This window comes from Amycolatopsis acididurans (assembly GCF_012328925.1).
GTDB classification, from domain to species: domain Bacteria; phylum Actinomycetota; class Actinomycetes; order Mycobacteriales; family Pseudonocardiaceae; genus Amycolatopsis_E; species Amycolatopsis_E acididurans.
On the sequence record NZ_JAAXLS010000007.1, the window covers coordinates 1 to 55,669 of the forward strand.

The window sequence follows — 55,669 nt, forward strand, 5'->3', positions numbered from 1 at the left end:
GCCCGAGCCCTCGGCCACCCGCCCCGAGGAGCCGCAGGCACCCGAAGCGGCGACGGAGGAGGAGCCCGAGACCCACGAGCCCCGCGACAAGGACGAAGACGGTGAGGACGGCGGCGGTCGCCGTCGTCGCCGTCGCGGACGCCGGGGTCGTGGCCGCGGCAAGGGGGGCGACGAGGGCACCGCTGCCGACGAGACCGCGGAGCAGCAGGAAAAGCCCGACGAGTACAAGGCCGAGGAAGAGACCAAGCCCGAGCCTGAAACCGAGGGCGAGGACACCGAGGACAGCGACGAGGCCGAGGGCGGCAGCCGCCGTCGTCGCCGTCGCCGTCGCCGCAAGGGCTCGGACGACGACACGGCCGACACCAGCGGTGACGACCCCGCGAACACCGTCGTGCACGTCCGCGACAGCAAGAACGAGTCGGAGAAGAACGGCAAGAGCACCCAGGGTGACGGCGTGCGCAGCGTGCGCGGCTCGACCCGGCTCGAAGCCAAGCGCCAGCGGCGCCGCGACGGCCGCGAGGCGGGCCGCCGCCGTGCCCCGATCCTGTCGGAGGCGGAGTTCCTGGCCCGGCGCGAGTCGGTCGAGCGCACGATGGTCGTGGCCGAGCGCGGCGAGAACACCCAGATCGGCGTGCTCGAGGACGGGGTGCTGGTCGAGCACTTCGTGACCTCGCAGGGCAGCGGCTCGATCGTCGGCAACGTCTACCTCGGCCGCGTGCAGAACGTGCTGCCGTCGATGGAGGCGGCGTTCGTCGACATCGGCCGCGGCCGCAACGCCGTGCTCTACGCCGGTGAGGTCGACTGGGACGCCGCCGGCCTGGAGGGCAAGTCCCGCAAGATCGAGCAGGCGCTGTCCACCGGCGACAACGTGCTCGTGCAGGTCACCAAGGACCCGGTCGGGCACAAGGGCGCCCGGCTGACCACGCAGATCTCGCTGCCGGGCCGGTTCCTGGTGTACGTGCCCGCCGGTGGTGCCACCGGTATTTCCCGCAAGCTGCCGGAGAACGAGCGGCGCAGGCTCAAGGACATCCTCAAGCGGATCGTGCCCGAGGACGCCGGGGTGATCATCCGCACCGCCTCGGAAGGGATCAGCGAGGAGGAGCTGGAGCGCGACGTCCGCCGCCTGAAGGCCCAGTGGGAGGTCATCAAGGAGAAGGCGGACTCGGCCACCGGCAAGGGCAAGAAGTCGTCGGCCCCGACCATGCTCTACGAAGAGCCGGACCTGCTGGTCAAGGTGGTTCGCGACCTGTTCACCGAGGACTTCGCCAAGCTCGAGGTCCAGGGCGACACCGCGTGGGAGGTCATCAACGCCTACGTTCAGCACGTCGCGCCCGATCTGACCGACCGGCTCAAGCGCTACGTCGGCAACGACGACGTGTTCGGCGTCTACCGCATCGAGGAGCAGATCACCAAGGCGCTGGATCGCAAGGTGTGGCTGCCCTCGGGCGGGTACCTGGTGATCGACCGCACCGAGGCGATGACCGTCATCGACGTCAACACCGGCAAGTTCACCGGTTCCGGGGGCAACCTCGAGGAGACGGTGACGCGCAACAACCTGGAGTCGGCGGAGGAGATCGTCCGGCAGCTGCGGTTGCGGGACATCGGCGGCATCATCGTGATCGACTTCATCGACATGGTGCTGGAATCCAACCGGGAGCTGGTGCTCAAGCGGCTGACCGAGTGCCTCGGCCGGGATCGCACGCGGCACCAGGTCGCGGAGGTGACCTCGCTCGGTCTGGTGCAGATGACCAGGAAGAAGGTCGGCACCGGGCTGCTGGAGGCGTTCTCGACCACGTGTGAGCACTGCAAGGGCCGGGGCGTGGTCGTCTCGACCGAACCGCAGCGCACGAACGGGGCGAATGGCGGCGGCGGGAGCCAGCAGGGCTCGCGACGTTCGCGGGGCCGGGGCAAGAGCGAAGAGCACGCCGAGTCGCGCACCGAGCAGAACGCGCCCACGCCCGAGCAGCGGGAGTCCGTGGTGTCCGCGGTGCAGGCGATGGCCAACGCGGCGAAGCTGGCGGCCACCGGCAAGGCCGAGGACCACCCGAAGCAGCAGGTCTCCGACGACACCGCGAAGCCCGCCGCGGCATCGGACCAGCGGTCGAAGACCGGTCCGGACGAGACCGCGGCGAGCGAAGCGCCCAAGGCGGCTTCGGACGAAGCCACGGCGGCTGCGGAGGCCCCGACGCGCTCGAGGACCCGCCCCACCGGCAGGTCCCGGCGCGCCGTGTTCCGCGAACGCACCGATGCCAGGAAGGCGGCTGAAGCCGCCGCGGCCAGGGAAGCCGCCGAGTCGTCGGCGGTCGAGTCGGCGCAGGCCACGGCGGAGAGCTCGCAGACCGTGGAGAACGTGGCTCAGACCGAGAGCGAGGCCTCACCGGCCACGCCGACGGAGCCCGCTCCCTCGGCGAGCGACCGTGAGCCGAGCGCCAGCGCGGCCCTGAACGGCCACGCCACCCAACTGGGCGCGTCGGCACCCTCGCCCGAACGGCAGGCCGGTTCGGCGGCGGCAACGTCGCCCGAGGCGGCGGCGCCGTCTGCGCCCAGCAGCACGGCCCGGGCCGAGGGTGGGACGCCCACTCCTGACAGTGCCGCATCCCGCACCGGCGAGCCCAGCACTGCCGGGCCCGCAGGTGCTGCCTCCGGCATAGCGGCGCCCAGCACCGCCGAGTCCGGCGTTGCTGAGCCCGGCATGGCCGAGCCCACCACCGCTGAGCCCGACACGGCCGAGTCCGGCGTTGCCGAGCCCGCCACCGCCGAGTCCGGCGTTGCCGAGCCCGGCGCCGCCGGGTCCGGCACCGCTGCTGCTCACGCCGACGCCGCCGGGCACGCGGGTGCTGCGTCAGGCACGGCCGAGCCGGAGACCGCCGCTGCGGAGTCCCGGACCGGCACCGCTCAGCCCGGCGCTACCGGGGCCGCAGCGGTCTCCGAGTCCGGCACGGCGGCCGTTCACCCAGGCACCGCCACCAGCGCCGACCAGCCCGGTACCGGCACCGGCACCGCCGCCAGCGGTGACCAGCCGGGCACCGCCGCCAGCGGTGGTCAGCCTGGTACGGCCCCCACCAGCGGCAACACGCCCAGCACGACCGAGGCGACCCCCGTCGCCGCGCCCAGCGGCGCCACCGCGGGCACGGACTCGGCCGCTGAGCACGCGGAGGGTGGCCGGGAGGTGCCCGAGCCCGGCACCGAGACGCCGGGACAGGACTCCGACGTGAGCGTGCCGCAGCCGGCGGCGCGCACCACCCGCAGGCGTCCGCGCCGTGCGGCCTCGCGTCCGGCGGGGCCTCCGGTGCACGCCTCGGACCAGAGCTAACTGCATTTCCCCACCCCGATGTCAACTCCGGGTTGCACGCCACGTAACCTAGAGAACGGCCCGCGCGCTGTGCGGGCCATGGCGCGATCACTGGACCGCTGAGAAGTGGGCCGTGGCGCAAGCCCTCACCCATTGTCGAGTAAGCAGGAGACTTCCGTGTCGGCGTACGCGATCGTCAAGACCGGCGGCAAGCAGTACAAGGTGGCCGTCGGCGACGTCGTCGAGGTCGAAAAGCTCGAGGGCGAGCCGGGCACCGAGCACACCTTCCCCGCCGTGCTGTATGTCGATGGCGGCGAGGTCACCACGGACGCCGACGCGTTGGCGAAGGTCTCGGTCACCGGCAAGGTCGTCGAGCAGACCAAGGGTCCCAAGATCCGTATCCACAAGTTCAAGAACAAGACCGGCTACCACAAGCGGCAGGGTCACCGGCAGAAGCTGACCCGTGTCGAGGTCACCGGAATCAGCAAGTAAGGAGCTGAGCAATGGCACACAAGAAGGGTGCTTCCAGCTCCCGCAACGGCCGTGACTCCAACCCGCAGTACCTCGGCGTCAAGCGGTACGGCGGTCAGGTCGTGAAGGCGGGCGAGATCCTGGTTCGCCAGCGTGGCACCAAGTTCCACCCCGGCGTGAACGTCGGCCGTGGCGGTGACGACACGCTGTTCGCTCTCGCCGCCGGTGCGGTGGAGTTCGGCTCCAAGGCTGGCCGCAAGTTGGTCAACATCGTCCCGGTCGAGGCCTGAGGCCCGCCGAGACACACAGCACCTCGAACGAGGGGCGGGCCCGGAACAAATCTGGGTCCGCCCCTCGTTTTTTGCGTTGGTAGTCCTGAATAGACGGAAAGGCATGACATGGCGTCCCGGTTCGTTGACCGCGCGGTGATCCAGGTTGCCGCCGGCGACGGCGGGAACGGTTGCGCTTCGGTGCACCGCGAGAAGTTCAAACCACTCGGCGGCCCCGACGGCGGCAACGGCGGCAGCGGCGGCGACGTGCTGCTCGTCGTCGACCCCGGCGTGCACACGCTGCTGGACTTCCACTTCCGGCCGCACGCCAAGGCCGGCAACGGCAAGCAGGGCCAGGGCGGGCATCGCGCGGGATCGGCCGGCGAGACCCTCGAGCTGAAGGTGCCGGAAGGCACCGTCGTGCTGACCGAGGGCGGCGACGTGCTGGCCGACCTCACCGGCCCCGGCACCACGTTCATCGCCGCACAGGGCGGGCGCGGCGGTCTCGGCAACGCGGCGCTCGCGTCGCGTGCCCGCAAGGCCCCCGGCTTCGCGCTGCTCGGTGAACCGGGCGAGTCGCGGTCCCTGGTGCTGGAGCTGCGCTCGGTCGCCGATGTCGGGTTGGTCGGATTCCCCTCGGCGGGCAAGTCGTCGCTGATCTCGGTGCTGTCCGCGGCCAGGCCGAAGATCGCCGACTACCCGTTCACCACCCTCGCGCCCAACCTCGGTGTCGTGACGGCGGGGGAGACCGTGTTCACGATGGCCGACGTGCCCGGGCTCATTCCCGGCGCGAGCGAGGGCAAGGGCCTGGGACTCGACTTCCTGCGGCACATCGAGCGCTGCGCGGTGCTCGTGCACGTCGTGGACTGTGCGACGTACGAGCCGGGGCGCGACCCACTGTCCGATGTGGACGCGCTGGAGAACGAACTGGCCCGCTACACCCCGGCCCTGGGCGGGGAGCTGGCCGACCGGCCGCGGGTTGTCGTGCTGAACAAGGTGGACGTGCCCGAGGCGGCGGAGCTGGCCGAGATGGTGCGGACGGAGCTGGAGGCGCGCGGTCTGCCGGTGTTCGAGGTGTCCACCGCAACCCGGCAGGGCCTGCGGGAGCTGACCTTCGCGCTCGGCGCGGTCGTCGAGAAGTATCGCGCCGAACAGCCGACGCCGGCCGCGGAGCGGATCGTGCTGCGGCCACAGGCGGTGGACGACAACGGCTTCTCGGTGGAGGCCGACCCGCACGAGCCCGGCGGGTTCGTGGTGCGCGGGAATCGGCCGGAGCGCTGGATCCGTCAGACGAACTTCGGCAACGACGAGGCCGTCGGATACCTCGCCGACCGGCTCAACCGGCTGGGTGTGGAGGAGGAGCTGGCGCGTATGGGGGCGGAACCGGGCTGCCCCGTCACGATCGGCGACATGACGTTCGACTGGCAGCCCTCCACGCCGGGCGTCGCCACCTACCTCGCCGGTCGTGGGACAGATGTGCGCCTGGAGAACACCTCGCGTGTCTCGGCTGCGGAGCGCAAGGAAGCCCGGCGCGTCCGTCGCGACGGCGTCCCCGAAACGGACGATGACGAGTGAGCCTCACCCGCAAGGCCGTCGCCGGTGCCGACCGGCTGGTGGTCAAGGTCGGTTCGTCGGCCCTGACCACGGCCGGCGCCGGCCTGGACTCCGCGCGGCTGGACGCCCTCGTCGACGCGATCGCCGATCGTATCGAGCGAGGTAGCCAGCTCGTGCTGGTCTCCTCCGGTGCCATCGGCGCCGGTCTGGCACCGTTGGCGCTCGGCAAGCGGCCGAGGGACCTGGCGACACAGCAGGCAGCGGCGAGCGTGGGCCAGCTCGCGCTCGCGCACGCCTACGCGGAGTCCTTCGGGAGGTATGCGCTCACGGTCGGCCAGGTGCTGCTGACCGCCGACGACGTGGTCCGCCGCGCGCATTACCGCAACGCGCAGCGCACGTTCTCCCGGCTACTGGCGTTGGGCGCGGTGCCGGTCGTCAACGAGAACGACACCGTGGCCACGGAGGAAATCCGGTTCGGCGACAATGACCGCCTCGCGGCCCTGGTGGCGCACCTCATCGGCGCCGACGCACTCGTCCTGCTGTCCGATGTGGACGGCCTGTACGACGGCGACCCGCGCGACGGCGCGACCCGCAAGATCACCGAGGTCTCCGGTGAGTCCGATGTGGACGGCATCACCGTGAAGATGTCGAGCTCCGGTCTCGGCACAGGCGGCATGGTGTCCAAGCTCGCGGCGGCGCGCACGGCGGCCGCGGCGGGCATCCCAGTGCTGCTCGCCGCAGCGGACGAGGCGGCGAAGGCCCTGAGCACGGCGGATGTCGGCACAGCCTTCGCAGCGGCCGACTCGCGCTTGTCCGCACGACGCTTCTGGCTCGGCTACGCGGCGGGCGTCACCGGTCGTCTGCAGCTGGACAACGGCGCGGTCGCCGCGGTCGTCAAACGCCGCCGATCGTTGCTGGCAGCCGGGATCACCGGCGTCGACGGCGATTTTCAGGCCGGGGACGTCGTCGAACTCGTTGACCCCGCGCAGCGCGTCATCGGCCGCGGCGTGGTCAACTTCGACGCCACCGAGCTGCCCGACCTGATTGGCCGCTCCAGCCACGAACTCCCGCCGGAACAACGCCGAGAGGTCGTCCACGCGGACGATCTCGTCCCGCTGCGCCGGTAGCACCGCCTCGCCCTGCGGCGCGTGGGCTTCCCGTCCCGTGCGCGATGGCGTGATTGATCTACGGCGAGGCGTCGATGGCGTGACCGCATCACGACCGAGGCGGTGATGACGCAAGCCCAAAGGCGGCGCGACCACACGGCGATCTAGGCTGTCCGACGTCGGTGGACCACCTCCTTTCCGCTGATCATCAGTTCGTTCCCGCCAGCGCGAACGGCAGTACCGCCGGCGCCCCGGCTCGGCGCAGGAGACGGGTGGCCATCGTCATCGTCCAGCCGGTGTCGACCAGATCGTCCACCAGCAGCACCGGCCCTTCCAGAGCGGACAGAGCCGCCGTGAGGTCGTCGGGCACGGTCAGGCGCCCCCAGAGGTCGGCGACCCGTTGTGCGCTGTTCGCCTGGCGAGGCCGGTCGCCGGCGGCGTGCAGCGTGCCGAGGAAGGGAAGCCGTCCGATCTCGGCCAGCCGGGTGGCGAGGCTGTGCGTGAGCTTCGGCCGCCGCCCGGACGGCAGCGCCACAACACCGGCCGGACGTTGTGCCCACTCCCAGGAAGCCAGCACCGACACGCACGCCTGAAAAACCGGTGCGGGAATTTCCCCGTCAGGTGCCGACGGTCCGACGAGTTCGCGTAGCCGGTTGCCCCAGCCCGCGTCGGTGAGCCTGCCGACCGTGCGCCCCGGTTCGGCCTGCTCCGTCTTCGCGATCCGGCCCGACAGCGGCACGTCGAGGGCGCTGAGCCCGGTCGGCCACTGCCGCCGTGGTGCCACCTCGACGCCCGGCCGTCGCAACCGTTGCCCGGTGGCCTCCACCACGTCGGTGGCGACGTCCGTCTGCCGATGATGTCCCGTGCAGTTGTCACATCGCCCGCACGGTGCCGCGTGCGGATCGTCGAGTTGGCGGAGCAGGAACTCCATCCGGCAGCCCGTGGTGGACTGGTAGTCGAGCATCGCCCGTTGCTCGGCGCCGCGTGCCTCGCTCACCCGGCCGTAGCGCTGCTCGTCGTACTCCCATGGCTGCCCCGTGGCCACCCAGCCTCCGCGTACCCGGCGCACTGCGCCGTCCACGTCGAGGACCTTCAGCACCATCTCCAGCCGCGACCGGGACAACTCGACCATCGGCTCCAGTGCGGCTGTCGACAATGGACGGTCCGCTGCCGCGAGGGCGTCGAGCACCTGGCTCACCCGGCGCTCCTCCGGGAAGGCCAGCGAGCTGAAGTAGTTCCAGATGTCCCTGTCTTCCCTGCCGGGCAACAGAATCACCTCGGCCCGCCGCACACCTCGGCCCGCACGCCCGATCTGCTGGTAGTAGGCGATGGGTGAGGAGGGTGCGCCGAGGTGGACGACGAAACCGAGATCCGGCTTGTCGAATCCCATGCCCAGCGCGGACGTGGCGATCAATGCCTTGACCCGGTTGGCCAGCAAATCCTCTTCGGCCGCCTCCCGCTCGGCCGGTTCCGTCTTTCCCGTGTACGCGGCCACTTCGTAGCCCTGCTCACGCAGCAACCCCGCCACGTCGTGGGCGGCCGCGACCGTGAGCGCGTAGATGATGCCCGATCCCGGCAGCTCGGCGAGCCGTTGGGACAGCCAGGCGATCCGGGCCTCGGAGGTGGGGAGCTGCGCGACGGACAGGTGCAGGCTGTCCCGGTCGAGCGGTCCGCGCAGCACGAGCGTGTCGCTGCCACCGCCGAGCCCCAGCTGTTCCGCGACGTCGGTGACCACCCGGTCGTTCGCGGTCGCGGTGGTGGCGAGCACCGGTACACCGTCCGGCAGGTCCGTGAGCAATGTGCGCAGCCGGCGGTAGTCCGGCCGGAAATCGTGCCCCCAGTCGGACACGCAGTGTGCCTCGTCCACGACCAGCAGCCCGGTCGTCGCGGTGAGCTTGGGCAGGACCGTGTCGCGGAAATCGGGATTGTTGAGCCGTTCCGGGCTCACCAGCAGCACGTCGACCTCGCCGCCGGCGACCCGTGCCTGCACCTCGTCCCACTCCTGCGAGTTCGCCGAGTTGATGGTCGCGGCCTTGATGCCCGCCCTGGCCGCGGCCGCGATCTGGTTGCGCATCAAGGCGAGCAGCGGCGAGATGATCACCGTCGGACCCGAGCCCTGTTCCCGGAGCAGCGCCGTGGCCAGGAAGTACACCGCGGATTTGCCCCATCCGGTGCGTTGCACGACGAGCGCACGCCGTCGCTCGGCGACCAGTGCCTCGATGGCCGTCCACTGGTCCTCGCGCAGACGCGCGTTCTCACCGGCGAGTGCTCGCAGGAGTTCGCCGGCTCGTTCTTTCAGCTGCTGGACGTTCACGGGTCCACGTCTACCGCATCGGTCCGACAACGTCTCGCCGGAAAGCGAGCGAGTGGACACCTCGTGCGATTTGTGACGTAGAACACACTCGAGAAGCGCGTCACCGTCGGCGATCGGCGCGCTCTCATGCTGTGCCGGCCCACGGCGGAAGGGCCGGTGCGCCACCGGAGATTCCCCTCGTATCGCCGGCGGCATGGCAGTGGCTCGAACCGCCAGGGGCGAGCCTGCCGGACGATCCGGCGCGTGGGCCCTGACCGGGGAGCCGGGATGGGTCCACGGCTGCCGCTATATACGCTCGATCGCATGTCACCACGTCGCATCGGGGTCATGGGCGGCACGTTCGACCCCATCCACCACGGCCACCTCGTCGCGGCAAGCGAGGTACAAGCCCGCTTCGACCTCGACGAAGTGATCTTCGTGCCCACCGGGCAGCCGTGGCAGAAGACCGGGCGCCGGGTGACCAAGGCCGAGGACCGCTACCTGATGACCGTGATCGCCACGGCGTCCAACCCGGTGTTCTCCGTCAGCCGCGTCGACATCGATCGAGGCGGCGAGACCTACACCGTGGACACGTTGCGTGACCTGCACCGGGAGTATCCCGAGGACGAGCTGTACTTCATCACCGGAGCCGACGCGCTCGAACAGATTCTGACGTGGCACAACGCCGACGGCCTGTTCACCTACGCGCATTTCATCGGCGTCACCAGGCCGGGCTACCGGCTCAACGATCACCATCTGCCCAGTGGGAAGGTGAGCCTCGTGGAGGTCACCGCGATGGCGATCTCGTCCACCGCGTGCCGCGAACGGGTCGAACGCGGGGAGCCGATCTGGTACCTGGTACCCGACGGCGTGGTGCGTTACGTGGACAAGCGGCGCCTTTACCGCAAACCGGAGTGATCTGCGGGAGCGTCGCAGCGAGGAGGCCGTGAGGTCGACGGGGCGCGGAATTCGAAGCCGACCTCGATGATCTCGAACGGATGATCCAAGCGGTCGTAATCCGGGCGAAGGACGTGCCAGGTACCCTCGGTGGACTGACCGATGCCCAGCCGTGAGGGAGCAGGAGTGGCAGCGACGTCCCAGGCACGTGAGATCGCGACCGTCGCCGCGCACGCGGCGGCCGACAAGAAGGCCACCGATGTCGTGGTGCTGGACGTCTCCGACCAACTCGTCATCACCGATGCGTTCGTGATCGCCTCGGCACCCAACGAACGCCAGGTCGGCGCCATCGTCGACAGCGTCGAGGAGAAGCTGCGCGGCGCCGGGCACAAGCCGGTGCGCCGCGAGGGCGCCCGCGAAGGACGCTGGGTGCTGCTGGACTACGTCGACGTCGTGGTGCACGTCCAGCACGACGAGGAGCGTTCGTTCTACGGCCTCGAACGGCTGTGGAAGGACTGCCCGCGGATCGAGGTCGCCGGTCTCGGCGACAACGGGGACACCAAGTGAGTTTGCGGCGCCTCGTGCTCTGGCGGCACGGGGAGACCGACTACAACGCGGCCGGCCGGATGCAGGGCCATTTCGACTCCGCGCTGACCGAAGTCGGCTGGAACCAAGCACGTTTCGCGGTACCGGCGTTGGCCCGGTTCGAACCCGACCTCGTGATCTCCTCGGACCTGCGGCGCGCGATGGACACCGCGACCGTGCTGACCGAGACGATCGGTGTTCCGCTGCGCGTCGACAAGCGCCTCCGGGAGACGCACCTGGGCGACTGGCAGGGCATGACCGGTGCCCAGGTGGACGCCGACTGGCCCGGCGAGCGTGACCGCTGGCGCTCCGATCCCCGGTGGGCGCCGCCCGGCGGCGAGTCGCGGATCGATGTCGCCGACCGTGCCGCCGAGGTGGTGAACGACCTGCTGGCGGGCACCACCGAGGACGGGGCGACGGTGCTGCTGGCCTCGCACGGCGGGTTGATCACGACGCTCACCGCGCGCCTGCTGGCACTGCCGATCGAGGCGTGGCCGCAGCTGGGCGGGATCAGGAACTGTCACTGGGTGGAGCTGGGCCGCCGCGACGGGGCGTGGCGCCTGCACGCCTACAACGCGGGCATGCCTGGCTGAAGTCGTGCCCAGGCTGCTGGTCTTCGCGGATTCGCTGAGCTTCCACGGTCCCGACGGGCCGTGCGCGGCGGACGAACCGCGCCTGTGGCCGAACGTGACGGCGGCCGAGCTGGGCGGCGGCGCGGATCTCGTCGCGGGAATCGGCTGGACGGCCCGTGACGCCTGGTGGTCGCTGACCGGCGATCCCCGGGTGTGGGCCGATCTGCATCACGTCGATGCCGTCGTGTTCGCGGTCGGGAGTATGGACACGCTTCCCTCGCCGCTGCCGACTTATCTGCGGACCGGATTGCGCTACCTGCGTCCTGACGGCCTGCGGCGGGTCGTGCGCAAGGCGTACCTGGCGGCGCAGCCCCGGCTGGCGGTAGCGCTGCGCGGACGTCCCGTGGTGCTCCCGGCGAAGCTCACCGTGCACTACCTCGACACCGCCGTGCGCGCCCTGCGCGTCTTGCGGCCCACACTGCCGATCGTGGGCATGCTGCCGAGCGTGCACCGGGCCGATTCGTACGGGCACGTGCACACGGCACGCGACGGAGCGGCGGCCGCGATGGCGGACTGGGCCGGACGGGTCGGTGTGCCACTGCTCGACCTCCCCGCGGTGGTGGGGGAGCACGTCCTGAGCGGGCGCGGTAACCCCGACGGGATGCACTGGGGCTGGGAAGGACATGAGCTGGTGGGCAAGGCGATGGCCGAACTGCTCCGGCCACTGCTGATTTCCGACGACGAGCCCGCCGCGACGTAGGCTGAGCACGTGCCGGTCGCCGTCATCACAGACTCCACCGCCCACCTGCCGGAGGGCTTCGCCGAGCGGTTCGCCGTCAAGGTTGTGCCGCTGCATGTCCTCATCGACGGGGTCGCGGCGCTCGACGGCGTCGACGTCGGACCGGAGGCGCTCGCGGAGGCGTTGGCGCAACGTCGGATCGTGACCACGTCACGGCCGACGCCGAACGAATTCGTGAAGGCCTTCCAGAGCGCGTTGAGCGATGGCGCGGACGCGGTGGTCTCGCTGCACCTGTCGAGGGAAATCTCCGGAACCTGGGAGTCGGCCGTACTGGCGGCCCAGGAGGTCGGCATCGACCGGGTGCGGGTGGTGGATTCCCGCAGCACCGCGATGGGACTCGGATTCGCCGCGCTGCACGCGGCACGGGCGGCGAACGCCGGCGCGGAGCCGGAAGAGGTCGAGGAGGCCGCCGTGACCGCCGCGGCGTCGTCTCAGACGTTCTTCGTCGTGGAGACCCTGGAATACCTGCGCCGGGGCGGGCGCATCGGATCGGCGGCCGCGTTGCTGGGCACCGCGCTGGCGGTGAAACCGTTGCTGCACATGGACGACGGGCAGATCAAGCCCCTGGAGAAGGTGCGGACGATGCACCGGGCGATCGCGCGCATGGTCGAACTCGCACAGCGCGCGGCGGGGGAGGAACGCGTCGAGGTCGCCGTGCATCATCTCGCGTCGCCGGAACGCGCCGTCGAATTGGCGAACCGGGTCGAGGAACAGCTGCCCGTTTCGGGTGGGTGCCTGATTTCCGAGGTCGGCGCTGTGATCGGCGCGCACACCGGCCCCGGAGTGGTGGGCGTCGTGGTGCAGCGCGGTCCGGGAATTCTGGACTGAGCGGCCCGACTTATCCACAGCCCCCGACTTATCCACATCACGCCCAACTCCCGCTTTCCTCCCCACCTCACCCCTCCATAGTGTCGAATGCGTGTTCGAAGCAAATCCCGAAGCGCCGGAATCGCCGGCTCGTAACCGGCTGAGACAGCTCGCTGACCAGGCCCTCGCCGCGGAACGCGAACCACCCTTGACGGGCAGGCTGGTCGAGCGCTGGGTGCCGGCCGCGCTGACCCGCAGCCCGCAGCGGCGCCGTCTGACGGCGATCGTCGCCGTGCTGACCGCCGTCCTCGTACTCGTGGGTGGCTCGATCCTGTTGCTGGGCGGAAGTCCGCCGCCCGAGCGCCCGCCGTTGCTTCCCGCCGCGAGCGACAATCCTCGTCCCGCACTGTCCAAAGTGGCCGAGAGCTCGCTGGTCATCAGCGTCGTCGGCAAGGTGCGCGCACCGGGCCTCGTGACCGTGCCGGCCGGGGCGCGAGTGGCCGATGCGCTGCGCGCGGCGGGAGGCGCGGTCGACGGCACCGATGTCAGCGCGCTGAACCTCGCCCGCAAACTCACCGACGGCGAACAGCTTTATGTCGGTGTGCCGGCGCCGGCGGGGGCGCAGCCCGGCGTGGTGGCGCCGGATGCGTCGTCGGGCGGTGCCGGCTCGGGCAAGGTCAATCTCAACACCGCGACGCAGGAGCAGCTCGACTCCCTGCCCGGGGTCGGCGAGGTCACCGCGAAACGCATCATCGACTGGCGCGCACAGCACGGCACGTTCACCAGTGTCGAGCAACTCCAGGAGGTCGACGGTATCGGCACCACGCGTTTTTCCCGACTGCGAGACCAGGTGACGGTCTCGTGAACCGCGTGACGATCCCGCTGCCGCCGATCCTCTCGTCCCTCGCCACGGCCCGGCGGCGCCGCTGGAGTCCTGTGTTGCCATGGATTGCCGGTGCCGCGCCCGGTCCGCGCTGGGGGTGCGGACACGGGCCGCTTACCGGCTCTTCTCCTCGCGGGGCCGCACGTTCGTGGCTCCACGATCACAGTGGCAGGTCAACTCTGCGGCTCGCGACCGACGTCGCTGGCCGTCTCGGGGACGTGTCATGATCACGGGTCCGGTACTCGAGACGCATCACGACTTTCGCCTCGTTCCCGCGGCGCTGACTCTGTGGCTGGGCGTTCTTGCCGGGCTCCTCTGGAATTCCTGGTTCGCGTTCGTGTTCGGTCTGGCCGCGGTCCTCACGGCGGGCATGCTTCTCCGGCGATGGCGCGCCACCCGGCCTCGATGGTTCGCGGGAGCGGGAGCACTGCTGGTCTCCGGCCTCGTACTGGCGGGACCGTTGCACGTCAGACTGCTTGACGCGCGACACGACCCGTTGAACGCCTTGGCCGCACGCGGCGCCACCGCGACTCTCCGCGTGACCGTCGCCGAGCGGCCGAAGCCGATCCGCACCGCCGGATACGCCGACCAGCAGGCGGGCGTCCGTAGCGTCGCCGTGTCGGGCACGATCGTCAGCGCCTCGGTCAACGGGCGACGAGTCGCCTCGACAGGTCGTGTCGTGCTGCTCGCTCCAGCCGGGCAATGGGGTGGTGTGCTGCCGGGGCAGGAGGTCACCGCCAACGGAAGACTGGCGCCACCGCGGGACGGCGACCTCACCATCGCCGTCGTCTACGTCCGCGGGCCGCCCGTGCAGCCGGGCTCGGTGCCCTGGTGGCAGCGTACGGCCGAGTCGATGCGAGAAGCGCTCAGACACGCGTGCTCGGTCCTGTCGGCCGATGCCGCTGGACTTCTGCCCGGACTGGTCGTCGGCGACACGAGCGGATTGTCGAGCCAGGTCGATCGCGAGTTCACGGAGGCCGGGCTCACTCACCTCACAGCCGTCAGCGGCAGCAATCTCGCTGTGGTCGCGGGTGCTGTGTTGCTGTTGCTGCGGCTGTTGCGGGCGGGGCCGCGCCTGTCCGCGTCGGTCGCGGGGTGCGCGCTCGTCGGCTTCGTGGTGCTGGCGGGCAGCGAGCCGAGTGTCCTGCGTGCAGGCGCCATGGGAGCGGTGGCACTGCTCGCGCTGGCGCTGGGACGGCAGCGATCCGTGTTGCCCGCGCTGGCCGCCGCCGTGATCGTGCTTGTCGCTCTCGAGCCCGCGATGGCGGTCAGCTTCGGGTTCGCGCTGTCGGTGCTGGCCACCGCGGGGCTCGTGCTGCTGGCGCCACGGTGGGTCGAGGCGATGACACGCCGCGGCGTACCGCTCGGTGTGGCGGAGGGACTGGCGATCCCGCTGGCCGCGTTCCTGGTGACCGCTCCGGTGATCGCCGGGATGGCAGGCCAGGTCAGCGTGGTGTCGATCGCGGCGAACGTGCTGGCCGCCCCGGTCGTCGCCCCGGCGACCGTGCTCGGCGTGCTCACGGCCGTCCTCGCCGTGGTGTGGCCGGGTGCGGCCGAGCTGACGGCGCGACTGGCGGGACCCGAGGCCGAGTGGCTCATTCTGGTCGCCCGGCACGCGTCGAGAGTCCCGGGGGCGGTGTTGCCCTGGCCGAGCGGGTGGATGGGCGGCTTCCTCGCGCTCGTCGTGCTGACGGTGCTGGTACTCGCGTTGCGGCTGCCGCGCCTGCGTGTCGGGTTCGCGCTCGTCCTGGTGGCGATTCTGCTGTTCGTCGTCCCGGTGCGGGTGATCGCGCCCGGGTGGCCACCTCGGGGATGGGCCGTTGTCGCGTGCGATGTCGGGCAGGGGGACGCACTGGTGCTGGCCACCGCGGATCAGGATCGCGCGGTTCTGATCGACGCCGGACCGGAGCCAGGGCCCGCGGACGAATGCCTGCACCGGCTCGGGGTGCACAAGATCCCTCTCGTGATTCTGAGCCACCTGCACGCCGATCACATCGGGGGCCTCGACTCCGTGTTCGACGGCCGGTCGGTCGGGGCCCTCGCCGTCGGACCGGGCCGCATGCCGGGGTGGGCCTGGCGGCAGGTCGCGTCGGTGGCGGCACAGCACGATGTGCCGCTGCTGGAACTGGAACTCGGGCGCCGGCTCGAGTTCCCCGGGCTGAGTTTGGAGGTGATCGGACCGCGCTACGTCAGCGCTCGCCAGGATGACGACGTCGACGGCACGGGGATCAACAACACCTCGGTGGTGCTGCGTGCGGCCACGCCTGCCGGCCGTGTCCTGCTCACCGGCGACGTCGAGCTGCAGGCGCAGGGCGACCTGCTCGCGAGCGGCGCCGACCTGCATGCCGAAGTGATCAAGGTTCCGCACCACGGCAGCCGTGCGTCGCTGCCGCAATTCCTGGCCGCGCCGAATGCGCGTCTCGCGCTGATCAGCGTCGGCGCGGGCAACACCTATGGACACCCAGCAAAATCCACAGTGGACAGTCTGGCGTCCGATGGTGCGCTGGTGGCCCGTACCGACACCGATGGTGACACCGCCGTCATTGCCGAAAATGGAGAGCCCGCGATGGTGCGACGTGGAAAATAACCACTACAAAATATGTGCGCGTAGTCCGGATAGTGTCGCAATAAGGATGCCCGCCGATGATTTCACCGAGGCGGCTATGCTGGCCGGGAAGTCTCCGATTATCGCGTCTGTCATGCCCTGGCTCAACTTTCAATCAATTCCGGGATACGGGCAACACGTGTTGGAAATCAACCGCTCTCGTAGGGCGGTTGCTGTCCTGTTGTTGCGTAAATCGGAAGATTATTCGGATAGCAGTGTGGCACCGACAGGAAGTGAGGAAGCGATGCGCGAAGTCCTCGATAAAGAGGCACCGGTCCGGCCGCAAACCGCTTGGTGACGGCATGGGGCGCCGAGAGAAACCGCTTTCCGGGCCGGCCACAGTATGCAAGGTCGCGCAAATGCTCCGCGAGCTCCGTGAGTCCGCGGGCTCGCCGTCGTATCGCCTGCTCGGCAAGATGAGCGGCTACTCCGCGGCCACGCTTTCGAAGGCGGCCGCAGGACAGACCCTGCCGAGGCTGGAGGTCGTGCTCGCGTTCGTGGCCGCGTGCGGCGGGGACTGCGATCAGATGCGGTTGTTCTGGATCGACGCGTACGCGGAGTTGCACGGCGTCGCGCCGCCGAATCCGGAGGCCTCGACCACCGCGGCCGAGTTCGCCGCTCAGTTGGACGCGCTCATGCGGTTGTCGGGGTTCCAAAGCCAGCACACGATGGCGAACGCGGCCAAGAAGTCGTCCATCCGCCTGTCTCGCTCGACCTTGTGCCGCATCTTGAGCGGCCAGCGGCTTCCGTCGGCCGGGACGCTGCGCAAATTCCTGCTCACGTGCGGCGTCCCCGGTCAGGAGCAGGCCCGCTGGCACGTGGTGCGGCACCGCCTCGCCGCGGGTTGCCAGGACGACGCGGACACCGCGCTGGGCCTCGCCGAAATGCCCGCGGCCTCCGACACGACCACCCTGCTCGACGAGGAGCTGTGCGCTCTGCGCAAGGGACGGGGCCTGTGGACGGTGCCGTTGCCGGTCGGTCCAATCCTGCGCGAGCTGAGCGGTGTCGCGACGGGGGAACCGCCGCAGGTGGTACGCGTGAAGGTCGCGACGTTGCTCAACTCGGCCGTAGACGACCTGCCCGCCGACCTCCGGCCGGTGGCCACCGCCGGGTTCGCGCTCGGCCAGGCCTTTCCGGGCCGGTTCCTCGAAAACCGGCTCGCGGACGTCGCGGTCCACCTCGGCCGTGACCGACGCACCGCACGCAGGCGACTCAACGACGCGCAGGAGCTGATAGTCGATGGGCTGCTACGCGGCCACGTCGTGCCCCCGGAGGCCCAGCTGCTGAGGACTTGATTGCCTAAGGGCACGAAAAAGTGGAGCTCCACCGGCCGCAGACCGCGGGCACCGCGCTCGAAAGCCGGGCGCGGTGCCGTCAGCCGGTCGAGTCGCCGAGCGCCGCACCCGCCGCTATTGCCGGGCCTGCGAGCGCGGCACCGCCACGGCTGCTCGGCCGGCGCGCTGCATGCCTACCGTTGCTGGGCTGGCGCGGCATGCCTACCGTTGCCGGGCCCGCGCGGCATGCCCACCGTTGCTGTGCCGGCGCGCGGCATCGCTACGTTTGCTGGGCCCGTGCGCGGCATCCGCGCCGTCGCTCACCCGGCGCGCGGCATCGCGCCGCGTCGATGGCCGGGTGAGTGAACGCGCGCCGGTCCCATCACCGCGGGCGCGCCTCCGAGCGCGGGATCCCCACCGTTGCCAGGCCCGTGCGCGGCAGTGCCCAGCGTCCACTGCCGAGCGTCCGAAGCGACACCCGCCAGTGCTGCCGCTGTCCGAGCGCGGAGGTGCCACCGCTGCGAGCGGTGGGCGCCACCGCCAGGTCGGCCGCGGGCCGTGCGCCCAGGAAGGCGCTCAGCCTTCGAGAGCCTTGCGGACCGCTTCGGCGTTCGGCGGAACCGTTGCCTTCGGGCCGACGTGGTTCTCGATCGCGTCGAGGGTCTTCAGGCCGTCGCCGGTGATGAGCAGGACGGTCTCGGCGTCCGGGTCGATCTTGCCGGCCTCGATGAGTTTCTTCGTGGTCGCCACGGTCACGCCGCCCGCGGTCTCGGTGAAGATGCCCTCGGTCCTGGCCAGCAGCCGGATGCCCTCGACGACCTCCTCGTCGCTGACGTCCTCGATCGCACCACCGGTGCGGTTCACGGTGTCCAGCACGTAAGGGCCGTCGGCCGGGTTGCCGATCGCCAGCGAGCGGGCGATCGTGTCCGGCTTGACGGGCTGCACGAAGTCGTGACCGTTGCGGAAGGCGGTCGACACCGGCGAGCAGCCGGTGGCCTGCGCACCGAAGACCTTGTACGGCGTCTCGTCCACCAGGCCCAGGCTGCCGAGCTCCCGGAAGCCCTTGTCGACCTTGGTCAGCTGCGAGCCCGACGCGATCGGCACCACGATCTGCTCCGGCAGCCGCCAGCCCAGCTGCTCGGCGACCTCGAAGGCCAGCGTCTTGGAGCCCTCGGAGTAGTACGGCCGGACATTGACGTTCACGAACGCCCAGGTCTCGTGCTCGGCGGCGAGCTGGGTGGCGAGCCTGTTCACGTCGTCGTAGTTGCCGTCGACCGCGATCAGGTTGCCGTCGTACACCGCGGTGGTGAGGATCTTGGCCCGCTCGAGCGACGACGGGATCAGCACCACCGACCGCCAGCCGGCCCTGGCCGCGGCCGCGGCGACGGCGTTGGCGAGGTTGCCGGTGGACGGGCAGGCGAGCGTGTCGAAGCCGAACTCGCGGGCCGCGGCGAGCGCGACGGCGACCACACGGTCCTTGAACGAATGGGTCGGGTTGCCGGTGTCGTCCTTGACCCACACCCGCTTCAGGCCGAGCGCCTTCGCGAGCCGGTCCGCACGCACCAGCCGGGTACAGCCAGGCTCGGTGTTCGGGATCTCCTCGACGTTCGAGGGCACCGGCAGCAGCTTCTTGTAGCGCCAGATGTTGCGCGGCCCGGACTCGATGTCCTCACGCCGGACGCGGCCGAAGTCGTAGGCGACCTCCAGCGGCGAGAAATCCTCGGCGGAGACGAACTCGGGCGCCAGCGGCTGGCGGTGGCCCTCTTCCTTGGACACCAGCTCAACGGCCGGACCGAGGTCGACGGAACGCTGGGTGAGGGCTGCAGTCATCGCGAGGTTCCTTTCCTCATCTGTCCCACTGACGCGGGTCGGAATTGGCACCGTGGTCGTCAGCTACCTCGCGGACTCGAGATGACAGGCTGACGCCGGTTGCCGGGGCTTCAACGGGCCGTTCCCTCTGCCCCTCTGGATGAGCGGTATTCAGTTGTCGGCGTCCTCTCACGGCAACGCGCTGGTAACAACATACGACATGGCGATCAGCTCCCGCCATGCCCCTGCGGGGTTCGTCACCATGGCAGGATCGACACGTGACCGCGCCAGCCACCACCACCTCGCCATTGCACCTCGTCCTCGGCGAGGAGGAACTGCTCGTCGAGCGCGCGGTGCGGGCCGCGCTGGACTCCGCACGCCTCGTCGACCCTGCCGCGGAACTGACCAAGACCCGGGTGTCGGAACTCACAGCGCCCGCGCTGCTCGAATTGGTCAGCCCGTCGCTGTTCAGCGAGGGCCGGGTGATCGTTCTCGACGCCGCCCAGGACATCTCGCAGGAACTGGCCGACGCGGTGCAGTCCTACCTCAAGCAACCCGCGGACGGCGTCGTCCTGGTCGTCGTGCACACCGGTGGCGGTCGCAGCAAGGCCGCGAAAGCGCTCCCGGCGGTGCTGCGCAAAGCGGGTGCCCGGATCACCGAGTGCCCCAAGATCACCAAGCCGGCCGACCGGGAAGCGTTCGTGCGCAACGAGGTCCGGCAGGCGGGCGGGCGGATCGACGCCTCCGCGGTGGCCGCGCTGATCGACGCGGTCGGGTCGGATCTGCGGGAGCTGGCGTCGGCCGCCGCGCAACTGGTCGCGGACGCGGGCGGCAAGGTCGATGAGGAAGCGGTTCGCCGATACCACCGTGGGCGCGCCGATGTCAGCGGCTTCGCGGTCGCGGAGAAGGCCGTGTCCGGGGACCGGTCGGCGGCGCTGGAGTCGTTGCGGTGGGCGGAGCAGATCGGCGTGCCGCACGTGCTGATCGCGGATGCGCTCGCCGACGCGGTCCGGACCATCGCGCGCGTGTCGGCGGCCGGCCGGGGGAACCCGAACCAGATGGCGGGGGAGCTGGGCATGCCGCCGTGGAAGATCCGCAAGGCGCAGGGGCAGTCGCGCGGCTGGGGCGCGGCGGGCCTCGCCGACGCGATGGGCATCGTGGCGCGGGTGAATGCCGAGGTCAAAGGCGCGGCGGCCGATCCAGCCTATGCACTGGAACGCGCGGTCCTCGACCTCGCGGCGGCGCGCGAGAAGCGGTGATTGGGCCCGGTGGCGGCTCTGTGGAGGTTGGCCGGCGGCCCAGAAGAGACGGCGACTTCGAGAGGGCGACGGCTCCGTGACGGCTCCGCGAGGGCATCGGCGCCATGAGCGCGGCGGTTTCGCGACGGTGACGGTTTCGCGAGGGTAGCGGCTGCGAAAGGGCGGGGATTCCAGAGGGCGGCTGCGAGGGGACCGGCTTCGAGTCGGCGGTGGTTCCGCGAGGTGGCGGTTCCGCGGACGCGGTGGCTTCGCGAGCGTGACACTGTGCCGACGGTGGTGGCTTCGCGAGGGTGGCGTCGTGTCGCGAGGGCGACGTTGCACCGAGGGCGACGGCTCCGCGAGGCCAACGGTTGCGCCGAGGGGGCGGCTTCGCGCGGGCGGTGGGTTCGCGAGCGTCTCCGCACGCGGAGGATGGCGGCTTCCGAGGGTGACGCCCGCGCCGAGGGTGACGCCCGCACCGAGGCTGGCGCCGCGCCGAGCGTTACGCCGCGCCGAGCGTCACGCCGCGCCGACGGCCCCGCGCCGAGGGTGACGCGGTGCTGACGGTGACGCCCGCGCCCAGGGTGACCTCGTGCAACGCCGGACAATGGGCCAACGCCAACGCCAACGCCAACGCCAACGCCAACGCCAACGACGGTGACGCTCGCGCCCAGGGTGACCTCGCGCCGCCGACGGTGACCTCGCGCCCAGGGCGCGACCGACGGTGGAACCCGCCGAACCCTCCGCAGCCCAGCACCCCAGACGCGAAAATGCCCGCCCTCGGCCGTGAGGCCGCCGGGCGGGCACTTCGAGAGAAACTGCTCAGAGCGCGTTGGCGCGCTTGGCCATCGCCGACTTCTTGTTCGCGGCCTGGTTCGGGTGGATGACACCCTTGCTGGCGGCCTTGTCCAGCTTCTTGGCGGCCTCGCGCTGCAGCTCGACGGCCTTGTCCTTGTCGCCGGCCTCCGCGGCCTCGCGGAACTTGCGGATGGCGGTCTTCACCGAGGACTTGACCGACTGGTTGCGCTGGCGCGCCTTCTCGTTGGTCTTGATTCGCTTGATCTGGGACTTGATGTTGGCCACGCGGGCGCTCCTTCGAGTCTTGTCCGGGTCCGCTGCCGCGTCGTGGTGGCCCCGGATCTCCGGGCTTCCTCCCTTACGGAATGCCACACGGCAACGGTCGACAACACTACCAGTGACGGTATGGTGGCCCACGTAGTGCCTAGGGTTCCGTCGCCGCCCCGCCCGCAGCCCCTCGCACAACCAGGGGTGGCGAGCCTGGTCCGAGCGGCACCGGCCACCGGGCACCGGGTCCGGCGGTACACCTGAGCGGACAAAAGCCTAGAGGGCCTCGGCCTTTCGCGCCCGCGAAAAGCCGGAAAGGCACCCGTGAACGGCACAGCCCTGTCCCTGGTCCTCATCGCCGCCTTCGTGCACGCCGGCTGGAACCTCGCCGCCAAACGCGTCCACGGCGGCGGCGCCCGCTTCGTCTTCCTCTACTACACCGTGTCGGCCGTGGTGTGCCTGCCGCTCGCCGCCGTGATGCTCGCCGTGGAACCGCAAAGTCCACAGTGGACGTGGTTGCTGGCCGCCGTGCTGACCGCGGTCTTCCATGTGCTCTACGGCATCGTCCTGCAACGCGGCTACCGCGTCGGCGACCTGTCCATCGTGTACCCGCTGGCACGCGGCAGCGGGCCGCTGCTGTCGGTGCTCGCGGCCGTCGTGGTGCTCGGTGAGCGGCCCGGGGTTCTCGGCCTCGTCGGTGCGCTGCTCATCGTCGGCGGGGTACTGCTCATCGGCGGCGGCCGCGGCAGCGGTGACCGCAAGGCGGGCGTCTTCTACGGCCTGCTCACGGGCGCGACCATCGCCGCCTACACCCTCTGGGACGCGCACTCGGTCAACGCGCTCGGCGTACCGCCGGTCGTGTACTTCACCACCGGCGCGATGCTGCAGAGCGCGTTCCTCGCGCCCATCGCCCTCCGTCAGGGTGGCCTGACGCCGTTGTGGCGCCGTCACTGGCGGGAAACCGTCCTCGTCGGGGCGCTGTCCCCGGTCGCCTACCTGCTTGTCCTCTACGCGATGCGGATGGCGCCGGTGAGCCTTGTCGCGCCCGCGCGCGAGGTCAGCATCGTGCTCGGCGGGATCGCGGCGTGGCTCATGCTCGGCGAGGCCAACCCGGGGCGCCGGATCACCGGCTCGGTCATCGTGCTCGCCGGAATTGCCGCGATTGCCGCGTCGTGACGCTCTGCGGTAGGGAGTATTCATGCAGGTGTTGAGCAGCCGGGTCCTGGTCCGGCCCACGGATCCCGAGAAATCGACCGCCTTCTACCGCGACGTTCTCGGCCTGGCGATCTACCGGACCTTCCCCGGCGGCACGGTCTTCTTCCTCGGTCAGGGCTTCCTCGAGGTCTCCAGCCACGGCGGAGCCGGCTCGAACACGACGCTGCAACTGTGGCTGCAGGTCCGCGATCTCGAGGCCACGCTCAAGGAACTGGCCGCACACGGCGTGACCCCGGACCGCGAAGCGCGCAAGGAACCGTGGGGCCTGTGGGAGGCCTGGATCTCCGACCCGGACGGCGTGCCCATCGTGCTCGTCGAGATCCCGGCCGACCATCCCCTGCGCACGGACGTCCGCGCCCCCTGACAGCGCCTACGGTCTGACGGCGCGGAGCTGGGCCGCGGTGGCACCGAAGCCCGGGGGCTCCCAGGTCCAGGTCTGCAGGTCGGTGAAACCGGCCGCGGTGACCTCCGCGGCGAGCGCGTGCCGCGGCACGGGCAGCCACTTCTGGTGCGCGGACAGCACGAGCCGCCCGCCCGGGCGCAGCACGCGGTACAGCTCGGCGAACCCCGCCGCGCGGTCGTCCCACAGCTGCACGTTGTTGACCGACACCACGACGTCCACCGACTCGCCGGCCTGGCCGGTGGCCTCCGCCGAGCCTTGCCGCAGGACGACGTCGTCGCGGCGTGCCCGGCACAGCGCGAGCATCTCCTCGGAGGGGTCCACGCCGATCACGTGCGCGGCCTTCTCCGCCGCGGCCGCCAGCCCGACACCGGGACCGGGGCCCACGACGAGCACGGTCTCGCCGGGCGTGAGCCTCGCCACTTCCACCACGCGCCGTTCGGTAGCGGCATTGCCGTATGCCATGACCGCGGCGCCTATCCTGCCCAGGAAACCGCGTGGATGGCCGAAGGCGCGGTCCAGCACCTGGGCTAAAGCAGTACTCATAGCTCCAGGTCAGCACGCGCACCGCGAACCGGCATCGGGGATGACCCGGAAATCGCCGGCGACCGGGCATGGGACACTGGAGGACGTACCCGCGGCCGATCATCGAGGAACCGAGTGAGCACGTTCGCCGACACCACGTTCACGCCCCCGGAGCTGATCCGGAACTTCTGCATCATCGCGCACATCGACCACGGCAAGTCCACCCTGGCCGACCGGATGCTGCAGCTCACCGGCGTGGTCGAGGAACGGGCCATGCGCGCCCAGTACCTGGACCGGATGGACATCGAGCGCGAACGCGGCATCACGATCAAGGCACAGAACGTGCGGCTGCCGTGGAAACTGGACGACCAGGACCACGTGCTGCACCTGATCGACACGCCCGGCCACGTCGACTTCACCTACGAGGTCTCGCGGGCGCTGGAGGCGTGCGAAGGCGCGATCCTGCTGGTCGACGCGGCGCAGGGCATCGAGGCGCAGACGCTGGCGAACCTGTACCTCGCGCTGGACAAGGACCTGCACATCATCCCGGTGCTGAACAAGATCGACCTGCCCGCGGCCGATCCCGACAAGTACGCCGCCGAGCTGGCGCACATCATCGGCTGCGATCCGGGCGATGTGCTGCGCGTGTCGGCCAAGACCGGCCAGGGTGTGCAGGAACTGCTCGACGAGGTGATCCGGCAGGTGCCGCCGCCGGTGGGCGAGCCCGACGCGCCGGCCAGGGCGATGATCTTCGACTCGGTGTACGACACCTATCGCGGCGTGGTCACCTACATCAGGGTCGTGGACGGCAAGATCACCCCCCGCGAGCGGATCCGGATGATGTCCACCGGCGCCACGCACGAGCTGCTGGAGGTCGGCATCATCTCGCCCGAGCCCAAGCCCAGCAAGGGGCTCGGCGTCGGCGAGGTGGGGTATCTGATCACTGGCGTGAAGGACGTGCGGCAATCGCGCGTCGGCGACACCGTGACCAGCGAGCGCAAGGGCGCCACCGAACCGCTGACCGGCTACCGCGAACCGAAGCCGATGGTCTACTCGGGACTGTACCCAGTGGACGGTTCGGACTACCCGGAACTGCGTGAGGCACTGGAAAAGCTTCAGCTCAACGACGCCGCGCTGACCTTCGAACCGGAGACGTCGGTGGCGCTCGGTTTCGGTTTCCGTTGTGGCTTCCTTGGTCTGCTGCACCTGGAGATCACGCGGGACCGGTTGGAGCGTGAGTTCGGCCTCGACCTGATCTCCACCGCGCCGAACGTGGTGTACCGCGTCGTGCTGGAGGACGGCAGCGAGCACACGGTCACCAACCCGTCGGACTGGCCGACCGGCTTCAAGATCGCCGAGGTGCACGAGCCGCTGTCCAAGGTCACCGTCATCGCGCCGTCGGAGTTCATCGGTGCGATCATGGAGTTGTGCCAGAGCAAGCGCGGGCAGTTGCTCGGCATGGACTACCTGTCCGAGGAACGCGTCGAGCTGCGCTACCACCTGCCGCTCGCCGAGATCATCTTCGACTTCTTCGACTCGCTGAAATCCCGCACGCGCGGGTATGCGTCCCTGGACTACGAGGAGGCCGGCGACCAGATCGCGGATCTGGTCAAGGTGGACATCCTGCTACAGGGCGAGCCGGTCGACGCCTTTTCGGCGATCGTGCACAAGGACGCCGCGTTCTCCTACGGCAACAAGATGGCCACCCGGCTACGGGAACTCATTCCGCGGCAGCAGTTCGAGGTGCCGATCCAGGCCGCGGTCGGCTCGCGGATCATCGCCCGCGAGACGATCCGCGCGATCCGCAAGGACGTGCTCGCCAAGTGCTACGGCGGTGACATCTCGCGGAAGCGCAAGCTGCTGGAGAAGCAGAAGGAAGGCAAGAAGCGGATGAAGACCGTCGGCCGGGTCGAGGTCCCGCAGGAGGCCTTCGTCGCCGCACTGTCCACTTCGGAGCCCAGCGACAAGGGTGGCAAGGGCAAGAAGTAGCGCCCTCTGGCAGGGCGAGGCGTGTTCGCGGTGCGTGAGCCCCTCGGGCGCCTCGCCGCCGGCCGGCTTCTCACCCGTTCCCGCTGATCCGTGCCGCTTCGACGAAGACGCAACACCGGCGTTCGGCGGCCATGACCCGGTCGTACTCGTCCCAGTCGTCGTGGGTCCCGGTCGCCGCTTTGAACACGTCGCGCAGCAGGGTGGGCAGGTCGCCGGTGAAGTCCGGATCGGCGTCGTCCGGCCCGATCAGCCGCGCCGGGCCCTGCACCGACACCCAGTTCCAGCCGCGCCGGAAGACGATCGTCGCGTGCCCGCCGCTCCGCAGCAGCTCCAGCTTCCTGGTGCCACCGCGGGCGACGAAACCCACGCTGGGCCTGCCGCTGACCGGGTCGTCGATCGGCCCGGCGTTGACCACCGACGCCTGCACCGTGCCGTCCGGCCTGGCGATGGCGACGGTCGCCAGGCCGTGTTCGGCGACGGCGAGTTCGCGCACGAGATTCAGATCAGCCATGCCGATCACGCTATGCCCTCGTGCGGCGGCGGAACAGCGCACCGGCCACCGGCACGGTGACCGCGAGAATGCCGGCCCACCACGCGAGCGCGATCCATGCCGTGTTGCCGGGTGACCCGCCCAGCAGCAGCGCGCGGACGCTGTCGACCACCGCGGTCGCCGGCCGGTGCTCGCAGAACTGCCGCGTTGATGTAGCTGGTGCTGCCGGTGTCGATCGCGGCCTCGCCGAGGGTTCGTCCAGGAACAGCACCGACGGTGCCGTGATCAGGCTGATCGGCAGGTCGAGCCGCCGCTTCATGCCACCCGAGTAGGTCTTGACCAGCCTGCCGGCGGCCTCGAGCAGATCGAAACGGGCCAGCAGCTCGTCCGCCCGCCGCCGGTCCGCGGCGGTGCGCAGCCCGAACAGCCTGCCCATCATGACCAGGTTCTCGCGCCCGCTGAGCAGCGGGTCGAGCGCGACCTGCTGCCCGGTCAGGCCGATCGCACGGCGGACGTGCGCGGCCTCGCGCACCACGTCGTACCCGGCGATCCTCACCTCGCCACCGTCCGGTCTGAGCAGCGTCGTCATGAGCCGGACCGCGGTGGTCTTGCCGACCCGCGCTGAGCGTGCCGAAGGTCGCCGAGGTCGCGATCGGGATCGCGGACGCCGAGGGCCTGGACGCGGTGTCGATGCGGCGGGTCGCCGCCGCGCTCGGCTACACCACGATGTCGCTGTACCGGTACGTCCCGGCCAAGGAGCAGCTCATCGAAGTGATGGCCGACCTCGCGGCGGGGGAGCCGCCGGCACCGGGCTCGGGGGACTGAAATGATCATGGCTTTTCTGTTCCTCGACGGCGCGGTGCGTGAGCTCGCGAGGATCACCGGCGACATCGGGCAGGCCCGGCGCGAGGCCGGGGTCACCGCCGAACAGGCCGAGGCCGGGTACGCCACCATCCTGCGCAAGTACGTCGACCGGGACCGGTTCCCGACGCTGGCGCGGGTGGTCGCGGAAGGCGCGTTCGACGGCGAACCCGCGCAGGGGCAGATCCCGGATCTGGAGTTCGGGTTGCGCCGGTTGATGGACGGCCTTGAAGCCTATGCCCGCTCTCGTGGTTGAGTGAGGGGCATGTTCACGGACCTGCGTTTCCCCGTACTGGTCGCGCCGATGGCGGGCGGTCCGACCACTCCGGAACTTCTCGCCGCCGTGGTCGAGGCGGGCGGCTCGGGCTTTCTGTCGGCGGGCTACCTCGACCCGGGAACGCTCGCCGCGCGGATCGCCCGCACGCGCGGGCTGACCGGGGGCGAGTTCGGCGTCAACCTGTTCGTGCCGGGTGAGCAGTCCACTGTGGACCTCTCGGCATACGTGCGCCGGGTGCGGGAGGAGGCGCTGCGCCACGGAGCCGAGCCCGGCGAACCGCGGTGGGAGGACGACAACTATCCGGCGAAGCTGGATCTCGTTGTGGCGGAACGGATTCCGGTGGTCTCGTTCACCTTCGGGCTTCCCTCGCGGGAGGACGTCGCCAGGCTGCACGACGTGGGCAGCCGGGTCGTGGCGACGGTGACCAATCCGGACGAGGCCGAGCAGGCGGCCGGGATCGGCGCGGACGCGTTGTGCGTGCAGGGTTTCGAGGCGGGCGGGCACCGCGGCGTGCTCACCGACGATCCGGCGGACCCGGCCGGCGGCCAGACGCTCGGCCTGCTCGCCGCACTGCGGCTGGTGTCCGCGCGGGTGGACCTGCCGTTGATCGCGGCGGGCGGGCTCGTGCACGGTGCGGACGTCGCGGCCGTGCTGACCGCCGGAGCGGTCGCGGCGCAGCTCGGTACCGCGTTCCTGCGTGCCGACGAGGCGGGCACGCAGGCCGCGCACCGGCGGATACTGGCCGAAGGTGGTCGTCCGACGGCGATCACGCGGGCCTTCAGCGGGCGCCCGGCGCGCGGCATCGTGAACCGGTTCCTCAGCGAGAACTCGTCGGTCGCGCCCTCGGCCTACCCACAGGTGCATCACCTGACGCGGCCGATGCGCGCGGCGGCGGGCAAGGCGGGCGACGCCGAGGCACTCAACCTGTGGGCCGGCCAGGCCTATCCGGTCGCGAGCGAGGGACCGGCCGCCGACATCTTCCGGCGCATCGAGGACGAGGCGCGTACGGCCCTGCGGAACGCGTCGCGCCTGATCACTCCATAGGTGGAGATACGGTGCGGGCACGCCCGCGCACCTGGCAAGCTCCGATCATGGTCCGGAAAACCGTTGCCGCAGCGGCGATCGCGCTCGCTGCCGTGTCCGCGCCCATGGCGCACGCCGATCCGGCACACGGCATCCAGGCGTTCACCGCGGACGGCAGGTTCGTCGCGCCTCCGGGCGTGTCGTCGGTGTTCGTCGCGCTGTGGGGCGCGGGCGGTGGTGGCGGCGCCGGAAACGCGCCCGACGTCGGCGGCAGCGGCGGGGGCGGCGGCGGCGGGGGAGCCGCGTGGTGCGCGGTGACGTTGACCCCGCAGACGGAGTACCTGGTGACGGTCGGTCCCGGTGGGCTGGCCGGTGTCGCGGGCCAGCATGACGGCACCGGCACGTCGGGCGGCGATTCGAGCCTGGGCCAGAACGGCACCCCGGCGCTGGCGGTCGCGCACGGCGGGCAGAACGGCTTCGGCGCCACGCCGGACGGGCGCAGCGGCTCGGCGGGCCGTGGTGGCACAGGGGAGTGCCGCGCGGCCGGCGGGGTCACCGCGCCCGGCGCGAACGGTAACGGCGACGGCGGTGGCGCGGTGGGCGCGCTGCCGAGCGCGCCACCGGCCGGCACCGGTTCCGGTGGTGGCGCGGCGAAGCCGGGCGCGACGGGGTACGTGCTGATCTGGTGGTGAGGCCCCGGCGGCGGAATTCGCCGCCGGGGGAACGTTCCGGCGGGTCAGCCCGCCACGGCGTCGATCTTCGCCGGCACGCTCTTGCGGGTACGGGTCGCGCCGGCCGCGAAGTGCGTCAGCAGCTCGGCCAGGCCCTCGGGGTCGTCGAGCTGCGGGCAGTGGCCCCAGTCGTCGCGCAGGTAGAGCCTGCTGTCCGGCACCAGCGAGTGCAGCCGCCGCCCGGACGCCGCGCTGACCAGCTTGTCCTTGCCGCACGCGACGACCAGCAGCGGAACCTCGATGCGGTCGAGCCCCTCATAGGCCTGCGCCAGCTCCTCGACCAGCTGACGCGCCTGCTGCAGCCGCTGCGTGGTGGAGCGGTAGTCCGGGAAGAGCCTGGTGAACCGCGCGACGTGCTCGGCCGCGGCCACGCCGTGGTCGGCGTAGAGCAGCCTGGGCACGACGTACTGGGCGATCTGGCGGACCACGAACCCTGGCACGGGCAGCGGCAGCGACGCGACCAGCCGCAGCGGCAGCGGGTACATGCCCACCGCCCTGACCAGCCACGTGTCGACGAAACCCGGGGCGGCGATGGAGACCACGCCCGCGATCGGGTGCCGTCCCTCGTAGGCCGCGCGCAGGCTCATCGTGCCGCCGAGCGAGTTGCCCGCCAGTACGACCTCGCCGTAGCGGGTCTGTTCTTTGAGGACGGCGTCGACGAACAGGTCGAGCTGGGGGAGCATCGCGCCCGGCCGCAACGGGTCCGCGTCACCGAAACCGGGCAGGTCGACCGCGATCGCCGAGATGCCGGCGTCGGCGAGCATCGACAGCACCGGACGCCAGGTGTCGGCGCTGTCGCAGTAACCATGCAGCAGGACGAGTCTGGTCTTGTTGCGCGAACGCCGTCGCGGTCCGACCTCCATGACGCGCGTGCGCACGCCGGCATAACTCCGGTAGCCGATCCGGATCAGGTCCGGATCGGCCGTTGACGAGCCCGGCTGCTCGAGCTTCTCCCGCCGCATTGCGGTCATATACCCAGATTAGCGAGGAAATCTCGCTTTCCGCCGCTAAGCCGTTGATCACAAACGAGTCTCGGCGCGATCTCAAGCAGTGTTTAAGCAGGTCATGGGTGGAACGGGCGGATTAGCGAGTGAAAACGATTTTGCCCGCGGTGTCGCCGGAGAGCATGTCCCGGAATCCCTTCTCGGCTTCGGCCAGCGGCAGCTCGGCGCCGATCTGCGGCTTGATGCCCGCCAGATTCACGTATTCGAGCAGGTTCGCCAGCTCGTCGCGGGTGCCCATCGTGGAGCCCGCGATCCGCAGCTGCAGGAAGAACACCCGCTGCAGGTCCGCGCTTGGGTCCGGCCCGCTCGTCGACCCGGAGACGACGATGATCCCGCCGGGTTTGAGCGATTTCACCGAGTGTGACCAGGTGGCCTTGCCGACGGTCTCGAACACGGCGTCCACCCGCTCCGGCAGGCGCGCGCCGTTCTCGAAGGTCTGGTGCGCGCCCAGCTGCTCGGCCAGCGCACGCTTCTGCTCCGTGCGGCCGGTGACCCACACCCGCATGCCCGCGGCCCGTCCGAGCTGGACGAGTGCGGTGGACACGCCACCGGACGCGCCCTGCACCAGCATCGTCTGGCCGGGACGCAGACCGGACTTGACGAACAGCATCCGGTAGGCGGTCAGCCAGGCGGTGCCCATCGTGGCGGCCTCGGCGAAGGACATGCTCGCGGGCTTGGGGACGGCGTTGCGGGCGGGCACGACGACGTAGTCGGCGAAGGTGCCCTGGTGCTTCTCGGTGAGCAGGGTGCGCTTCGGGTCGAGCGTGTCGTCGCCCTGCCAGCCGGGCGCGTTGACGACCGAGTGCAGCACGACCTCGGTGCCGTCCTCGGTGACCCCGGCGCCGTCGCAGCCGAGGATCATCGGGAACTGGTCCGGTTTGATCCCGACGCCGCGCAGCGTCCAGATGTCGTGCATGTTGAGGCTGGCGGCCTTGACAGCGACCTTCACCCAACCCTGCGGCACCTCCGGATCGGGCCGCTCGCCGACGACGAGCGAGTCCAGCGGGCTGTCCTGGTTCGGTTCTTGGGCATACACGGCGAACATGCCTGCAACGTACCGCGCGAGCCCTGCGCGTACTGTGTGACGTGTGTTCGACGGAGTGGCCAACTGGTGGGACAACGCGGAGCTCTGGCTCGCGCAGTTGTGGTTCCCGCTGCAGTTCGCGCTGGTCATCGCAGTGCTGGGACCGTTGTGCCTCGGCGCGGCGTGGCTGATCGACCGCATCGTCGACCGGGTCGCGGCGTGGTTCGGCTCGGCCCGTGACAAGGACACTGCGCCCCGGTCTTAGGGTGTCCCGAGTGTCAAGTAGAAGGCGGATCACCGTCGCGCTGGCCGGGCTGATCGTGCTCGTGCTGGGCGGCTGGCTGGTCAAGGATCTCGGCAGCGACGCCGGCACCGGCATGGCGACGAAGCCGCTGTCGTCCTTGCCCGCGGAAGCGGCCCAGACGTACCGGCTCATCCAGCGCGGTGGCCCGTACCCGTACCCGCAGGACGGGAGCGCGTTCAACAACAACGAGAAGCAGCTGCCGCAGCAGCGGGCCGGTTACTACCATGAGTTCACGGTGCCCACGCCGGGCAGCAAGGACCGGGGAGCACGGCGGTTGATAACCGGCACGTCACGAGAGCTCTACTACACCGGTGACCATTACGCGTCTTTCGTCGTCGTCGACCCCACCAAGTAGCAAGTTGAAAGCCATGGAACACACGAGTGCGAAGGCCATCGCCGAGGCGCGTGCCCGCGGCGCCCACTGGCACGTGATGGCGGGCCATCCGGTGGACAAGCTGTCCACTATGGACGCCATCGCCGAGGCGCTGGCGTTTCCCGCCTGGTTCGGGCGCAACCTCGACGCCCTCTACGACTGCCTCACCGACCTGTCCTGGTTGCCCAGCGGCGAGCACGTGCTGATCTGGAGCGGCTCGGACGAGCTGCGCGCGGCCGACCCGAAGGCCTACCTCGCGATCCGCGGCGTGCTCTCCGACGCCGAGCGGGCGCTCGCGCCGGGCGGCGACCGGGCCGACAGCCGCCGCCTGACGGTCGCGTTCAGCGACGACTGAGGTCAGTCCGCGGGAACCCAGCTGGGCTTGCGCTTCTGGCCGAACGCCGTGATGCCCTCCTGGCCTTCCTCGCTCGCGAAGAACCGTGCGGACAGTGCGTTCATCGCCTTGAAACCGGCGGAGGGCGTGGCGTGCCGCGGGCTGGCCAGCAGTTCCTTCGTCGCGGCCAGCGCGTTCGGGCCGCCGAGGGCGATCGCATTCGTGTAGCGGGCGACCTCGTCGTCGAGCTTCTCGGCGGGCGCGACGGAGGAGATCAGGCCGATCTGGGCGGCGCGCTCGGCGTCGAACACCTCGCCGGTGAGGAACAGCTCCTGCGCGGCGCGCGCGGTGATGCGCGGCAGCACGACGAGGGAGATGAGCGCGGGGACCACGCCGATGCGCACCTCGGAGAAGGCGAACGTGGCCTCCGGGACGGCGACCGCGATGTCACACGCGGCGACCATGCCGACGCCGCCCGCGCGAGCGGGCCCGTGCAGCTTCGCGACCACCGGCTTCGGGCTGTTCCACAGCTGCTCGAGGATCTCGGGGAACTCGTTGACGCCCTGATCGCCCGCTCCCGCGCCGCGCGCCTCCTTGAGGTCCATTCCGGCGCAGAACACCTTGCCGGTGTGGGTGAGCACGATGACCCGCACGGTCTCGTCGTGCCGCGCCTTGGCCAGGCTCGCGCGCAGCTCGCGGCGGAGCTGGGCGGACAGCGCGTTGCGGTTGTGTGGCGAGTCGAGCGTGATGGTCGCGGTACCACTCGCCACTGAGTAGTGCACCAGTTCGTCGGACATGGCTGGCAGCGTATCCCGGCGCGGGCGGGCCCGCTGTGACTGCTCCCACAGCGTCCACTGTGGAGGATTCAGTGGGTCTGGCGGGTGAGGTCCAGGCAGGTACGGGTGACCGCGGGAGCATCCATGTCGGCACCGTCGCGGACGCGCTCGAGAGCTTTCTTCTCGACCACGGCGAGATTCGGCCATCTCGAACCGCGACCGTCCGCGTCAGTTCTGGCGGGGCAGCAGTTCCTCGGCGAAGCGGTCGAGGAACTCGTCCCTCGGTGCGGGGCCGCGGTTGTACACGACGAACTTCGTCAGGCCCGCCGCCAGGTAGCCGTCCAGCAGCCGGTGCAGCTCGGACCAGCTGGTGGCGATGATCTCCGCCGGGTCGGCGCCGGGATGGCGCGAGCGGGCCGTCGCGATCAGGTCCGGGGTCAGGCCGCCCTCGGCGAGCAGCACGCTGAGCCCATAGTGGTCGGGTTCGATCTCGCGCCCGGCCTCCGCCGCCGCGGCCTCGATGGTCTCGCGGGCCCGCAGGGCGTCCGTCGCGGGCAGGAAGCTGCCCAGCCACCCGTCGGCGTACCGGCCGACCCGCCGCAGTGCCGCCGGGGCCGCGCCGCCGAGCCAGATGTCCAGCCGCGCCGATCCGACCTGCGCGCCGGAGATCTCGAAGAACTCCCCGGCGAAGTCGCTCTCGCCGCGCAGCACGGCCCGCAGCAGTGCCAGCGACTCGTCGAACACCGCGGCGCGTCTGCCCTCCGGGACGGCGAAGACGTTCCACTCCGAGCGCCGCGCCGGACGCAGGCCGAACACCGGCAGCACCCGCTTCGGCGCGAGCGCGGCCAGCGACGCGAGCTGCTTGGCGACCAGCACGGGGTGCCGCCCCGGCAACACCGCCACCGATGTGCCCGCCTTCAGCGTCGTCGTGCGCGCGAGCGCGTGCGCCATCCCGATGAACGGGTCGACGGCGGTGGAGTACACGTGCTCCGACAGCCATACCGAGTCGATTCCGGCCTTCTCCAGCCGGTCCACGATGTAGGGGAGATCCGTCGGATCGGTCTCCGCTCCCAGCCCGACCCCGATCCGGATTTTCATACGCTCCACGATACGGATTCAGGCCGCCGCGGGAAGCGTCCGGCCGTAGCGCCGGAGAATCAGCCCGCCGATGCGCGGGTCGGGGGCCAGCGGCGCGGTCATCATGACGTCCGGTTCGGCCTCCCGCGCCGACGCGGCGATCCGGTCCGGCAGCAGGCCCGGCGCGAGAAACCAGGACGCCACCGCGAACCGCCGCGCACCGCGGGTCCGCAGCTTCGCGATCGCCGAGGGTACGTCCGGCCGCGCCGTCGCGAAGGCGGGCGCGACCAGCATCCGGTGCCGTGCGTGCCACCGGCGGGCGAGGTCGATCACGGCCCGGTTCGCCGGTGCGTGTGACGAGCCGACCCCCGCCAGCACCACGCCCAGTGACGGGTCGGCGGGATCGGCGCCGGCCTCGGAAAGACGGTCCAGTGCGACGTTCTCCAGCACCGGGTCGACCCCGAGCACGTCCGCGACAGAGACGCGCAGCGGCGCCGTGCGCACGAGCGCGGGCAGATCGACCTTGGCGTGGTAGGCGCTTCCCAGCAGCAGCGGCACCACCACGGCCTCGGAGTGCCCGGCGGCGGCCAGCGACCGCAGCACGTCGGTCAGCAGCGGCTCGGACAGGTCCAAAAAGGACACATGTGCGCCGAGGTCCGCGCACAGCGCGCGGACCGTCGCGGCGGAGCGGGGGTCCCGGCTGCCGTGTGCGGCCACCACGAGCGGCGCGCGCACGCCTACAGCGCCCCGCTCAGCCCGCGTGCCCGCAGCACCGCCCGCTCGATCGGCCGGAACACCAGCAGCTCGATGCCGACCCCGACGAGCAGGATCAGGACGATCGCGGCCAGCACGGTCTCCATCTGCGACAGCGTGCGCCCGTCGTCGAGGTAGGCACCGAGTCCCTTGCCCAGCAACGGCGAGGTCGCGATGATCTCGGCGGCCATCAGCGAACGCCACGAGAACGCCCAGCCCTGCTTGAGCCCGGCCAGATATCCCGGCAGCGCCGCGGGCAGCAGGATGTGCCGCGACGCCGCGATCCGGCCCGCGCCCAGCACCTTGCCCACGCGCGGCAGGATCGGCGGGATCTGGTCGATTCCGGCGACCAGCCCGTTCGCGATCGAGGGCACACTGCCCAGCAGCAGTACCGCGTACATCGTCGTCGGCGTGACCCCGAACCACAGCACCGCCGCCGGCACCCACGCCACCGACGGCAGGCTCTGCAGCCCGGACAAGAACGGCCCGATCGCGGAGCGCACCAGGCGCACCTTCGCCACCAGCAGGCCCAGCGGGGTCGCGATCACGATCGCGACGAGGAAGCCGAACACCGCGCGGTGCACCGAGGTCCAGATGAACCCGATCGCCTCGCCGTCGGTGACGCGCGACCACAGCTCGTCCCACACCGCCAGCGGGGCGGGCAGCTGGTACTCGGGCCAGAACGCCGCGGCCCACAGCGCCTGCCACACGGCGACGACCAGGACCAGGAACGCCACGGGCGGCACCACGGCCTTGAGGATCCGGCGCACGCGGCTCCCACCCTGCTCGGGAGTGGGCGGGGTGTCGAGCGCGTCCAGTCCGCGCTCGACGGCCGCGGCGTCGACGTCGTCAAGCTGCGGCATGACTGGAGATCACCTCGCGGAGACGGTGGTTGATCGTGTCGACGAGCGCCACCTCGTCGGCTCCCTCGCCCACCTGCCACTCCTGCACGACGCGACCGGGACGCGAGGACAGCAGCACGACCCGCTCGCCCAGCCGCACGGCCTCGCGCACGTCATGGGTCACGAACACCACGGCGGCGCCGGTGGAGCGCCATACCCGGATCAGCTCGGCCTGCAGCACGTCGCGGGTGATCGCGTCGAGCGCGGAGAACGGCTCGTCCATCAGCAGCAGCGACGGCCGCGACGCGGACTCGCCGGAGGTGTGCAGCGCCGACGCCAGCGCGCGGGCCAGCGCGACCCGCTGCCGCATACCGCCGGAGAGCTCGTGCGGCCGCTTGTTGCCGACACCGCCGAGCCGCACCAGTTCGAGCAGCTCCCCGGTGCGTGTCTTGCGCGCCGAACGCGACACGCCCGCGAGCTTGAGCGGCAGCTCGACGTTCGCGGCCGCGGTCAGCCACGGCATCAGCGCGGCCTCCTGGAACATCACGGCCGGGCGCGAGCTGTTCAGCTCGATCTCGCCCGCGGTCGGCTTGTCCAGCCCGGCGATCAGGTTGAGCACCGTGCTCTTGCCGCAGCCGGAGGCACCCAGCAGGCAGACGAACTCGCCCGGCGCGACGTCGAGGTCGAGACCGGCGAGTGCGACGACGGATCGCTGGCCCTGGCCGAAGCTCTTGTGCACACCGGCCAGCCGGACCGCGTGCTCGGTCGCGGGCTTCGCGGTCGGGTTCTCCAGCGTGGCGGTCATCGGTTTCGCCTGCCTTCCTGGTGAGATCGGGTCACTTCTGGTCAAGTCCCGCGGCGCTCACGACCGGCTTGCCTGCCTGCGCGAGCACGGTGTTGAGCGCGGAGAGGTCGAAAAAGCCGTTGAGCTTGGGCGCGCTCTTCGCGATGCCCGCGGTGACCTGGTCGCTCGCCAGCTGCGGGAACCGGGATGCGAGCGGGTCGGTGGTCAGCTCGATGTTGGCGAACGCGCGGTCCAGCACCGGCTGCGCCAGCTCCGAACCGGTCAGCGACTTCAGCTGCCGGTTGACCGCCGCCTTCGCCTCGGCCGGATCGAACGCGGCGAGATTGTCGGAGTCCAGCAGGCCCTTCAGGATGGCTTGCACGGTCTGCGGATGCTCCTGCAGGAACTGGGTCCGCACGATGACCACGGTGGTCGGGAACTTGCCCTCCGGCCACAGGGACTTCTCGTCCACGAGCACTTTCGCGCCCGCTTCGGTGACGGCCCGCGAAGACCACGGCTCGGGCAGCCACGCGCCCGCGACGGCCTTCTGCTTGAACTGCGTCAGCGTCACCGCGTTGTCCGAGTTCTGCACGTTGACGCCGGACAGCTTCTGGTCCGAGATCCACTTCTTGAGCGCGACGTCCTGCGTGTTGCCGGCCTGCGGGTCGGCGACGACCTTGCCCTGCAGGTCCTGCGCGGTGCCGATCTCCGGCTGCACCACGAGTTGCGCACCACCGGAGGTGGCGCCGGAGATCAGCCGCACGGTCTCGCCGTCGGACTTGGCGAAGGCGTTGATCGCAGGGCCCGAGCCGATGAAGCCGATGTCCAGCGAGCCGCCCAGCAGTGCTGACACCTCGTCGGGGCCCGCGTTGAACTTGGTCGGAATCAGCTTGGTGCCGGTGCCGACCTGCTGCTGGTAGTAGCCCTTGTCGAGCCCGATCAGCGCCGACGCGTGGGTGACGTTGGGGAAGTACCCCAGCCGCACCTCGGTGGCGGGCCCCTGGTTGGCGGCCGCAGCCGTGTCGCTGCCACGGTCCGCCCGGGAACATCCGGTCACGACTGCCAGCAACGACAAGGTCAGCGCCACTGCGCGGGTGCCGCGTCGGATTCTCACGGGCGGGCCTTTCTGTTCGGGGATCAGGGACCGGGGGAGACGACGTCTCGTTCGTCGCGCAGAACGGGAAGCGGGGCGCCGACCAGGCCGGCCGCCAGCGTGGTGCCGTCGGCGGGATCGATCACCAGGAAGGCGCCGTTGCGCCTGCTGACCGCGTAGTCGTCGACCGGCAGCGGTTCCGCGGTGCGGACCTTGGCGCGGCCGATCTCGTTCAGCTGCAACGTCTCCGGGTTGTCCACACTGGACAGTTTCTGTTCGTCGAAGCGCGAGGACAGCTCCTCGACGAACGCCTGTACCGTCCGGGCGCCGTGCTTGATAAGCACGCGCGCACCCGGCTGGAGCGGCTTCTCCGACAACCAGGCCAGGGTCGCGTCGATCTGGTCGGTGGCGACCGGCGCCTCGGTCGCAGCGGCGATCACGTCACCGCGCGAGATGTCGAGCTCGTGCGCGAGCACCAGCGTCACCGAGCGGCCCGCGGCCGCCTCGTCGAGCGAACCGTCGGCCGTGTCGATGCGCTCGACCGTGGTGCGCAACCCGGCAGGGAGGACCACGATCTCGTCGCCGGGGCGGACAGTGCCGGCCGCGACCTGGCCCGCGTAGCCCCGGTAGTCGGGGTGTTCGGGCGTGCGCGGGCGGATCACGTACTGCACCGGGAACCGGAACGGCGCGTCGTGCGGGTCCGGCGCGACGGGCACGTTCTCCAGGTGCTCCAGCAGCGTTTCGCCGTCGTACCACGGAGTGCGCTCCGAGCGGTCCACCACGTTGTCGCCCACCAGCGCCGACACCGGGATCGACAGCACCGAGCCCGCCGGATAGCCCAGCGAGGTGGCGTGGTCGGTGAACTCCTTGGCGATGACGCGGAAGGTCTCCTCGTCGTAGTCGACGAGGTCGATCTTGTTGACCGCGAGCACCAGCCGCGGCACGCCCAGCAGCGCGAGCACCGCGGCGTGGCGGCGGGTCTGCTCGATCACGCCCTTGCGCGCGTCCACCAGCAGCACGGCCAGCTGTGCGGTCGAGGCGCCGGTGACCGTGTTGCGGGTGTACTGCACGTGGCCGGGGGTGTCGGCGAGCACGAAGGAGCGCTTGGGGGTGGCGAAGTAGCGGTAGGCCACGTCGATCGTGATGCCCTGCTCGCGTTCCGAGCGCAGCCCGTCCACCAGCAGCGAAAGGTCCGGAGTGGACAGTCCGCGGTCCACGCTCGCGCGGGTGACCGCGTCGAGCTGGTCGGCCAGCACCGACTTGGTGTCATACAGCAGGCGACCGACGAGCGTGGACTTTCCGTCGTCCACGCTGCCCGCGGTAGCCAGCCTCAGCAAACTCGACATCAGAAGTAGCCCTCCCGCTTGCGGTCTTCCATGGCGGCCTCGGAAAGCCGGTCGTCGGCGCGCGTCGCGCCGCGCTCGGTCAGGCGGCTCGCCATGACCTCCGCGATGACCTCCTCGACCGTGGTCGCCGTCGACTCGACCGCGCCGGTGCAGGACCCGTCGCCGACCGTGCGGTAGCGCACGGACAGCTCCTGGACCTCTTCGGAGTCGCGGGGACCGCCCCAGGGGCCCTCGGTGAGCCACATGCCGTCGCGCCGGTAGACCTTGCGCTCGTGCGCGTAGTAGATCGAGGGCAGCTCCACCTTCTCGCGCGCGATGTAGTTCCACACATCGGCTTCGGTCCAGTTGGAGAGCGGGAACACGCGCACATGTTCCCCCGGACGGTGCCGTCCGTTGTAGAGGTTCCACAATTCGGGACGCTGGCGGCGCGGGTCCCACTGCCCGAAGGCGTTGCGCAGGCTGAAGATGCGTTCCTTCGCGCGGGCGCGTTCCTCGTCGCGGCGGCCACCGCCGAACACGGCGTCGAACTTGTTGTCGTTGATGGCGCCCAAAAGCGGCTGGGTCTGCAGCGGGTTGCGGGTGCCGTCGGGGCGCTCGGTGAGGCGGCCGTCGTCGATCCAGTCCTGCACGCTCGCCACGATCAGCCGCAGCCCGTACTTCTCCACGACGTGGTCGCGGAAGGCGATCACCTCGTCGAAGTTGTGCCCGGTGTCCACATGCAGCAGCGGGAACGGCACCGGGGCCGGCCAGAAGGCCTTGATCGCGAGGTGCAGCAGCAGCGTGGAGTCCTTGCCGCCGGAGAACAGGATCACCGGGCGGTCGAACTCCCCGGCCACCTCACGGAAAATGTGGATGGCCTCGGACTCCAGCGCCGCGAGGTTGTCGGTGGCCGCGTCGGTCGCGGGGGCTTCGAGTGTCGTCATTCGTTCGTCCTTCCAGCCAGCGGAGCGAGCAACCCGCGCCGCCGCGGGTTCTCAGGCGGTTCCTCGCTAGGACAGCGCCGACGTGGTGAATTGGGATTCATGAGGAGGCGATCCCGGAGCGACGGGCCGCCTGAGGTTCCGCCACCCGCACCGCTTCGCAGGCCGTCCACTGTCTATCTCCCCTCAGCCGTGCAGGCCGCACTCGGTCTTGGACTGCCCGGCCCAGCGGCCGCTGCGGGGATCCGCCCCGGGGGCGACCTTCGCGGTGCAGGGGGCGCAGCCGATGGACAGGTAGCCCTCGGACACCAGCGGATTCTCGAGGATCCCGTGCTCGGTGATGTAGGCGCGGAACTCCTCGTCGGTCCACGGCGCGATCGGGTTGATCTTGACGAGGCCGTTGCGCTCGTCCCAGGTGACGATCGGGGTGTTCGCCCGCGTCGGGGCGTCCACGCGGCGCACGCCGGTGACCCACGCCGAGTAGTTCGACAGCGTCGTGCGCAGCGGGATCACCTTGCGCAGCTGACAACACCGGTTCGGGTCGCGCTCGTGCAGTTTCGGGCCGTACTCGGCGTCCTGCTGGGCGACGGTCTGCTCGGCCTGCGCGTTGACGATCCGGATGTCCGGGTACACCGTCGCGACCGCGTCGCGCGTGCCGATCGTCTCGGCGAAGTGGTAGCCGGTCTCCAGGAACAACACGTCCACATCGGACTTTACCTTGGTGGCCAGATCCACGAGCACGGCGTCCTGCATGTTGGAGGCAACGATCAGATCGTCACCGAAAGTTCCCACGGCCCATTCCAGTGCTTCGATCGCGCCGGCGTCGGCCAGCTCCTCGGAAGCCTTCTCCGCCAGTGCTTTCAGCTCTTCCTTGCCGGTGACCGTGGTCATTTCGCTCCCTCGGGTAGCTGGATTCCCAGGAATTTCACAGTGAAGACTCGACGACACGAAGAACACAGCCACGCGTGCTCCTGTTCCGGGCGCAGATCTTCGTCACCACAGAACGGGCAGTAGAACGGCGTGGCCCGCTCGGTCATCGCAGATCGCTTTCCTCGGCGCGCGCCACCCACTGCGCGAAGCGCTCGCCCTCGGTGCGCCGGCCGTGGTAATTGCGCACCACGCGCTCCACGTAGCCGATCAGCTCGTCGCCGGTGACCTTGTGGCCACGCAGTTTCCGGCCGAACCCGGCGTCGAGGCCGAGGCCGCCACCCAGGTGCACCTGGAAGCCCTCGACCTGGTTGCCGTCGTCGTCGGTGACGATCTGTCCCTTGAGGCCGATGTCCGCGGTCTGGATGCGGGCACATGAGTTGGGGCAGCCGTTGATGTGCACGGTCACCGGGTTGTCCACGTCGGACTGAATGTCGGCGAGGCGCTCTTCGAGCTGTGCGACCAGTTCGCGGGCGCGGACCTTGGTTTCGACGATCGCGAGCTTGCAGAACTCGATGCCGGTGCAGGCCATGACGCCGCGCCGCCACGGGGTCGGCTCGGTCGGCAGGCCCAGATCGGCCAGCTCGGCCTGCAGGGCAGGCACCTCGGACTCGGGCACGTCCAGCACGACGAGCTTCTGCAGCGGGGTGAGCCGCACGCGGCCGGAACCGGCGCGCTCGGCGGCCTTGGCGACCGCGATCAGTGTCGAGCCGGAGACCCGGCCCGCGACCGGGGCCGCGCCGACGTAGAAGTTGCCGTCCTTCTGCTTGTGCACGCCGACGTGGTCGCGCTGCACCTGCGGTGCCTCGGGCGCGGGGCCGTCGATCAGTGTGCGCTTGAGGTATTTCGACTCGAGAATTTCCCGGAATTTCTCGGCGCCCCAGTCCTTGACGAGGAACTTGATGCGCGCGCGGGAGCGCAGCCGCCGGTAGCCGTAGTCGCGGAAGACACCGACGACACCGGCCCACACCTCGTGCACCTCCTCGCGCGGCACCCAGGCGCCGAGGCGCTGGGCGAGCATCGGGTTGGTGGACAGCCCGCCGCCGACCTGCACGTCGAAACCGGGACCGTGCTCGGGGTGGTGCACGCCGACGAACGCGACGTCGTGGATCTCGTGCGCGACGTCCTGCAGGCCGGACACGGCGGTCTTGAACTTGCGCGGCAGGTTCGCGTACTCGGGCTTGCCGAGGTAGTTGCGCTTGATGTCCTCGATCGCCGGGGTGCCGTCGATGACCTCGTCCTCGGCGATACCGGCCAGCGGCGAGCCGAGGATGACACGCGGGCTGTCGCCGCACGCGGTCATCGTGGTCAGCCCGGCGCCTTCCAGCTTCTCCCAGATCGTGGGCATGTCCTCGATCCGGATCCAGTGGTACTGGACGTTCTGCCGGTCGGTGATGTCGGCGGTGTCGCGCGCGTAGGTCTGGGAGATCTCGCCGATGAGGGCGAGCTGCTCGGTGGTGAGGTCACCGCCGTCGATGCGCACGCGCAGCATGAAGTACTCGTCGTCCAGCTCCTCCGGCTCCAGCGTCGCCGTGCGGCCGCCGTCGATACCGGGCTTGCGCTGGGTGTAGAGGCCGTACCAGCGAAACCGCCCCCGCAGGTCGCCCGGGTCGATCGAGTCGAAGCCGCCGTCGGCGTAGATGTTCTCGATACGCGAGCGGACGTTGAGCGGGTGGTCGTCCTTTTTCGAGCGTTCGTTCGGGTTGAGCGGCTCGCGGTAACCCAGCGCCCACTGGCCCTCACCACGCCGTTGCTTGGCGCGCGGAGCGCGGGCGGTCGGGGTGTCGCGCGTCGGCGAGGCCATGAGGTGTCCTCCGGACTGGTCGGAGGGCGACGGCGCACATTCCTCCCCTGGACACAAAGGTGGTAGGGGGTGACAAGTTCTTCGCGCGTCCGGCGCCCGCTGGTGATCGTGGTGGCGGCGTCAGTAGGACGCGCGGCAGAGCGCGCTGGCGACACGCCGGAGATCGACGTGGCGGCGCGCCACGAGGAGGACACCGGCAGAAGTCACGATGCTCAGCCTGCCATCAGCCCAGATCTTGGTCCAGCCACGTCCGGATCGTGGGACGAGGATCACGCGTGGGCACATGAGGGACACTGGAGTCGTGTTCGGCGTCTACGTGCATGTGCCCTTCTGCGCCACGCGGTGCGGCTACTGCGATTTCAATACCTACACAGCCGGGGAGCTCGGTTCGGCGGCCTCATCCCGGTCATGGCTGGACGCCCTGAAACGGGAGCTGGAGATGGGCGTGCGGCGCGTCGGTGCGCGCCCGGCCGAGACGGTTTTCGTCGGGGGCGGCACGCCCTCACTGCTGGGGGCCGACGGCCTGGCCGAGGTGCTCGACGCGGTCCGCGGCAGCTTCGGTCTCGCCGACGGCGCCGAGGTGACCACCGAGTCGAACCCGGAGTCCACCTCGCCCGCGTTCTTCGACGGCATCCGGGCGGCCGGATACACCCGGGTCTCGCTGGGGATGCAGTCCGCGGCGCGGCATGTGCTGCGGGTACTCGACCGCACGCACACGCCGGGCCGTCCCGTCGCGGCCGCGCGGGAGGCCCGCGAGGCCGGGTTCGAGCACGTGAACCTCGACCTGATCTACGGGACGCCGGGGGAGCGGCCCGAGGACCTGCGCGCGTCATTGGAGTCGGTGCTGGAAGCCGGGGTCGACCACGTGTCGGCGTACTCGCTGATCGTGGAGGACGGGACCGCGCTGGCGCGGCGGGTGCGGCGGGGTGAGCTGCCCGCGCCGGACGAGGACGTGCTGGCCGAGTACTACGAGCTGATCGACGCCTATCTCGCCAAGGCCGGGCTGACCTGGTACGAGGTGTCGAACTGGGCCGCTTCGCCGCAGGCCCGGTGCCGGCACAACCTCGGTTACTGGCGTGGCGGGGACTGGTGGGGCGCGGGTCCGGGCGCGCATTCGCACGTCGGCGGGGTGCGCTGGTGGAACGTGAAGCACCCGGCGAAGTACGCGTCGCTGCTGGCCGAGGGCGAGTCGCCGGAGGCCGACCGCGAGGTGCTCACGCCCGAGGACATACATCTGGAACGGATCATGCTCGAACTGCGCCTTGCCGAGGGCCTGCCGGTGGACGTGCTCGACGCGGCGGGTGCCGCGGAGGCGCCCGTGGTGGCCGGGGAGGGGCTGCTGGATCCGGAAGCGCTGCGCGCCGGCCGCGCCGTGCTGACCGACCGGGGGCGCCTGCTGGCCGACGCCGTGGTGCGCCGCCTGGCCGCCTGAACCGTCAGCAACCTTCCGCGCCGGGTGTGGGGCCCACCGTCAGCGGGCCGTCCCCGAGAACGAACACGGTCAGCTCCAGATCGTCACGTACACCGGCGGCCGGAACCGGGACGGCGGCACGCCGGCGCCGGGGGAGCGCATCACCTGCATCGCGGCCGTGGTGCCGAGGAAATGCCGCAGCGAGGCCGCCGCCGTGGAAAGCCGGTCCCTCGGCAGGGTCGTCAGGTGCCAGCACACCGTCGCCGGGGTCGCGGCCGTCGGCACCACCACGAGTTCCTTCCGGCGCAACTGCGGCGCCACCAGATGCTCGATCGCGATCGACACCCCGCTGCCGCTCGCCGCGGCCGACCACGCCGCCGTCTGGTTCGGGAACACCCGGATCGCCGGGTCGGCCACGCCGAGACGCTGGAGCACCTGCGCGGTGTCGCTGCCGGGATCCGCGCCGGACGGGCCGACGAGCCACGGCCACGACGCCGGGCTGCCGCGATGGGGCGAGCGTGGCGCGCAGACCGCGATCAGGTTGCACCGGAAGATCGGCGTGCTCTCCAGGCCACCGTCGAGCCGAGGGCCGAGCGCGGCTTCGGCCAGCCGGTTGCTCACCAGCACCGGCAGCTCCGCGGTCAGCGCGACTCCCGCCGCCGCCTCCACCGACTTACCGGACCGCGCCACGAACGCCTCCAGCAGCGGGCCGGCGACGAACTCGGCCAGCGTGCTGGTCACCGCGACCTGCAACCGTTCCGCCATGCCCCTGGCCTCGCGGACCGCGGCGTCGGCGTCCGCGCCCAGCGCCACCATCTGCGAAGCGATCGGCAACAGCCTGCTGCCGCCGGGGGTCAGCGTCATCCCGCTCGCGGTGCGCACGATCAGTTTGTCGCCATGGTGCGCTCGCAACGCCGCGAGCGCCTGCGACACCGCCGGCTCGCTCACGCCGAGCGTGCGCGCCGCGTCCGTCACCGAGCCGAGGCGCGCCACGAGCACGAAAGCACTCAGCTGACCGAGGGTCATGCGCGAAGCTTAGTTGCGCCAGGGCAGGTGAACAGCCGCCTTAAGCGAACCCTTATCCGCCCGTTGTCGTAATGCGCGGACCGCGCGATCGTGTGCCAGATGCAGGTTCCCGCACAATTCGAATACGAGAAGGCCGCCAGCGTGGAGCACGCGCTGAGCCTGCTGGCCAAGTACGGGCCAGAAAGCCGCATCGTGGCCGGGGGACACAGCCTGATCCCGATGATGAAGCTCCGGCTGGCGCAACCGCTGGCCCTCATCGACATCAACGACGTCGCAGAACTGGCGCGGATCAGTGTCGAGGAGGGCATGTTGTGCATCGGCGCGATGGCGCGTCACGCGGATCTGCTCGCCTCCGCGGTCGTCGGCGAGCATTTCCCGCTTTTCCACGATGCGGAGCGGATGATCGCCGATCCGATCGTGCGCAACCGGGGCACCGTGGGCGGTTCCCTGTGCCAGGCCGATCCCTCCGAGGACCTTTCCGGCTCGTTCGCCGCGGTGCGCGCGGAAGCGGTTGTCCAGGGCAGGCAAGGACAACGTGTCGTCCCGATCCGGGAATTCTTCACCGGTCCGTATCAGACGGCGGTGGCCGATGACGAAATGCTCATCATGGTGCGTGTGCCGATCCGCTCGTCGGCCTCGGCCTACGAGAAGGTCGAACGCCGCGCCGGGGACTGGGCGGTCGGGGCCGCGGCCGCCGTGCTCCGGCTGGAGGGTGACACCGTCGCCGAGGCGGGCATCGGCCTGACCGCGCTGGGGGCCAGGAACTTTTACGCGCCGGAAGCCGAGGAGTTCCTCGCCGGCGGGCCGGCCACCGACGAGCGGTTCGAACGGGCGGGCGACATCGCCGCCGAGCACTGCGCGCCGATCGCCGACCAGCGCGGCCCGGTGGACTACAAGCGCCACCTCGCCGCGACGCTCACCGTCCGCGCTCTGCAACGGGCTCGCACACGCTGGCACGGCCGGCGGAACGGGGGAAACTGACATGGAAATCAGCGTCACCGTCAACGGGCAGCTCTACCAGCGCGACGTCGAACCGCGCCTGCTGCTGGTGCATTTCCTGCGCGACGAGCTGCGGCTCACCGGCACGCACTGGGGTTGCGACACCTCCAACTGCGGCACCTGCGTGGCGTGGCTGGACGACGTGCCCGTCAAGACCTGCACGGTGCTCGCCGTGATGGCCGACGGGCACCGGGTGCGCACCGTGGAGGGACTGGCCGACGGGGTGGGCCTGGATCCGGTGCAGCAAGGGTTCGCCGAATGTCACGGGCTCCAATGTGGATTCTGCACCCCGGGCATGATGATGACCGCCCGGTGGCTGCTCGACCACAACCCGGATCCGTCCGAAGAGGACATCCGCGAGGCCATCTCCGGTCAGCTGTGCCGGTGCACCGGCTACGAGAACATCGTGCGTTCGGTGCGCTGGGCCGCGGCGCGGGAGGCCGGCCGCGCCGCCGAACCGGCGACCGAGGAGGTGCGGGCATGACCGCGACCGAGGAGCACGTGAGCCCGATGGGCTACGGCCGGATGCACCGCAAGGAGGACGCCCGGTTCGTCCGCGGTCACGGCAACTACGTCGACGACATCACGCTGCCCGGCATGCTGCACGGCGCGGTGCTGCGCAGCCCGTTCGCGCACGCGCGGATCCTCTCGATCGACACCAGCGCGGCCGAGGCGCATCCCAAAGTGCGTGCCGTGATCACCGGCCAGACGCTGGAAAGCCTTGACCTGGCGTGGATGCCGACGCTGTCGCACGACGTGCAGGCGGTGCTGGCCACCGACAAGGTCCGGTTCCAGGGCCAGGAGGTCGCGTTCGTCGTCGCCGAGGACCGCTACTCGGCACGCGACGCGCTGGAACTGATCGACGTCGACTACGAGGCGCTGCCTCCGGTGGTCGATGCCCGCCGCGCGCTCGACGAGGACGCACCGGTGATCCGGGACGATGTGGAAGGCCGTACCGACAACCACATCTTCGACTGGGAGGCAGGTGACCGGGCGCGCACGGACGAGGTGTTCGCGCGCGCCGAGGTGGTGGTGGAACAGGACATGCTCTACCCGCGCGTGCACCCGGCACCGATGGAGACCTGCGGCGCGATCGCGGACATGGACGCGATCACCGGCAAGCTCACCGTCTACACGACCACGCAGGCGCCGCACGCGCATCGCACCATCTACGCCCTGGTCGCGGGCCTGCCCGAGCACAAGATCCGTGTCGTGTCGCCCGACATCGGCGGCGGGTTCGGCAACAAGGTCGGCATCTACCCGGGTTACGTGTGCGCGGTGGTCGGCTCGATCGTGACCGGGAAACCGGTCAAGTGGATGGAGGACCGCTCGGAGAACCTGATGAGCACGTCCTTCGCCCGTGACTACCACATGCACGGCGAGATCGCGTCCACAAAGGACGGGCGCATTCTCGGGGTGCGGGTCAACGTGCTCGCCGACCACGGTGCGTTCAACGGCACCGCCCAGCCGACGAAGTTCCCCGCCGGGTTCTTCAGCGTGTTCACCGGTTCCTACGACATCGAGGCCGCGCACTGTGCCGTCACCGGTGTCTACACGAACAAGGCGCCCGGCGGCGTGGCCTACGCGTGTTCGTTCCGGATCACCGAGGCGGTCTATCTGATCGAGCGGCTGGTCGATCTGCTGGCGCTCGACCTCGGGCTGGACCCGGCGGAGCTGCGGATGCGCAACCTGCTGCGGCCCGAACAGTTCCCGTATGTCAGCAAGACCGGCTGGGAGTACGACTCGGGTGACTACCCTCGGGCGCTGAGCAAGGCGCTCGAGCTGGCAGGCTACGACGAGTTGCGCGCCGAACAGGCGCGGCGGCGCGAGGCCGGCGACCCGACGTCGATGGGCATCGGCGTCTCGTTCTTCACCGAGGCGGTCGGCGCCGGGCCGCGCAAGCACATGGACATCCTCGGGCTGGGCATGGCCGATGGTGCCGAGTTGCGTGTGCACCCGACCGGCAAGGCGGTGCTGCGGCTGTCCTGCCAGAGCCAGGGGCAGGGGCACGAGACCACGTTCGCGCAGATCGTGGCCGAGGAACTGGGCATCTCGCCGGACGACATCGACGTGGTGCACGGCGACACCGACCAGACCCCGTTCGGGCTGGGCACCTACGGTTCGCGCTCCACGCCGGTGTCGGGTGCGGCGACGGCGGTGGTGGCGCGCCGGGTGCGTGAGCGGGCGCGGCTCGTCGCGTCCGCGATGCTCGAGGTCAGCCCGGACGACCTGGAATGGGAGAAGGGCCGCTGGTTCGTCAAGGGTGACCGGGAGGCCGGGAAGTCCATTCAGGACATCGCGATGGCGGCGCATTCGAGCCTGGAACTGCCCGAAGGCGTCGAGGGTCATCTGGACGCGTCCTGTGTGTACAACCCGCCCAACCTGACCTACCCGTTCGGCGCCTACATCTGTGTGGTCGACGTCGACCCCGGCACCGGTCAGGTCAAGGTGCGTGACTTCGTGGCCGTGGACGACTGCGGCGTGCGGATCAACCCGATGATCGTCGAGGGCCAGGTGCACGGCGGGCTCGCCGACGGGATCGGGATGGCGCTGATGCAGGTGATGGCCTTCGACCCGGACGGCAACCACCTGGGCGGTTCCTTCATGGACTACCTGGTGCCCACGTCGATGGAGTGCCCGTCGTGGCGGCTCGGCGAGACCGTCACGCCCTCGCCGCACCACCCGATCGGCGCCAAGGGAGTCGGCGAGTCGGCCACCGTGGGCTCGCCGGCGGCCGTGGTCAACGCCGTGCTGGACGCGCTCAAACCCTTCGGTGTCCGGCACGCGGACATGCCGCTCACGCCCGCCGCGGTGTGGCGGGCGATCCAGGGGAATCCACTTCGGCCGGACCTGGCGGTCACGTGATGGCCACGGCGGAACTGCTCGCGCAGGCGGATTCGCTGCGAGCGCGGCGAAGCCCCTTCGTCTTCGCCACCGTCGTCCGGGTGCAACGGCCCACCAGCGCCAAGCCCGGCGACTGCGCGCTGGTGCTGCCCGACGGCACCATCGAGGGCTTCGTCGGCGGCGGCTGCGCGGAATCCACCGTGCGGCTGCAGGGAATCCGGCTGCTGACCACCGGACGGTCGACCCTGCTGCGGATCACCCCGGAGGCCGCGCTGGTGGAGAAAGTGGAGGAGGGCGTGGTCACGGTCGGCAATCCGTGTCTGTCCGGCGGGACATTGGAGATCTTTCTCGAGCCGCAGCTGCCACCGGCGCTCGTCGTGGTCGTCGGCGACGCGCCGGTGGCACGCGCGCTCGTCACGGTCGGCCGCGCGCTCGGCTACGACGTCCGCACCTCGGGCGTGATCCCGGAGGACGCCGAGGCGGTGATCATCGCCTCGCACGGGCGCGACGAGGAGAACCAACTGCGTGCCGCGGTGTCCGCCGACGTCGGCTACATCGCGCTGATCGCGAGCCGCCGCCGTGGCGCGCTGGTGCTCGACTCGCTGGACATCGATCCCGCTCGCGTGCACACCCCGGCGGGCCTGGACATCGGCGCCCGCACCCCGGCGGAGATCGCGGTCTCGGTGTACGCGGAGTTCATCGCCACCCGCCCGCGTACGGCAGCACCGGCGCCGCCCCTCGCGCCGGAGCCGGCGCAGCCCTTGGAGGCGGCGGATCCGGTGTGCGGGATGGCGGTGGCGGTCACCACGGAGTCGGCGCAGCTGCCCTACGCGGGCGAGCGGTACTACTTCTGCGGGCCGGGTTGCCGGCAGGCCTTCGCGGACCATCCAGAGCGGTACCTGCCCGATGCCTGACATCGAGACCGTGCAAGCGCTTTCCGAGGAGCTGGCGCGGGTGGGGTACCTGACCGACGATGCGCTGGCGACCGCCTTGTTCCTCGCGGTGCGGATGAGCCAGCCGATCCTGCTCGAAGGCGAGCCCGGGGTCGGCAAGACCGAGGCGGCCAAGGCGCTCGCCCGCGCGCTGGACACCAGCCTCATCCGCCTGCAGTGTCACGAGGGACTGTCCTCGGCGGATGCCTTGTACGAGTGGAATTATCCCCGCCAGCTGCTCGGGATCCGGCTCGCCGAGGCGCGCGGCGAGGCGCCGGCCGAAGCGGACCTGTTCAGCGAGGACTATCTGCTCGCGCGGCCGTTGCTGGCCGCGATCGAGCATCCGGGGCCGCGGCCCGCCGTGCTGCTCATCGACGAGGTGGACCGTGCCGACGACGAGTTCGAGGCGTTCCTGCTGGAACTGCTCGCCGAGGCGACGGTGACGATTCCCGAGCTGGGCACGCGGCACGCCGTGCTGCCGCCGATCGCGGTGCTCACCTCCAACCGCACCCGGGAACTGCACGACGCGCTGAAACGGCGGTGTCTGTACCAATGGATCGCGCATCCCGGCGTGGAGCGCGTCGCGGAGATCATCCGGCTGCGCGTGCCCGGCGTCGAGGACTGGCTCGCCGAGCGGGTCGCGCGTTCGGTGCACACGCTGCGGGGGATGGAACTGTACAAGCCGCCGGGGGTCGCGGAGGCGATCAACTGGGCCGCCGCACTGCACGTGCTGGGCGTGCGCGCGTTCGACGAACCGGCGCTGCGGCACACGATGAGCGCCGTGCTCAAGTATCAGGAGGACCAGGACCTCGCGAAGGGCGTGCTCGCGGAGGTCGCCGGTGACGGCTGATCTGGCCGAGCTGTCGGCCCGGTTCTGCGCCGCGCTGCGTGCCCAGGGCGTGGCGGTCGGTGCGGACCGGTCGGCCCGGTTCGCCCGCGCGATCATGGTGGTCTCGCCGCGGCGGGTTCCGGAGCTGTACTGGTGCGCGCTGGCCACGCTGGTGTCCACACCGGACGAGATCGACGTGCTCACCCGGGTGTTCTCGGCGGTGTTCGAATCCGCCGATCCGGCCGATTTCCGGGGAGATCGTCCACAAGCGACGGCGAGCGCCGGTGCGTTCACCGCGTCGGACTCGCGGCCCTCGCGTGACTTGCGCACCGCGATGGCGGGCAGTCCGGCGGAACGACTGATGTCACGGGACTTCGCCGACCTCGAACCGGAAGAACTGGCGCGGCTACGGGAAATCATGAGGCGCTTCGAGCTGGCCACGCCGCGACGGCGCACGAGACGAAAGCGGATCTCGGCCACCGGCCGCCGCGTCGATCTGCGGGAGACCCTGCGGCGTGCGCGGCGCAGCGGCGGCGAACCCGCGGTACTCAGCCGGTGGACGCCCCGCGACAAACCGCGCAAACTCGTCGTGCTGTGCGATATCTCCGGTTCGATGGAGGCGCATGCCAGGGCCATGCTGCAGCTGCTCGTGTGCGCGGCGGGCGGGGCGCGCGCGGAGGTGTTCACCTTCGCCACGCGGCTGACCCGGCTCACCCGCGCGCTGGCGCGGAACCCGGCCGCGGCCATGCGGCGCGCCGGTGAGGAGGCTCCGGACTGGTCCAGCGGCACCCGCATCGGCGCCTCGCTGCGCGAATTCCTCGACACCTACGGCGCACGTGGTATGGCCCGCGGGGCCGTCGTCGTGATCATCTCCGACGGCTGGGAGACCGGCGACACCGGCGAACTGCGGGCGCAGATGGCCCGGCTTTCGCTGCTGGCTCACCGCATCGTCTGGGTCAATCCGCGCACCGCCAAACCCGGCTACCGGCCCGCCGTCGGCGGCATGGCCGCGGCGTGGCCGTACTGCGACGAGGTGGTCAGCGCACACCGGCTGGACGCCGTGGACGAGCTGCTGGCCGCGATCGGGTAGGGACACCTCGTCCCGGGGCACGACGGGAACGCGAGTAATTAGGGTAGCCTAATAACGAAGCGTGTCCGGGACGAAGGAGGAGCGGCCGATGGCGGAGAAGTCCGAACGCAAGGGCCGGCCGACCGTGCGGCTCACGGTGCTGCGCACACAGCAGCTTACGCCGCACATGATCCGGATCGTGGCCGGTGGCGACGGGATGTCGGATTTCCGGCCCAACGATTTCACCGACGCCTACGTGAAGGTGCTGTTCCCGCTGCCCGAGGTCAGCTATCCCGAGCCGTTCGACATGGCCGCCATCCGCGCGGAATACCCGCGTGATCAGTGGCCGCGCATGCGCAGCTACACCGTGCGGGGTTACGACGGCCACGAGCTGACGCTGGACTTCGTGCACCATGGCGACGAGGGGCTCGCCGGTCCATGGGCGCGGCGGGTGCAACCGGGCGACGAGCTGCTGCTCTCCGGCCCCGGCGGCGCCTACCGGCCGGGCGAGGAGGCGGACTGGCACCTGCTGGTCGGCGACGAGTCCGCGTTGCCCGCCATCGCGCTGTCGCTGGAGACGATGCCCGCGGACGTGCCCGCCCACGTGTTCGTCGAGGTCGCCGACGCCGCCGAGGAACAGCGGCTGGACACGAAGGCCGACGCGCGGATCCGGTGGGTGCACCGGTCGGCGGGGGAGAGCCTGACCGACGCGGTGCGGGCGCTGGAGTTCCCGGCGGGGACGGTGCAGGCGTTCGTGCACGGTGAGGCCGGGTTCGTGCGGGAGCTGCGGCGGTACCTGCTCGACGAGCGCGCCGTGCGCCGCGACCTGCTGTCCATCTCCGGCTACTGGCGCCGGGGCAAGAACGACGAGGAGTGGCGGGTCGAGAAGGCGGCCGAGAAACGTTGACCCGCGCCCGATCGCGAGCAAGAGTGCGGGTATGACGTTGAAGGTCAACACAGACCCGGCGGAGTCCGGGTTCGACGCGAACAGGCTGGAGCGGATCGACCGGCATTTCGCCCGGTATGTCGACGATGGACTGTTGCCGGGCTGGCAGATCGTGGTCGGCAGGCACGGCAACGTCGTGCACTCCTCGCGGGCCGGGCACCGCGATGTCGAGGCCGGGCTGCCCGTCGAGAGCGGCACGCTGTGGCGCATCTTCTCGATGACCAAGCCGGTCACCTCGGTCGCGGCGATGATGCTGTTCGAGGAAGGCGCGTTCGACCTGACGGACCCGATCGCCCGGTGGCTGCCGGAGTTCGCGGAGCCGCGCGTGTACGTGAAGGGCTCGGCACTGCGCCCGGCCACCGAGCCCGCGACCGAGCCGATCCGCGTGTGGCACCTGCTTTCCCACACCTCGGGCCTGACCTACGGGTTCCACCACGCGCACCCGGTGGACGCGATGTACCGCGCGGCCGGCTTCGAATGGGGTGCGCCCCCGGGGCTGGATCTGGCCGGGTGCGTGGCGAAGTGGGCCGAACTGCCGCTGGTCTTCCAGCCGGGCAGCGAATGGAACTACTCGGTGTCCACGGACGTGCTGGGCCGGTTCGTGGAGGTCGTGTCGGGCCAGTCGCTGGACGAGTTCTTCCGTGAGCGCATCTTCACCCCGCTCGGCATGACCGACACCTCGTTCGGCGTGGACGACGAGCGCCTCGGCGCGCTCTACATCCCGGAGCCGGGCACGCGGCGAGCGGTGCGCAACGAGGCGTTCGGCAAGGTGGGCCGCGGCCGTCCGGACTACTGGTCAGGTGGCGGCGGCCTGGTGTCCACGGCCGCGGACTATCACCGGTTCACGCAGTTCCTGCTGCGCGGCGGGGAACTGGACGGGGTGCGCCTGCTGGGCCCGAGGACGGTGGCCCTCATGACGGCGAACCATCTGCCCGGCGACGTGGACCTGGAGGCCTACGGCCGTCCCCTGTTCGCGGAAATGCCTTTCCACGGCTTCGGTTTCGGCCTCGGCTTCTCCGTGCTGACCGACCCGGTGAAGGCGAAGACCTTGTCCAGCAAGGGAGAGTACGCCTGGGGCGGCGCCGCATCGACGGCGTTCTGGGTCGATCCGGCGACCGGCGTGACGGCGCTGTTCTTCACCCAGCTGCTGCCCAGCAGCACCCACCCGATCCGGCAGGAGCTGCGGAACCTGGTGTACCAGGCACTCGTGGGTTAGCAGGTAGACGACGAGGAGGTGTCCAGCCCGTGACGGACCACCCTGTCGCGTTGGTGACGGGCGCGAACAAGGGACTGGGCAAGGAAACCGCGCGGCAGCTCGCCGCGCGCGGAGCCACGGTGCTACTGGGAAGCCGCGACCCGGAACGCGGCGAGGCCGCCGCCCGCGAGCTGGCCGCGGCGGGCACCGAGCCGCTCCCGGTACGGCTCGACGTGACCGACGCCGGCAGCGTCGAGGAGGTCGCCGGCACCGCGCGTCGTGAACGTCTCCAGCACCACCGCGTCGATGTCGTTGACCAGCGCCGGCACCGACTTCGGTGGTGACGCCGACCTGCGGATGGCCTACTCCTCGTCGAAGGCGGCGCTGAACATGCTCACGGTCCACTACGCCAAGGCGTTCGCCAAGAGCGATGCGTACTCGCACATCAAGATCAACTCGGCGACGCCCGGTTACACCGCGACGGACATGACCGGGCACCGGGGCACCCGCACGGTCGCCGAAGGAGCCCGCGTCATCGTCGCACTGGCCACGCTGCCCGACGACGGCCCGACCGGTGGGTTCTTCAACGACGACGGCACCGTGCCGTGGTGACGGTCAGGCGCTCAGCTTCCCCGTGATGTCACCGTAAGCGGCCAGGGTCTTCTCCCGGCCGTCGTGCATGAGGTACAGCGCGAACTGGTCCACGCCCAGATCCGCCAGCTCGGTCAGGCGCTCGATGTGCGCGCTCGCCGGGCCCACCAGGCAGAACCTGTCCACGATCTCGTCGGGAACGAAGTTCGCGGACGGATTGCCGGCCCGGCCGTGGTGGCTGTAGTCGTAGCCCTCGCGGCCGCGGATGTAGTCGGTCAGCTCCCGCGGCACCGGGCCGGTCTCGCCGTAGCGCGCGACGAGATCCGCCACGTGGTTGCCCACCATGCCGCCGAACCACCGCAACTGTTCCCGCTGGTGCGCCACATCGTCTCCGACGTAGGCGGGCGCGGCGACGCAGATCGTGATGCCCGCCGGATCGCGGCCCGCCGCCCGCGCCGCCTCCTGCACCGCGCCGATCGTCCACCGCGCGATCGCCGGATCGGCACACTGCAGGATGAACCCGTCGGCGTGCTCGCCGACCGTCTTCAGCGCCTTCGGGCCGTAGCCCGCCATCCACATCTCCAGCCGGCCGCCGCGCACCCATGGGATGCGCACCGGCTTCCCGCCGTAGACGACCTCCCTGCCCTCGGCGAGTTCCTTGATCACGTGCATCGACTCGCGCACGGTGGCCAAAGTGGACGGTGGCTTCCCGATCACCCGGTGCGCCGAGTCGCCGCGGCCGATGCCGCAGACGGTGCGGTTGCCGAACATGTCGTTGAGCGTGGCGAACAACGACGCCGTCACCGACCAGTCCCGGGTGCCGGGGCTGGTCACCATCGGCCCGACCGTCATCGCCGAGGTGCTCGCCAGTACCTGCGAATAGATGACGAACGGCTCCTGCCACAGGACCACGGAGTCGAACGTCCAGCCGTAGCCGAACCCGTGATCCTCCGCGGTCTTCATCAACCGCACGACATCCCGGGCCGGCGGATCCGTCTGCAGCACCACACCGAAATCCATGACCGCCGCCTTCAGTTCAGGTACTGGCACTTGTCCCGCGAGAGGAAACGCCCGTGCCCGGTGCCGCCGCTGAAGCCGGACGGCGAGACCACGACCTTGCCCCGCGAAAGGACCGTCTCCACCTTGCCGGTGATCTCGAATCCCTCATAGGCGGAGTAATCCACCGCCATGTGATGCGTTTCCGCCGACAACGTCTGGCGCGCGGCCGGATCGTAGACGACGATGTCCGCGTCCGAGCCCGGCGCGATCACCCCCTTGCGCGGGTAGAGGCCGAACATCCGCGCCGGCGTGGTGGAACACGCCTCCACCCAGCGCCCCAGCGAGATCTCACCCGCGACCACGCCCTGGTGCAGCAGGTCCATCCGGTGCTCGACGCCCGGCATCCCGTTCGGGATCTTGGAGAAATCGCCGCGGCC

The 55,669-nt window shown here is 70.5% G+C and carries 57 protein-coding genes, 2 pseudogenes and 1 riboswitch (1 of these 60 cut by a window edge); of the genes and pseudogenes, 36 read left to right on the forward strand and 23 right to left on the reverse strand.

Annotated elements, in window-relative coordinates:
* The 5 genes and pseudogenes from HFP15_RS44285 to proB form a co-directional block, all read left to right on the forward strand.
* Positions 1 to 2,018 (forward strand): annotated as a pseudogene (locus HFP15_RS44285) (Rne/Rng family ribonuclease); the annotation flags it as partial.
* A gap of 1,451 nt (positions 2,019 to 3,469) precedes the next feature.
* Positions 3,470 to 3,784, forward strand: coding sequence for a 50S ribosomal protein L21 (gene rplU / locus HFP15_RS13055; RefSeq protein ID WP_091512575.1), 315 nt, complete (start codon positions 3,470 to 3,472; stop codon positions 3,782 to 3,784).
* A gap of 11 nt (positions 3,785 to 3,795) precedes the next feature.
* Positions 3,796 to 4,053 carry a 50S ribosomal protein L27 gene (gene rpmA / locus HFP15_RS13060; RefSeq protein ID WP_168515117.1) on the forward strand — a complete coding sequence of 86 codons (258 nt, stop codon included), beginning with the start codon at positions 3,796 to 3,798 and terminating at the stop codon, positions 4,051 to 4,053.
* Positions 4,054 to 4,161: 108 nt separating this feature from the next.
* On the forward strand, positions 4,162 to 5,607 hold the full coding sequence (gene obgE / locus HFP15_RS13065; protein ID WP_168515119.1) for a GTPase ObgE: 1,446 nt from the start codon (positions 4,162 to 4,164) through the stop codon (positions 5,605 to 5,607).
* Entirely contained in the window at positions 5,604 to 6,713 is a 1,110-nt protein-coding gene (gene proB, locus HFP15_RS13070; RefSeq protein ID WP_168515121.1) for a glutamate 5-kinase, read from the forward strand. The genes obgE and proB overlap by 4 nt, the downstream gene beginning before the upstream one ends.
* A 187-nt stretch (positions 6,714 to 6,900) precedes the next feature.
* On the opposite strand, the gene HFP15_RS13075 is transcribed toward proB, so the two are convergent.
* Positions 6,901 to 9,006, reverse strand: coding sequence for a RecQ family ATP-dependent DNA helicase (locus HFP15_RS13075; RefSeq protein ID WP_312871570.1), 2,106 nt, complete (start codon positions 9,004 to 9,006; stop codon positions 6,901 to 6,903).
* Positions 9,007 to 9,309: 303 nt separating this feature from the next.
* On the opposite strand from HFP15_RS13075, the gene nadD reads away from it, so the two are divergent.
* The 9 genes from nadD to HFP15_RS42165 all read left to right on the forward strand — a co-directional run bounded on the left by nadD (position 9,310) and on the right by HFP15_RS42165 (position 17,428).
* A complete protein-coding gene (nadD, locus tag HFP15_RS13080; RefSeq protein ID WP_168515125.1) occupies positions 9,310 to 9,903 on the forward strand; it encodes a nicotinate-nucleotide adenylyltransferase in 594 nt (197 codons plus the stop codon).
* 165 nt (positions 9,904 to 10,068) lie between these two features.
* On the forward strand, positions 10,069 to 10,449 hold the full coding sequence (rsfS, locus tag HFP15_RS13085; protein WP_168515127.1) for a ribosome silencing factor: 381 nt from the start codon (positions 10,069 to 10,071) through the stop codon (positions 10,447 to 10,449).
* The gene (locus HFP15_RS13090) at positions 10,446 to 11,060 is read left to right on the forward strand and encodes a histidine phosphatase family protein (protein WP_168515129.1); all 615 of its coding nucleotides are present in this window, start codon (positions 10,446 to 10,448) and stop codon (positions 11,058 to 11,060) included. Before rsfS ends, HFP15_RS13090 begins: the two co-directional genes overlap by 4 nt.
* A gap of 4 nt (positions 11,061 to 11,064) precedes the next feature.
* Positions 11,065 to 11,799, forward strand: a complete 735-nt coding sequence (gene octT, locus HFP15_RS13095) for a diglucosylglycerate octanoyltransferase (RefSeq protein ID WP_168515131.1) — start codon at positions 11,065 to 11,067, stop codon at positions 11,797 to 11,799.
* Between the two features lie 9 nt (positions 11,800 to 11,808).
* On the forward strand, positions 11,809 to 12,666 hold the full coding sequence (locus HFP15_RS13100; RefSeq protein ID WP_168515133.1) for a DegV family protein: 858 nt from the start codon (positions 11,809 to 11,811) through the stop codon (positions 12,664 to 12,666).
* A gap of 91 nt (positions 12,667 to 12,757) precedes the next feature.
* Positions 12,758 to 13,510: a ComEA family DNA-binding protein gene (locus HFP15_RS13105; protein WP_168515135.1), complete on the forward strand. Its 753-nt coding sequence runs from the start codon at positions 12,758 to 12,760 to the stop codon at positions 13,508 to 13,510.
* Between the two features lie 241 nt (positions 13,511 to 13,751).
* The gene (locus HFP15_RS13110) at positions 13,752 to 16,115 is read left to right on the forward strand and encodes a ComEC/Rec2 family competence protein (protein ID WP_168515136.1); all 2,364 of its coding nucleotides are present in this window, start codon (positions 13,752 to 13,754) and stop codon (positions 16,113 to 16,115) included.
* A 46-nt stretch (positions 16,116 to 16,161) separates the two neighbouring features.
* Positions 16,162 to 16,431, forward strand: a complete 270-nt coding sequence (locus HFP15_RS13115) for a Rossmann-fold NAD(P)-binding domain-containing protein (protein WP_168515138.1) — start codon at positions 16,162 to 16,164, stop codon at positions 16,429 to 16,431.
* Between the two features lie 61 nt (positions 16,432 to 16,492).
* Complete coding sequence (locus HFP15_RS42165; RefSeq protein WP_210717200.1) at positions 16,493 to 17,428, forward strand: helix-turn-helix domain-containing protein; 936 nt, start codon at positions 16,493 to 16,495, stop codon at positions 17,426 to 17,428.
* Between the two features lie 555 nt (positions 17,429 to 17,983).
* On the opposite strand, the gene thrC is transcribed toward HFP15_RS42165, so the two are convergent.
* Positions 17,984 to 19,237, reverse strand: coding sequence for a threonine synthase (thrC, locus tag HFP15_RS13125; protein WP_168515140.1), 1,254 nt, complete (start codon positions 19,235 to 19,237; stop codon positions 17,984 to 17,986).
* A 13-nt stretch (positions 19,238 to 19,250) separates the two neighbouring features.
* Positions 19,251 to 19,383: riboswitch (SAM riboswitch) on the reverse strand.
* A gap of 111 nt (positions 19,384 to 19,494) precedes the next feature.
* Between thrC and holA the strand changes: the two genes are divergently transcribed.
* Positions 19,495 to 20,475 carry a DNA polymerase III subunit delta gene (gene holA / locus HFP15_RS13130; protein WP_168515142.1) on the forward strand — a complete coding sequence of 327 codons (981 nt, stop codon included), beginning with the start codon at positions 19,495 to 19,497 and terminating at the stop codon, positions 20,473 to 20,475.
* A gap of 801 nt (positions 20,476 to 21,276) precedes the next feature.
* Here the strand turns inward: holA and rpsT are convergent.
* Positions 21,277 to 21,537 (reverse strand): 30S ribosomal protein S20, encoded by a 261-nt coding sequence (gene rpsT, locus HFP15_RS42730; RefSeq protein ID WP_168515144.1) that lies wholly within the window; start codon positions 21,535 to 21,537, stop codon positions 21,277 to 21,279.
* Between the two features lie 306 nt (positions 21,538 to 21,843).
* On the opposite strand from rpsT, the gene HFP15_RS13140 reads away from it, so the two are divergent.
* Both HFP15_RS13140 and HFP15_RS13145 read left to right on the forward strand, forming a co-directional pair.
* Complete coding sequence (locus HFP15_RS13140) at positions 21,844 to 22,695, forward strand: EamA family transporter (protein ID WP_168515146.1); 852 nt, start codon at positions 21,844 to 21,846, stop codon at positions 22,693 to 22,695.
* 22 nt (positions 22,696 to 22,717) lie between these two features.
* Entirely contained in the window at positions 22,718 to 23,098 is a 381-nt protein-coding gene (locus tag HFP15_RS13145) for a VOC family protein (RefSeq protein ID WP_168515148.1), read from the forward strand.
* Positions 23,099 to 23,104: 6 nt separating this feature from the next.
* Here the strand turns inward: HFP15_RS13145 and HFP15_RS13150 are convergent, their stop codons facing one another.
* Positions 23,105 to 23,680, reverse strand: a complete 576-nt coding sequence (locus HFP15_RS13150; RefSeq protein WP_168515150.1) for a class I SAM-dependent methyltransferase — start codon at positions 23,678 to 23,680, stop codon at positions 23,105 to 23,107.
* Between the two features lie 114 nt (positions 23,681 to 23,794).
* Between HFP15_RS13150 and lepA the strand changes: the two genes are divergently transcribed.
* Positions 23,795 to 25,648 (forward strand): translation elongation factor 4, encoded by a 1,854-nt coding sequence (lepA, locus tag HFP15_RS13155; protein WP_168515152.1) that lies wholly within the window; start codon positions 23,795 to 23,797, stop codon positions 25,646 to 25,648.
* 70 nt (positions 25,649 to 25,718) lie between these two features.
* Here lepA and HFP15_RS13160 read toward each other — a convergent pair whose 3' ends face one another.
* On the reverse strand, positions 25,719 to 26,159 hold the full coding sequence (locus tag HFP15_RS13160; RefSeq protein ID WP_168515154.1) for a pyridoxamine 5'-phosphate oxidase family protein: 441 nt from the start codon (positions 26,157 to 26,159) through the stop codon (positions 25,719 to 25,721).
* A gap of 211 nt (positions 26,160 to 26,370) precedes the next feature.
* Positions 26,371 to 26,751 (reverse strand): annotated as a pseudogene (locus HFP15_RS42735) (ATP-binding cassette domain-containing protein); the annotation flags it as partial.
* 14 nt (positions 26,752 to 26,765) lie between these two features.
* Here HFP15_RS42735 and HFP15_RS13170 point away from each other — a divergent pair.
* Genes HFP15_RS13170 through HFP15_RS13185 form a run of 4 tightly spaced genes read left to right on the forward strand, consistent with a single transcriptional unit; the run spans position 26,766 to position 28,991 of the window.
* Positions 26,766 to 26,963 (forward strand): TetR/AcrR family transcriptional regulator, encoded by a 198-nt coding sequence (locus HFP15_RS13170; RefSeq protein ID WP_168515158.1) that lies wholly within the window; start codon positions 26,766 to 26,768, stop codon positions 26,961 to 26,963.
* Between the two features lie 7 nt (positions 26,964 to 26,970).
* Positions 26,971 to 27,255: a hypothetical protein gene (locus tag HFP15_RS13175; RefSeq protein ID WP_168515160.1), complete on the forward strand. Its 285-nt coding sequence runs from the start codon at positions 26,971 to 26,973 to the stop codon at positions 27,253 to 27,255.
* 9 nt (positions 27,256 to 27,264) lie between these two features.
* Positions 27,265 to 28,320, forward strand: a complete 1,056-nt coding sequence (locus HFP15_RS13180; RefSeq protein WP_168515162.1) for an NAD(P)H-dependent flavin oxidoreductase — start codon at positions 27,265 to 27,267, stop codon at positions 28,318 to 28,320.
* 47 nt (positions 28,321 to 28,367) lie between these two features.
* Positions 28,368 to 28,991, forward strand: a complete 624-nt coding sequence (locus HFP15_RS13185; protein ID WP_168515164.1) for a glycine-rich domain-containing protein — start codon at positions 28,368 to 28,370, stop codon at positions 28,989 to 28,991.
* Positions 28,992 to 29,035: 44 nt separating this feature from the next.
* Here the strand turns inward: HFP15_RS13185 and HFP15_RS13190 are convergent, their stop codons facing one another.
* The gene (locus HFP15_RS13190; RefSeq protein ID WP_168515166.1) at positions 29,036 to 30,001 is read right to left on the reverse strand and encodes an alpha/beta fold hydrolase; all 966 of its coding nucleotides are present in this window, start codon (positions 29,999 to 30,001) and stop codon (positions 29,036 to 29,038) included.
* A 112-nt stretch (positions 30,002 to 30,113) separates the two neighbouring features.
* Positions 30,114 to 31,079: a zinc-binding dehydrogenase gene (locus HFP15_RS13195; protein ID WP_168515168.1), complete on the reverse strand. Its 966-nt coding sequence runs from the start codon at positions 31,077 to 31,079 to the stop codon at positions 30,114 to 30,116.
* Between the two features lie 43 nt (positions 31,080 to 31,122).
* On the opposite strand from HFP15_RS13195, the gene HFP15_RS13200 reads away from it, so the two are divergent.
* The 3 genes from HFP15_RS13200 to HFP15_RS13210 are packed head-to-tail and all read left to right on the forward strand — an operon-like array spanning position 31,123 to position 32,090.
* Positions 31,123 to 31,323 (forward strand): hypothetical protein, encoded by a 201-nt coding sequence (locus tag HFP15_RS13200; RefSeq protein ID WP_168515170.1) that lies wholly within the window; start codon positions 31,123 to 31,125, stop codon positions 31,321 to 31,323.
* Positions 31,324 to 31,333: 10 nt separating this feature from the next.
* On the forward strand, positions 31,334 to 31,717 hold the full coding sequence (locus HFP15_RS13205; RefSeq protein ID WP_168515172.1) for a guanyl-specific ribonuclease: 384 nt from the start codon (positions 31,334 to 31,336) through the stop codon (positions 31,715 to 31,717).
* Positions 31,718 to 31,730: 13 nt separating this feature from the next.
* Entirely contained in the window at positions 31,731 to 32,090 is a 360-nt protein-coding gene (locus HFP15_RS13210) for a barstar family protein (RefSeq protein WP_168515174.1), read from the forward strand.
* 2 nt (positions 32,091 to 32,092) lie between these two features.
* Here HFP15_RS13210 and HFP15_RS13215 read toward each other — a convergent pair whose 3' ends face one another.
* The 12 genes from HFP15_RS13215 to HFP15_RS44140 form a co-directional block, all read right to left on the reverse strand.
* Entirely contained in the window at positions 32,093 to 32,866 is a 774-nt protein-coding gene (locus HFP15_RS13215) for an enoyl-CoA hydratase family protein (protein ID WP_168515176.1), read from the reverse strand.
* Between the two features lie 207 nt (positions 32,867 to 33,073).
* Positions 33,074 to 33,943: a TIGR03854 family LLM class F420-dependent oxidoreductase gene (locus HFP15_RS13220; protein ID WP_168515178.1), complete on the reverse strand. Its 870-nt coding sequence runs from the start codon at positions 33,941 to 33,943 to the stop codon at positions 33,074 to 33,076.
* 18 nt (positions 33,944 to 33,961) lie between these two features.
* A complete protein-coding gene (locus HFP15_RS13225) occupies positions 33,962 to 34,657 on the reverse strand; it encodes a sirohydrochlorin chelatase (protein WP_168515180.1) in 696 nt (231 codons plus the stop codon).
* 2 nt (positions 34,658 to 34,659) lie between these two features.
* A complete protein-coding gene (locus HFP15_RS13230; protein ID WP_168515182.1) occupies positions 34,660 to 35,538 on the reverse strand; it encodes an ABC transporter permease in 879 nt (292 codons plus the stop codon).
* Entirely contained in the window at positions 35,525 to 36,322 is a 798-nt protein-coding gene (locus HFP15_RS13235) for an ABC transporter ATP-binding protein (RefSeq protein ID WP_168515184.1), read from the reverse strand. The genes HFP15_RS13230 and HFP15_RS13235 overlap by 14 nt, the downstream gene beginning before the upstream one ends.
* Positions 36,323 to 36,353: 31 nt before the next feature.
* Positions 36,354 to 37,415, reverse strand: coding sequence for an ABC transporter substrate-binding protein (locus tag HFP15_RS13240; protein ID WP_312871571.1), 1,062 nt, complete (start codon positions 37,413 to 37,415; stop codon positions 36,354 to 36,356).
* A 23-nt stretch (positions 37,416 to 37,438) separates the two neighbouring features.
* Positions 37,439 to 38,740 carry a sulfate adenylyltransferase subunit 1 gene (locus HFP15_RS13245; protein ID WP_168515186.1) on the reverse strand — a complete coding sequence of 434 codons (1,302 nt, stop codon included), beginning with the start codon at positions 38,738 to 38,740 and terminating at the stop codon, positions 37,439 to 37,441.
* On the reverse strand, positions 38,740 to 39,663 hold the full coding sequence (gene cysD, locus HFP15_RS13250) for a sulfate adenylyltransferase subunit CysD (protein ID WP_168515188.1): 924 nt from the start codon (positions 39,661 to 39,663) through the stop codon (positions 38,740 to 38,742). The genes HFP15_RS13245 and cysD overlap by 1 nt, the downstream gene beginning before the upstream one ends.
* A 183-nt stretch (positions 39,664 to 39,846) precedes the next feature.
* On the reverse strand, positions 39,847 to 40,551 hold the full coding sequence (locus HFP15_RS13255; protein ID WP_168515190.1) for a phosphoadenylyl-sulfate reductase: 705 nt from the start codon (positions 40,549 to 40,551) through the stop codon (positions 39,847 to 39,849).
* Positions 40,548 to 40,697, reverse strand: a complete 150-nt coding sequence (locus tag HFP15_RS42740; protein ID WP_168515192.1) for an Insertion element protein — start codon at positions 40,695 to 40,697, stop codon at positions 40,548 to 40,550. The genes HFP15_RS13255 and HFP15_RS42740 overlap by 4 nt, the downstream gene beginning before the upstream one ends.
* A complete protein-coding gene (locus HFP15_RS13265) occupies positions 40,694 to 42,391 on the reverse strand; it encodes a nitrite/sulfite reductase (protein ID WP_168515194.1) in 1,698 nt (565 codons plus the stop codon). The genes HFP15_RS42740 and HFP15_RS13265 overlap by 4 nt, the downstream gene beginning before the upstream one ends.
* Before the next feature lie 120 nt (positions 42,392 to 42,511).
* The gene (locus HFP15_RS44140; RefSeq protein ID WP_376768869.1) at positions 42,512 to 42,676 is read right to left on the reverse strand and encodes a putative leader peptide; all 165 of its coding nucleotides are present in this window, start codon (positions 42,674 to 42,676) and stop codon (positions 42,512 to 42,514) included.
* Between HFP15_RS44140 and hemW the strand changes: the two genes are divergently transcribed.
* Positions 42,675 to 43,823 carry a radical SAM family heme chaperone HemW gene (gene hemW, locus HFP15_RS13270; protein WP_168515196.1) on the forward strand — a complete coding sequence of 383 codons (1,149 nt, stop codon included), beginning with the start codon at positions 42,675 to 42,677 and terminating at the stop codon, positions 43,821 to 43,823. The genes HFP15_RS44140 and hemW overlap by 2 nt on opposite strands.
* A 69-nt stretch (positions 43,824 to 43,892) precedes the next feature.
* Here hemW and HFP15_RS13275 read toward each other — a convergent pair whose 3' ends face one another.
* Positions 43,893 to 44,828, reverse strand: a complete 936-nt coding sequence (locus tag HFP15_RS13275; RefSeq protein ID WP_168515198.1) for a LysR family transcriptional regulator — start codon at positions 44,826 to 44,828, stop codon at positions 43,893 to 43,895.
* 99 nt (positions 44,829 to 44,927) lie between these two features.
* Between HFP15_RS13275 and HFP15_RS13280 the strand changes: the two genes are divergently transcribed.
* From HFP15_RS13280 to HFP15_RS43865, 10 genes are all read left to right on the forward strand, one after another.
* On the forward strand, positions 44,928 to 45,809 hold the full coding sequence (locus HFP15_RS13280) for an FAD binding domain-containing protein (protein ID WP_168515200.1): 882 nt from the start codon (positions 44,928 to 44,930) through the stop codon (positions 45,807 to 45,809).
* Between the two features lies 1 nt (position 45,810).
* Positions 45,811 to 46,311 carry a (2Fe-2S)-binding protein gene (locus HFP15_RS13285; protein ID WP_168515202.1) on the forward strand — a complete coding sequence of 167 codons (501 nt, stop codon included), beginning with the start codon at positions 45,811 to 45,813 and terminating at the stop codon, positions 46,309 to 46,311.
* A complete protein-coding gene (locus tag HFP15_RS13290) occupies positions 46,308 to 48,692 on the forward strand; it encodes an aerobic carbon-monoxide dehydrogenase large subunit (protein WP_168515203.1) in 2,385 nt (794 codons plus the stop codon). The genes HFP15_RS13285 and HFP15_RS13290 overlap by 4 nt, the downstream gene beginning before the upstream one ends.
* Positions 48,692 to 49,585, forward strand: a complete 894-nt coding sequence (locus HFP15_RS13295; protein WP_168515205.1) for an XdhC family protein — start codon at positions 48,692 to 48,694, stop codon at positions 49,583 to 49,585. The genes HFP15_RS13290 and HFP15_RS13295 overlap by 1 nt, the downstream gene beginning before the upstream one ends.
* A complete protein-coding gene (locus tag HFP15_RS13300) occupies positions 49,578 to 50,453 on the forward strand; it encodes an AAA family ATPase (RefSeq protein WP_168515207.1) in 876 nt (291 codons plus the stop codon). The genes HFP15_RS13295 and HFP15_RS13300 overlap by 8 nt, the downstream gene beginning before the upstream one ends.
* A complete protein-coding gene (locus HFP15_RS13305) occupies positions 50,443 to 51,522 on the forward strand; it encodes a vWA domain-containing protein (protein WP_168515209.1) in 1,080 nt (359 codons plus the stop codon). The genes HFP15_RS13300 and HFP15_RS13305 overlap by 11 nt, the downstream gene beginning before the upstream one ends.
* A gap of 88 nt (positions 51,523 to 51,610) precedes the next feature.
* The gene (locus HFP15_RS13310; RefSeq protein ID WP_168515581.1) at positions 51,611 to 52,408 is read left to right on the forward strand and encodes a siderophore-interacting protein; all 798 of its coding nucleotides are present in this window, start codon (positions 51,611 to 51,613) and stop codon (positions 52,406 to 52,408) included.
* 31 nt (positions 52,409 to 52,439) lie between these two features.
* The gene (locus tag HFP15_RS13315) at positions 52,440 to 53,663 is read left to right on the forward strand and encodes a serine hydrolase domain-containing protein (RefSeq protein WP_168515211.1); all 1,224 of its coding nucleotides are present in this window, start codon (positions 52,440 to 52,442) and stop codon (positions 53,661 to 53,663) included.
* Between the two features lie 29 nt (positions 53,664 to 53,692).
* Positions 53,693 to 53,986 (forward strand): SDR family NAD(P)-dependent oxidoreductase, encoded by a 294-nt coding sequence (locus HFP15_RS43860; protein ID WP_312871572.1) that lies wholly within the window; start codon positions 53,693 to 53,695, stop codon positions 53,984 to 53,986.
* Positions 53,949 to 54,254 (forward strand): SDR family NAD(P)-dependent oxidoreductase, encoded by a 306-nt coding sequence (locus tag HFP15_RS43865; protein WP_312871573.1) that lies wholly within the window; start codon positions 53,949 to 53,951, stop codon positions 54,252 to 54,254. Before HFP15_RS43860 ends, HFP15_RS43865 begins: the two co-directional genes overlap by 38 nt.
* Before the next feature lie 3 nt (positions 54,255 to 54,257).
* Here the strand turns inward: HFP15_RS43865 and HFP15_RS13325 are convergent, their stop codons facing one another.
* Together HFP15_RS13325 and hydA are read right to left on the reverse strand one after the other, a co-directional pair.
* Positions 54,258 to 55,253 carry a TIGR03842 family LLM class F420-dependent oxidoreductase gene (locus HFP15_RS13325; protein ID WP_168515213.1) on the reverse strand — a complete coding sequence of 332 codons (996 nt, stop codon included), beginning with the start codon at positions 55,251 to 55,253 and terminating at the stop codon, positions 54,258 to 54,260.
* Between the two features lie 11 nt (positions 55,254 to 55,264).
* Positions 55,265 to 55,669, reverse strand: partial view of a dihydropyrimidinase gene (gene hydA, locus HFP15_RS13330; RefSeq protein ID WP_168515582.1) — the final stretch only. The gene runs 981 nt beyond the window's last position; the window shows 405 of its 1,386 coding nt (coding positions 982–1,386); its start codon lies off the right edge, out of view — the gene reads right to left on this strand; its stop codon occupies positions 55,265 to 55,267.

Bases quoted from the DNA above. Each gene is read 5' to 3' on its own strand.
- rpmA (WP_168515117.1), top strand. From the start codon at position 3,796: ATGGCACACAAGAAGGGTGCTTCCAGCTCCCGCAACGGCCGTGACTCC.
- HFP15_RS13295 (WP_168515205.1), top strand. From the start codon at position 48,692: ATGGCCACGGCGGAACTGCTCGCGCAGGCGGATTCGCTGCGAGCGCGG.
- HFP15_RS13115 (WP_168515138.1), top strand. From the start codon at position 16,162: ATGCCCGCCGATGATTTCACCGAGGCGGCTATGCTGGCCGGGAAGTCT.
- HFP15_RS13175 (WP_168515160.1), top strand. From the start codon at position 26,971: ATGGCTTTTCTGTTCCTCGACGGCGCGGTGCGTGAGCTCGCGAGGATC.
- hemW (WP_168515196.1), top strand. From the start codon at position 42,675: ATGAGGGACACTGGAGTCGTGTTCGGCGTCTACGTGCATGTGCCCTTC.
- HFP15_RS13310 (WP_168515581.1), top strand. From the start codon at position 51,611: ATGGCGGAGAAGTCCGAACGCAAGGGCCGGCCGACCGTGCGGCTCACG.
- HFP15_RS13325 (WP_168515213.1), bottom strand. From the start codon at position 55,253: ATGGATTTCGGTGTGGTGCTGCAGACGGATCCGCCGGCCCGGGATGTC.
- HFP15_RS13245 (WP_168515186.1), bottom strand. From the start codon at position 38,740: ATGTCGAGTTTGCTGAGGCTGGCTACCGCGGGCAGCGTGGACGACGGA.
- HFP15_RS13290 (WP_168515203.1), top strand. From the start codon at position 46,308: ATGACCGCGACCGAGGAGCACGTGAGCCCGATGGGCTACGGCCGGATG.
- HFP15_RS13190 (WP_168515166.1), bottom strand. From the start codon at position 30,001: ATGACCGCAATGCGGCGGGAGAAGCTCGAGCAGCCGGGCTCGTCAACG.
- HFP15_RS13220 (WP_168515178.1), bottom strand. From the start codon at position 33,943: ATGAAAATCCGGATCGGGGTCGGGCTGGGAGCGGAGACCGATCCGACG.
- HFP15_RS13285 (WP_168515202.1), top strand. From the start codon at position 45,811: ATGGAAATCAGCGTCACCGTCAACGGGCAGCTCTACCAGCGCGACGTC.
- HFP15_RS13185 (WP_168515164.1), top strand. From the start codon at position 28,368: ATGGTCCGGAAAACCGTTGCCGCAGCGGCGATCGCGCTCGCTGCCGTG.
- HFP15_RS43865 (WP_312871573.1), top strand. From the start codon at position 53,949: ATGTCGTTGACCAGCGCCGGCACCGACTTCGGTGGTGACGCCGACCTG.
- HFP15_RS13180 (WP_168515162.1), top strand. From the start codon at position 27,265: ATGTTCACGGACCTGCGTTTCCCCGTACTGGTCGCGCCGATGGCGGGC.
- obgE (WP_168515119.1), top strand. From the start codon at position 4,162: ATGGCGTCCCGGTTCGTTGACCGCGCGGTGATCCAGGTTGCCGCCGGC.
- HFP15_RS13215 (WP_168515176.1), bottom strand. From the start codon at position 32,866: ATGTCCGACGAACTGGTGCACTACTCAGTGGCGAGTGGTACCGCGACC.
- nadD (WP_168515125.1), top strand. From the start codon at position 9,310: ATGTCACCACGTCGCATCGGGGTCATGGGCGGCACGTTCGACCCCATC.
- HFP15_RS13230 (WP_168515182.1), bottom strand. From the start codon at position 35,538: ATGCCGCAGCTTGACGACGTCGACGCCGCGGCCGTCGAGCGCGGACTG.
- cysD (WP_168515188.1), bottom strand. From the start codon at position 39,663: ATGACGACACTCGAAGCCCCCGCGACCGACGCGGCCACCGACAACCTC.
- HFP15_RS13265 (WP_168515194.1), bottom strand. From the start codon at position 42,391: ATGGCCTCGCCGACGCGCGACACCCCGACCGCCCGCGCTCCGCGCGCC.
- HFP15_RS13275 (WP_168515198.1), bottom strand. From the start codon at position 44,828: ATGACCCTCGGTCAGCTGAGTGCTTTCGTGCTCGTGGCGCGCCTCGGC.
- HFP15_RS44140 (WP_376768869.1), bottom strand. From the start codon at position 42,676: ATGTGCCCACGCGTGATCCTCGTCCCACGATCCGGACGTGGCTGGACC.
- HFP15_RS13160 (WP_168515154.1), bottom strand. From the start codon at position 26,159: ATGGCTGATCTGAATCTCGTGCGCGAACTCGCCGTCGCCGAACACGGC.
- HFP15_RS13280 (WP_168515200.1), top strand. From the start codon at position 44,928: ATGCAGGTTCCCGCACAATTCGAATACGAGAAGGCCGCCAGCGTGGAG.
- HFP15_RS13195 (WP_168515168.1), bottom strand. From the start codon at position 31,079: ATGTTCGCCGTGTATGCCCAAGAACCGAACCAGGACAGCCCGCTGGAC.
- HFP15_RS13255 (WP_168515190.1), bottom strand. From the start codon at position 40,551: ATGACCACGGTCACCGGCAAGGAAGAGCTGAAAGCACTGGCGGAGAAG.
- HFP15_RS13210 (WP_168515174.1), top strand. From the start codon at position 31,731: ATGGAACACACGAGTGCGAAGGCCATCGCCGAGGCGCGTGCCCGCGGC.
- HFP15_RS42740 (WP_168515192.1), bottom strand. From the start codon at position 40,697: ATGACCGAGCGGGCCACGCCGTTCTACTGCCCGTTCTGTGGTGACGAA.
- thrC (WP_168515140.1), bottom strand. From the start codon at position 19,237: ATGACTGCAGCCCTCACCCAGCGTTCCGTCGACCTCGGTCCGGCCGTT.
- HFP15_RS13150 (WP_168515150.1), bottom strand. From the start codon at position 23,680: ATGAGTACTGCTTTAGCCCAGGTGCTGGACCGCGCCTTCGGCCATCCA.
- HFP15_RS13315 (WP_168515211.1), top strand. From the start codon at position 52,440: ATGACGTTGAAGGTCAACACAGACCCGGCGGAGTCCGGGTTCGACGCG.
- HFP15_RS13110 (WP_168515136.1), top strand. From the start codon at position 13,752: ATGATCACGGGTCCGGTACTCGAGACGCATCACGACTTTCGCCTCGTT.
- HFP15_RS13300 (WP_168515207.1), top strand. From the start codon at position 49,578: ATGCCTGACATCGAGACCGTGCAAGCGCTTTCCGAGGAGCTGGCGCGG.
- HFP15_RS42165 (WP_210717200.1), top strand. From the start codon at position 16,493: ATGCTCCGCGAGCTCCGTGAGTCCGCGGGCTCGCCGTCGTATCGCCTG.
- HFP15_RS13145 (WP_168515148.1), top strand. From the start codon at position 22,718: ATGCAGGTGTTGAGCAGCCGGGTCCTGGTCCGGCCCACGGATCCCGAG.
- HFP15_RS13235 (WP_168515184.1), bottom strand. From the start codon at position 36,322: ATGACCGCCACGCTGGAGAACCCGACCGCGAAGCCCGCGACCGAGCAC.